Raw genomic sequence first — 55,539 nt, 5'->3', positions numbered from 1 at the left:
CCGGCCAGGAAGGCGCCGGTGTCGAGCTGCAACCCCTGGTCCGTACGCCAGTACAGATTCCGGTGCATGGCCACCAGCCTGGCCCCGCGCTGAAGATGCCCGAAGGCCCGGTTGAGCGCCTCGTATCCGAACTCGGGCCCGGCACCCCCGACGACCACGACGTCAGGCGCCGGGTCGTCCTCGCCGTCTTCGCGGTCGTCGACGAGGTCGACGCCTGCCAGGTCCTCCGCGATGTCACCGCTGTTCAGCAGGACACACCGGGCTCCCGGCCAGTGCTCGGCGAGATGGGCGGCGGTGACGGCGGGAGCGGTCAGGACGTCGTCGGCGGACACCGGGAACCCCGCGTCCGCCAGCGTGCGCGCGATCGACGCCCGCGTCCGCGAGGTCGTGTTCGTGACCAGCGCGACGCCGAGCCCGGCCTCGCGGATCTCCCGCAACGCCTCGACCGTGCCGGGCAGCGGCTGCCACGACACGGTGAGGACTCCGTCGATGTCGATGAGAACGGCCCGTACGGATCCCATGCCTGGACCATAGACGGGTCCGGGCAGCCGCGCTCAGGGAGCGATACCGACGCCGTCGATCCTGCTCCACACCCGTTCCTGACCGGCCGTCATCGCGGGCCAGCGCAGACCGCCCGGCCGCGGCTCGACGCGCGAGGCGTACGGACCCGGCCGGAAGCCCGGGTCGTAGAAGCAGCCCGTGCCGTACGTCTCGTCGAACCCGCCGCACGACGCCGCGACCGACGACGGCGTGGGCTTCCTCCCCTTGCGCACCCACGCGTCCAGGGCGGAGATCGACGCGGCGTACTCGGCGTCGCTCAGCTCACTGTGCTCGTGCTCCCGTGTGAACGTCTGCACCAGGCGCCCCTCCCGCCCGGCGCCCCGCAGCGTGGCCCGGTAGGCCGCCTCGTGCTCCACGAACGCCGTCGGGTCGTCGATGGCGTGCAGCGTCAGCACCGGTATGGAGACCTTGCCGGTGAGATCGCTGTCGTAGGACAGATCCCGTACCGCCGTGGGGTCCGGGGCGAACCGTTCGACACCGGCGTTCAGCGCCTCGTCGTCATGCGACCCGGAGTAGCGGACACCCTCGTTGCCGAAGGGATTCCGGCCCCCGAGCCGCTCGTGCACGATGTCCCGGAACGTGAAGGTCGCGAACCGCAGATGCGACTCCAGGGTGCGCTCCGGGATCCGGGTGACCGCCAGGATGTCGTCCAGGTTGCGCTGTTGCAGCGCGGTCCGCTGCTGCGGCTGCGAAGCGAATCCCGTGCACTCCTGAAGCCGGGCGCGCAGCCCGGCGGACGTCATGGTCGAGTCGGCGCGCAGGCCCTGCCACAGCGGGTACTGCGGCTCGGTCGGCCGGGGGTGGTTGCCGCAGTAGTACTGGTAGACGACGCGCAGATCGACGCGGTAGTCGTAGCCGCGCGAACCACCGCCCAGGACGCCATTGGTGAGCAGCGCCCCGTCGTACGCCCCCTTCCGCCCGCCGTACGTCTCGACCACCTTCGCGGCGACGTTCCCGCCCCACGACTGCCCGTGCGCATACGTCCGCCGCGGCTTGCCGAACTCCTCGACGAACAGCCGGCGCACGCTCTCCGTGTCGGCCGCCGCCATCCGCGTCCCGTAGCCGCCCCGGCGATAGGACGAACCCGCCCAGGCGTAGCCCTCCTTCACCATCACCGACCAGCGGCCCAGGTCGTCGAGGCTGCGGGCCGGGTCGGACTCCGCGCCGAGGTCGGGACCGCCGTGGGAGTGCACCACGAGCGAGCCGTTCCAGTCGGCCGGCACGGCCATCGCGTAGTAGGCGCCGGCCGCGTCACGTCCGGTGTAGCAGTCGGCCTTGCCGACCAGGTCGGCCGGGCACTCCGCGAGCGCCGGTTCCGCCGACTCGCCCCGGGCGTTGGAGGCGCCGACGAGGACCCCGACGGCGAGGGCGCCGGCCAGCAACGCGGCCAGTGTCGTACGACGCCGCTCGGGCGTGGGCACAGACCTGCGGATCACCGAGTTCGTTCTCGTCCAGTCCAAGACGCTGCTCCTCGTCCCTCGTCGGCGCGTCGTCGAGCCGTGCGCCGCGATGCTAGGGAGGGGACGGGGCGAGGTACCACGGTCTGACCGTTGTGTTCATAGTGTTCGCCGCGCCAGGCTCACGGCCGGCGCCGAGGCAGGTGAATCGGGCAGCGGCGAACGGGATTCGGGCACCATCGCGCGCCGATCGGGCATTGTTTCGCGGGGAGGCGGACGACCGTCGGCACACACACCCCACCCGGGGAACCCGGCGTTCCCGTCCCGGCCCCACAGCCCACACAGGAACTCGGCGTTGCCCGTCCCCACCCCACACCCCGTACGCTCGTTTCATGTGCCCGCGCCCCATGTGGTCCCGCCACATTCTGATCCTCGGCGGCACCACCGAGGCCCGCGGACTCGCCGCCGCCCTCACGGCACACCCGGACCTCCGGGTCACCACCTCGCTCGCGGGGCGTGTGTCACGGCCCGGCGCGGTCGAGGGGGACGTGCGCATCGGAGGGTTCGGCGGTGCGGACGGCCTGGCGGACTGGCTCTGTGCCGAGCAGGTCGACTTCCTAGTCGACGCCACGCACCCCTTCGCCGAGTCGATCACGGAGAACGCGGCCCGCGCCGGGCGGGCGACCGGCATACCGACGGTGGTCCTGCGCCGCCCCGGCTGGCGCCCCGGCCCCGGCGACCGCTGGTACGAGGTCGGCTCCCTCGACGAGGCCGCCGCCGCGCTGCCCGGCCTCGGGCACCGCGTGTTCCTCACCACCGGCCGGCTGGGCCTCGCCGCCTTCGCCCATCTGTCCGACCTGCGTTTCGTCGTACGGTCCGTCGACCCGCCCGAGCCACCGATGCCCGCGCACACCGATGTGCTGCTGGCCCGCGGCCCCTTCACGGTCGAGGGCGAGTCGTCCCTGCTGCGCGAACTCGACATCGACGTCCTGGTCACCAAGGACAGCGGCGCCGACGCGACCTCCGCCAAACTCACCGCCGCCCGCCGACTCGCCCTGCCCGTCGTGGTCGTGGGCAGACCACCGCTCCCGGAGGGCGTGGACGTGGTGCCGGACGTGGCGGGGGTGCTGGAGCGGCTCGGCCTCGCCCCCTGACGAGGCCGCCGACGGGGTCCGTGGCCTACTGTTCCTTCGGGTTCCGGCGCAGTAGATACGTGTCCATGATCCAGCCCTTGCGCTCACGCGCCTCGGCACGCAGCCGCTCGATGCGGGGTGCGGCCTCGGCGATCGAACCGGACACGAGGATCTCGTCCGGGGTGCCGATGTACGCGCCCCAGTAGATGTCGATGTCCTGGTCGGCGTACCGCTGGAAGGTCTGGTGGGCGTCGAGCATGACGACCACGTCGTCCACGTCCGCCGGGAAGCCCTCGGCCAGCCGCCGCCCCGTGGTGATCTGCACCGGCCGGGCGACGCGGTTGAGCCCCGTGCGGTGCCGGGCCACGAGCGCCGAGACGCTGCTGATGCCGGGCACGACGTCGTACTCGAAGTCCACCGTGCCCTTGTCCAGCACCTCCTCGAGGATCCCGAGCGTGCTGTCGTACAGCGCGGGATCACCCCACACCAGGAACGCGCCGGTCTCGTCCTCGCCCAGCTCCTCGACGATCAGCCGCTCGTAGATCCCGGCGCGGGCACTGCGCCAGTCCCCGACGGCGGGGGAGTAGGCGGCGCCCCCCGCCTTCCGGTCCCGATCCGGATCCCGGGCCTCCACGACCCGATAGGTGCCCTCGGGTATGTGGGCGTCCAACATGTCCCGGCGCAGAGCTGTGAGATCTGCCTTCGCCTCGCCCTTGTCGAGGATGAAGAACACATCCGTATCCCGCAGCGCCCTGACCGCCTGAAGCGTCAGCTGCTCGGGGTCGCCCGCCCCGATCCCGATGACATGAATCTTTCGCACGCCCCGAGTCTGCCGCACGCCCCCGGCGACGCGGGCACCGCGTCCACGCATGCCCGCCGCGACCTGTCCTACGCCCGCCTGCGGAACCCTGTCCTACTCCAGCCCGCGCAACCCTCTCCTACGCCCGCCCCCGCAACCTCGGTGCCCGCTCCCGTGCATCCACAGCCGCCCCGCCCCCGGCCTCCACCACGTCGGCCAGCTCCCGGGCCCACGCGACCAGCCCCATGAGATCCATCCCGTACGGCTGCCGGCCCCCACCACCGGCCGCCCACTCCTCGACCGCCCCGGCACCCCGCCGCAGCAACCTCGCCCCGCCCATCACATTGCCCCGGGCCGAGTGCGTGAGCCCCACCGCGAGCTGGGCAAGCCCGCGCCACAGCGCCCGCTCCTCCTCCGGCCCCGACTTCCACGCGTCCTCGAAGACCTCGTGCGCGTGGAAGGGCTTTCCCTCGTCCAGCAGTTCCTGCGCCTCGGCGACGGACTGCTCCGGTGTGCGTACGACGCCCTCGGGCTGCCGCTCCACCCCGTCCGCGCCGTAGGGCATGGGGCGTCCCAGACCGTCCCGGGGCCGCGCGTTGCGCGCCCGCCCCTCGTGGTCCCTGTCCCGTGCGGTCGCCGGCCGTCCTGAGGGTGTGCTCGCCATACCTCGATTGTCCATCGACGGACCTCCTGCCGGAGGCCCGCTTCGGTGTGGTCCTCGGCATGCGGTAAAGTGCTGTTCGCGCGATCACGCGGTTCTCCGCGCGATACGCACCGGGACGTGGCGCAGCTTGGTAGCGCACTTGACTGGGGGTCAAGGGGTCGCAGGTTCAAATCCTGTCGTCCCGACAGTTCGATGAGCTGTCAGTAACATCAGGGCCTCGATTCCACTTCTGTGGGGTCGAGGCCCTTGATCGTTTTCCGGGTTCTGTGCCGACCCGAGTGGCCGAAATGCACGGCTTCCTATTGGTCCCGGAATATCCGCTCTCCGTGGTCAGGGTATTACGAGGGCTGGAATTTTCTTGCGTGGAGCATTGACTTCATGGGTGTGGGATTCAAATGGTCGGTGATTCGTGGATCTGCCTTACGGGGGCCCATGATGTAGGGCTGCAATTCGTGAATAGCGACCGAGATGCAGGCCGGCTTTCTTGCGGGAGCGGAATTGATGGGAGCCGCGCAGGACGGGTCGAATGAAGGGGAACAGGGCGACATGGTAGAAGCTGTCCATGACCAACTCGATCTCGATCGTCCACCCGGCCGGCGCCCGATGACCGCCGGCATCGACACCCCGGACCGCCGCGGCCGCACCGGGCTCGACCAGACCGGCCGGGAGCTGACCGGCAACCCCCGCGTCAAGGTGCGGGACGTGCGGCTCCTGTCCAGTCACTGGTACGTCGAGCGCGCCACCACCTTCGAGTTCCAGCATGCCGACGGCACCTGGACCAGCCAGCAGCGCGAGACACACGACCGGGGCAACGGCGCGACCATGCTGCTGTACGACGCCGAGCGCGAAACCGTGCTGCTCACCCGCCAGTTCCGCTTCCCGGTCTACGTCAACGGCCACCCAGACGGCATGCTGATCGAGACACCGGGCGGGGTGCTCGACGACGATGACGAGCACCCGGAGATCGCGGTGCGGCGCGAGGTGGTGGAGGAGACCGGGCACACCATCGGCGACGTCCGGCACGTCTTCGACGTCTACATGAGCCCCGGCTCGGTCACGGAACGCGTCAGCTTCTACGCCGCGGCCTACGGCTCCGCGACCCGCACGCACGAGGGCGGTGGCCTGGAGGAGGAGGGCGAGGACATCGAGATCCTCGAACTGCCCTTCCGCCGGGCCCTGGAGATGATCCGCACCGGCGAGATCAACGACGCCAAGACCATCATGCTGCTCCAATGGGCCGCGCTGGAGGGCCCGTTCGCCAAGTGACGGCAAGGGGCCGATGGCCCCGCTTCGACGTCCCCGACGGGCTGTTCCCCGGCGGCAGCCTCGGCCACGCCGGCCGGCAGCGGGCCCGGCTCGACGCGGCCCCCTGACCGCACCCGGAGTACGCTCCGAAGAGGAGCCGAAGGAGAGTGCGCCATGCCTCTGTTCCCCAACGAGCGCAACGTCCGTACGACCCCCGAAGGCCTCCTCTGGGAGCCCAGCGAGCGATGGGTGCGCGGCACCAAGAGCGACGTCACCGTCGTCGACAGCCGGCACCCCCTCCTGGTCTGGGAACCCGACCTCCCCGTCCCGTGCTACGCGTTCCCGCGCGAGGAGGTCCGCACCGACCTCCTCCGCCCGGCCAAGAACCCGCAGACCGGCAAGCACACGGGGTCGCAGATCTTCTACGACCTCCAGGTCGACGGTGAGCTGGTGGAGAACGCGGCGTGGACCTTCCCCGCCGCCGACCTCGCCGGCCATATCGCCTTCGAGTGGTTCTGGCGCTGGGGGACCGGTCTCGACCACTGGTACGAGGAAGAGGAAGAGATCTTCATCCACCCGCGCGACCCGCACAAACGGGTGGACGCCATGCCCAGCAGCCGTCATGTCCGGGTCGAGATCGGCGGCACGGTCGTCGCGGACAGCCACCGGCCGGTGCTGCTGTTCGAGACCGGACTGCCGACCCGGTACTACCTGCCCCGCGAGGACGTCCGGCTCGACCTGTTCGAGCCGACCGACCACCACACCGGTTGCCCGTACAAGGGCAGGGCCGAGTACTGGACCTGGAGCGGCGAGGGCGCGATCCCGCGGAACATCCTGTGGAGCTACGCCGAGCCGCTGTCCGCGGTGAGCCCCATCAGGGGACTCCTGGCCTTCTACAACGAGGCGGTGGACATCGTCCTGGACGGTGACCGGCTCCAGCGGCCGGTCACGCCGTTCACCACCACCCTCAAGACCTGACCAGCAGCTGGAAGTCGAACGCGTACCGGGACGCCCGGTAGATGTGCGTCCCGTACTCGACCGGCCGGCCCGTGTCGTCGTACGCCGTGCGCCGCATGGTCAGCAGCGCGGCGCCCTCCTTCTCGTCCAGCCACGCGGCCTCCTCGGCGGTGGCGCTGCGGGCGCCCACGGTCTGGCGGGCGCTGTGCAGGGTGATGCCGACGGCCCGCATCATCCGGTACAGGCCGGTCGACTCCAGCCGGGCGGTGTCGAGGTCGAGCAGGCTCGCGGGCAGGTAGTTGCAGAGCACGGCCACGGGCTGGCCGTGCGTGCGGCGCAGCCGCTCCAGCACGATGACCTCGGCGCCCTCCGCGATGCCGAGCGCGGCGGCGACATCGGCTGCCGCCGGGACGCGTTCGTTGCGGACGACCTGCGTCGTCGGGCCCTGCCCCGCCGCCTCCAGGTCGTCGTAGAGGCTGCTGAGTTCCAGTGGGCGCTTGACCTGGCTGTGCACCACCTGGGTGCCCACCCCGCGCCGCCGCACCAACAGCCCCTTGTCGACCAGCGACTGGATCGCCTGCCGGACGGTGGGCCGGGACAGGCCCAGCCGCACCGACAGGTCGACCTCGTTGCCGAGGAGGTTGCCCGGGGCGAGGGCCCCGTGTTCGATCGCCGCCTCCAGCTGCTGGGCGAGCTGGTAGTACAGCGGCACGGGACTGCCCCGGTCCAGGGCGAAGTCCAGCGAGTCCAGCGCGGACGCGGACGTGGCACGTGCGGAACCGCGGGCCTTCGCCATCGGACGACCTCCCCTTCTTCTGAGGGTATGTCAGGAGTTGCTGGGGAAACCGAGGTTGATGCCACCGTCGGACGGGTCCGGCCAGCGGGTGGTGATCACCTTCCCCTGGGTGTAGAAGGCGATGCCGTCGTTGCCGTAGATGTGCAGATCGCCGAAGAGGGAGTCCTTCCAGCCGCCGAAGGAGTGGTAGCCGACCGGCACCGGGATCGGCACGTTCACACCGACCATGCCCGCCTTCACCTCCAGCTGGAAGCGGCGGGCGGCACCGCCGTCCCGGGTGAAGATCGCCGTTCCGTTGCCCCAACGGGAGTCGTTGATGAGCTTGATGGCCTCGTCGTACGTCTCCGCACGCACCACCGCCAGCACCGGGCCGAAGATCTCGTCCCGGTAGGCGTCCGCCGTCAGCGGCACCCGGTCCAGCAGGGAGACGCCGAGGAAGAAGCCGTCCTCGTGGCCCTCGACCGAGTAGCCGGTGCCGTCGACGACGACCTCCGCGCCCTGCTCGGCGGCCGACGCCACGTACGACGCCACCTTGTCGCGGTGCTCGCGCGTGATCAGCGGACCCATCTCGCTCGCCGGGTCGTTGCCGGGGCCGATGCGCAGGGCCTTCGCCCGCTCGGCGATCTTGCCGACCAGCTCGTCGCCGGTGTCACCGACGGCGACCACGACCGATACGGCCATGCACCGCTCGCCCGCCGAGCCGTACGCCGCGTTGATGGCCTGGTCGGCGGCGAAGTCCAGGTCGGCGTCGGGGAGCACGAGCATGTGGTTCTTGGCGCCGCCCAGGGCCTGTACGCGCTTGCCGTGCTCGACCGCCTTGAGCTGGATGTACTTCGCGATCGGCGTCGAGCCGACGAAGGACACCGCCTCGACGTCCGGGTGCTCCAGGAGCCGGTCCACGGCGACCTTGTCGCCCTGCACGACGTTCAGCACACCCTCCGGCAGCCCGGCTTCGGCGGCCAGCTCGGCGAGCCGGTAGGACGCCGACGGGTCCTTCTCGCTCGGCTTCAGCACGAAGGTGTTGCCGCACGCGATGGCCAGCGGGAACATCCACATCGGCACCATGGCCGGGAAGTTGAACGGCGTGATGCCGGCGACGACACCCAGCGGCTGGCGGATCGAGGCGACGTCCACCCGGTTCGACACCTGCGTGGACAGCTCGCCCTTCAGCTGCACGGAGATCCCGCAGGCCAGCTCCACGATCTCCAGACCGCGCGCGACCTCGCCGAGGGCGTCAGAGTGCACCTTGCCGTGCTCGGCGGTGATCAGCTCGGCGATCTCGTCGCGGTGGGCGTCCAGCAGCTCGCGGTACTTGAACAGGACCGCGGTGCGCTTGGCCAGCGAGGACTCGCCCCAACTCTCGAACGCCGCCTTGGCGGAAGCGACCGCGGTGTCCACCTCGTCCACGGTCGCGAAGGCGACCTGCTTCTCCTGGGCTCCGGTGGCCGGGTTGTAGACGGGTCCGAAGCGGCCGGAGGTGCCCTCGACCGGCTTGCCGTCGATCCAGTGGGTGATGGTCTTCATGGTGCGAAAGTGCCTTTCGTAAGGGGAAGTTCAGTAGTGACGGCGGCGTCCGGCGACGTGCTGGTCGTAGCGTTCGCGGGCCTCGACGGCGGACTCGCGGGAGGCGACCTCGGCGACCGGCACGTCCCACCAGGCCTCGGCGCCCGGCGAGGCCGGGTTCGTGACGTCGGTCTCGACGTACACACAGGTCGGCCGGTCGGAGGCACGGGCCGTGGCCAGCGCCTCGCGCAGCTCGCCCACCGTCTTGGCGCGCAGCACGTCCATGCCGAGGCTGGCGGCGTTGGCAGCGAGGTCGACCGGGAGCGGGGCGCCGCTGAAGGTGCCGTCGGCGGCCCGGTAGCGGTAGTCGGTGCCGAAGCGCTCGCCGCCGACCTCCTTCGACAGCCCGCCGATGGAGGCGTACCCGTGGTTCTGGATGAGGACGATGTTGACCGGCAGGCCCTCCTGGACCGCCGTCACGATCTCCGTGGGCATCATGAGGTAAGTGCCGTCGCCCACCAGCGACCACACGGCCACGTCCGGGGCGGCCTGCTGGATGCCGATCGCCGCCGGGATCTCGTAGCCCATGCAGGAGTAGCCGTACTCCAGGTGGTACTGGCGCGGTGAGCGCGACCGCCACAGCTTGTGCAGGTCGCCCGGGAGCGAACCGGCCGCGTTGATCACCACGTCGTCGTCGCCCACGACCGCGTCCAGCGCGCCCAGCACCTGCGTCTGCGTCGGTACGGCCGTCGCGTCGTCGGCGCGGTAGGCGGCCTCCACGACCGCGTCCCAACGCTCCTTGCCGGCGCGGTACTCGGCCTCGTACGCGGCGTCGACCCGATGGCCGGACAGCGCCTGCGCCAGCCCTTCGAGACCTGCCCTGGCATCGCAGACCAGCGTGCGCGCCGCCAGCTTGTGCGCGTCGAAGCCGGTGATGTTGACGTTCAGGAAGCGCACGTCCGGGTGCTGGAAGAGCGTGCCGGACGCCGTGGTGAAGTCGGTGTACCGCGTCCCCACACCGATCACCAGGTCCGCGGTCCGGGCGAGGTCGTCGCTGACCGCGGTGCCGGTGTGGCCGATCCCGCCGAGGTCGGCGGGGTGGTCGTGGCGGAGCGAGCCCTTGCCGGCCTGGGTGGAGGCGACCGGGATGCCGGTGGCCTCGACGAACGCCTTCAGCGCGGCCTCGGCCTCGCTGTGGTGGACGCCCCCGCCCGCGACGATCAGGGGGCGCTCGGCGGCCCGGATCGCCTCGACGGCCGCCGCCAGCTCGACCGGGTCGGGCGCGGGACGCCGTACGTACCAGACGCGGTCGGTGAAGAACTCCTGCGGCCAGTCGTACGCCTCGGCCTGCACGTCCTGCGGGAGGGCCAGCGTGACCGCGCCGGTCTCGGCCGGGTCGGCGAGGACGCGCATCGCGTTCAGCGCGGACGGGATCAGGGCCTCGGGGCGGGTGATCCGGTCGAAGTACCTCGACACGGGCCGCAGCGTGTCGTTGACCGACACGTCCGCCTCGGTCGGGTGCTCCAGCTGCTGGAGCAGCGGGTCGGGGGCGTGCGAGGCGAAGTAGTCGCCGGGCAGGAGGAGGACCGGCAGCCGGTTGATGGTGGCGAGCGCGGCGCCGGTGACGAGGTTCGTCGCGCCGGGGCCGATCGAGGTCGTCACCGCCTGCGCGGAGAGCCGGTTGAGCTGACGGGCGTGGCCGACGGCCGCGTGCACCATGGACTGCTCGTTGCGGCCCTGGTGGTAGGGCATCACGTCCTCGCCCGCCTGGAGCAGGGCCTGGCCGAGGCCGGCCACGTTGCCGTGGCCGAAGATGCCCCAGGTGCCGGCGACGAGCCGGTGGCGTACGCCGTCGCGCTCGGTGTACTGGGCGGACAGGAACCGCACCAGCGCCTGGGCGACGGTCAGGCGGACGCTCGTGGATTGGCTCATCGGGGGCCTCACTCGGACGGGGCGGTGTAGAGGGGCAGACGGGGGTCGACGGGCTGGTCCGGCCAGGTGCCGCGGATCCAGGCGTGGTCGGGGTGGTCGCAGATCAGCCAGGCGCGCTCGGCCTCGGGACCCGCCATCACGTTGAGGTAGTACATGTGGTGGCCGGGCACGGCCATGGACGGCCCGTGCCAGCCGTCGGGGATCAGTACGACGTCGCCGCCGCGCACCTCCGCCAGGACGTCGGTGTTCCGGCCGTGGCCGGACGGGGAGACGCGCTGGTAGCCGAGGCCGGGGGTGCCGTCGTGGTCGGCGAACTCGAAGTAGTAGATCTCCTCGAGGACCGACTCCTCGCCGGGGCGGTGCTCGTCGTGCTTGTGCGGCGGGAAGGACGACCAGTTGCCGCCGGGGGTGATGACCTCGACCGCGATGAGCTTGTCGCACTCGAAACCCTGTCCATCACCGCCTCCGGCGGGGGCGGCCGCGCCGAAGTTGTTCACCTGACGGCTGCTGTTGCCGGTGCCGCGCAGCTCCACCGGCACCGACGACGCCGGTCCGTACCGGGCGGGCAGCCGCCGCGCGCACCGCGCGCCGGTCAGCGCGAACCGTCCGCCGCCGGTGGACGAGACGGTCGTACGGGCATCGCGCGGCACGTAGGCGAAGTCGGTGACGGCGCTGAAAACGCTGTCACGGCCGGTGAGTTGAAAGAGGTCGTGGCCGAAATCGTCGTCGGACTCGACCGTGCAGCCGCCGTTCAGCGGGAGCACGATCCACTCGCTCTCGCCGGTTTCGAAGGTGTGCGAACCGCCCGGCGGCAGCTCCAGGACCTTCAGGCTGGAGTGACCCCAGCCGGCCTTCTCGGGCGTGACGTCCACGGCGTACGGGCCGCCGAGCGCCTTTCCCGCGGGAAGGTGATACGTCATTGTGTTCCTCCGCGTCACAGTGCGTGTCACAACAGGCCGACGGCCGTGTCCACCGCCGACTCCACGCTGCCCTCGGCCGGGTAGAGCAGCGAGCGGCCTACGACCATGCCCTGAACCGTGGGCAGTCCGAGCGCCTTGCGCCAGCGCTCGTACGCCCCTTCCTGGTCCTCGCCGACCTCGCCGCCCAGCAGGACCACGGGCAGCGTGGACGTCGCCAGGACCTCGGCCATGTCGTCGGGGTCGTCGGTGACGGGCAGTTTCAGCCAGGTGTAGGCCGAGGTGCCGCCGAGGCCGGAGGCGATCGCGATCGACCTGGTGACGGCTTCGGCGGACAGGTCGTTGCGTACCCTGCCGTCGATCCGCCGGGATATGAAGGGCTCGACGAACAGGGGGAGCCGCAGGGCGGCCATGGCGTCGATCGCCCGTGCCGTGGACTCCAGGGTGGTCAGGGAACCGGGGTCGTCGTAGTCGATGCGGACCAGCAGCTTGCCCGCGTCGAAGCGCAGCCGGGCGATGTCCTCGGCGCGGTGGCCGGTGAAACGGTCGTCCATCTCGAAGGCCGCGCCGGCCAGGCCCCCGCGGTTCATGGAGCCCATGACAACCTTGTCGTCCAGCACGCCGAGCAGCAGCAGGTCCTCCAGGATGTCGGCGGTGGCCAGCACCCCGTCGACGCCGGGCCGGGACAGCGCGATGCAGAGACGTTCCAGCAGATCGGCCCGGTCGGCCATGGCCAGGCGCCGGCCGCCCACGCCGAGCGCGCCGCGGGCCGGGTGGTCGGCGGCCACGACCATCAGCCGGCCGCTGTCGCCGATCAGCGGGCGGCGCACCCGGCGGGCGGCGGCCTCCGCGATCGCCTCGGGGTGCCGGGCTCTGATCGCGGTGAGGTCGGGAATGCTGATGCTCAAGAAAGGCTCCGTTCAGGGGTGGCGTGGCCGGCCGTCATGACGCCCGCGCGAGGAGGTCCTCGACCTCGGACCCGGTGGGCATCGCGGAGGAACAGGCGAGGCGGGAGGCGACGAGGGCGCCGGCCGCGTTGGCGTACCGCATGGTTTCGGCCAGATCCCAGCCGGACAGCAGCCCGTGGACCAGCGAGCCGCCGAAGGCGTCGCCCGCGCCGAGACCGTTGGCCACCTCGACCGGCACCGGCGGCACCTCGGCCTCGGTGCCGTCGCGGTGCACCGCGAGCACGCCCTTGGGGCCCTGCTTGACCACCGCCAGCTCCACACCGGCCGCCAGCAGCGCCTCGGCGCACGCCCGCGGTTCGCGGACGCCGGTGGCGACCTCGCACTCGTCGAGGTTGCCGACCGCGACCGTGGCGTGCCGCAGCGCCTCGGCGTAGTACGGGCGGGCCTGGTCCGGGTCGGCCCAGAACATCGGCCGCCAGTCCAGGTCGAAGACCGTGGTGCCGGCCTTGTCCCGCGCCTCCAGGGCGGTCAGCGTGGCGGAGCGGCTCGGTTCCTCGCACAGCCCGGTGCCGGTGATCCAGAAGACGCGGGCCGAGCGGATCGCGCCGTGATCCAGTTCATCGGAATGTATCTCCAGGTCAGGCGCCTTAGGCTGCCGGTAGAAATACAGCGGGAAGTCGTCCGGCGGGAAGATCTCGCAGAACGTCACCGGCGTCGGATACGCGGCGACGGGTGTCACCCAGCGGTCGTCGACACCGAAGTCCTTCAGGGCTTCGTGCAGGTAGGCGCCGAAGGGGTCGTCGCCGGTGCGTGTGATCACGGCGGTGGTGCGGCCGAGCCGGGCGGCGGCGACCGCGACGTTCGCGGCCGAGCCGCCGAGGAACTTGCCGAACGTCTCCACTTGCGCCAAGGGGAGGCCGGACTCCAGGGGATAGAGGTCGACTCCTATTCTTCCCATCGTGATCAAGTCGAAGGATTCGGCTGACTCGGCCATGCGCGACGCTCCTAGAGCTGTACAGGGGTTGCGGGTCCCAAGGGGCCTGCCGCCTCCCAGGTGTAGGACGTGGAGGCCGACGCTGTCAATAGTTTGTACTTACATTCGGACCTGAGTGTGAAATGATGTCTTAACAAAGTATTGACAGCGGGCGCATCTAGGGATTGGATCCCGTCCCAGCGAACACGCCGTGTTCCACGGCACACGACCCGGATCTCCACCGGTCCGGGCCATGGATCCCAGTCATCCCGACCCTTTCCCCCCGTCGCACACCCGTAGCACAGTGAGGTGCAGGAAAGATGGACCGCTCTTACTCCCGCTCCCGCAGGCTGACCTCCGTGGTCGCCGTCGCCGCAGCCGCCGCTCTGACCCTCGCGGGCTGCTCCAGCAGCTCCGGCGGCAAGGAGGCCGAGGAGAGCGCGGAGGGCGCCTCCGCGGGCAAGGCCAACACCCCCCGGATGACGGTCGCACTGGTGACGCACCAGTCGCCCGGTGACACCTTCTGGGACATCGTTCGCAAGGGCGCCGAGGCGGCCGCCGCGAAGGACAACATCAAGCTGATCTACTCCGCCGACCCGAACGCGGGCAACCAGGCCAACCTGGTGCAGAACGCGATCGACCAGAAGGTCGACGGCATCGCGATCACCCTCGCCAAGCCGGACGCCCTGAAGGACGTCGTCGGCAAGGCGAAGGCGAAGAACATTCCGGTCGTCGGTCTCAACTCCGGAGTCAGCGAATGGCAGAACCTCGGCCTGATGGAGTTCTTCGGCCAGGACGAGACGGTGGCCGGCGAGGCGCTCGGCAAGCGCCTGAACGAGGCCGGCGCCAAGAAGACCGTCTGTGTCATCCAGGAACAGGGGAACATCGGACTCACCCAGCGCTGTGACGGCGTGAAGAAGACGTTCGAGGGCACGACCGAGACCCTGAACGTCAACGGCACGGACATGCCGTCCGTGAAGTCCACGATCACCGCCAAGCTCAAGACGGACAAGGACATCGACTACGTCGTCGCCCTCGGCGCCCCGTTCGCGCTGACGGCCGCGCAGTCGGTGGACGAGGCCGGCAGCGAGGCGAAGGTCGCGACCTTCGACCTGAACAAGGAACTGACCGGAGCGATCAGCAAGGGCGACATCGAGTTCGCGGTCGACCAGCAGCCCTACCTCCAGGGCTACCTGGCGATCGACTCCCTGTGGCTCTACAAGAACAACGGCAACTACATGGGCGGTGGCGAGGCTCCGGTGCTGACCGGTCCGGCCTTCGTCGACAAGACGAACGTCGAGAAGATCGACGCGTTCGCCGCGAAGGGCACTCGGTGATGAGCATGACCCGACAGGCTGAGCCGGCGGTGACCACACCGCCGGCCTCCGGCCCCGGCAAGGAATCCGACGGGCGGACCCGGGAGCGGCCGCTGGCGCTGCGCCTGCTCGCCCGCCCCGAGGTCGGCGTCTTCCTCGGTGCCGTCGCGGTGCTGATCTTCTTCCTCATCACGGCACCCGCCGTGCGCGACGGCAGCTCGATGGCGAACATCCTGTACCAGTCCTCGACCATCGGGATCATGGCCCTCCCGGTCGCGCTGCTGATGATCGGCGGCGAGTTCGACCTGTCCGCCGGTGTCGCCGTGATCACCTCGGCCCTGACCGCGAGCATGGTCAGCTACCAGCTGACGATGAACGTCTGGGTCGGTGTGATCGTCGCCCTGATCGTGTCCCTCGCGGTCGGTCTGTTCAACGGCTGGCTGCTCGTCAAGACCGGGCTGCCGAGCTTCCTGGTCACCCTCGGCACGTTCCTGATCCTCCAGGGCGTGAACCTGGCGGTGACCAAGCTGATCACCGGCAACGTCGCCACCGACGACATCAGCGACATGGACGGTTTCGAGCAGGCCAAGGCGATCTTCGCCTCCTCCTTCGACGTCGGCGGCGTACAGGTCAAGATCACCGTGGTGTGGTGGCTGGTCTTCGCGGCGCTGGCCACGTGGGTGCTGTTGCGTACCAAGTACGGCAACTGGATCTTCGCGGTCGGCGGCAACCAGGGCAGCGCCCGCGCCGTCGGTGTGCCGGTGACCTTCACCAAGATCTCGCTGTTCATGCTGGTCGGCTTCGGCGCCTGGTTCGTGGGCATGCACCAGCTGTTCTCGTTCAACACCGTGCAGTCCGGCGAGGGCGTGGGCCAGGAGCTCATCTACATCGCGGCGGCGGTGATCGGTGGCTGTCTGCTGACCGGCGGCGCCGGCTCCGCGATCGGCCCGGTCTTCGGTGCCTTCATGTTCGGCATGGTCCAGCAGGGCATCGTCTACGCCGGCTGGAACCCGGACTGGTTCAAGGCCTTCCTCGGCGTGATGCTCCTCGGCGCCGTCCTCATCAATCTGTGGGTCCAGCGCACGGCGACCCGGAGGTGACCCGAATGACCAGCAAAGAAACCGGCACCCACGGCGCCGTCCTCCAGGACGAGGCGCCCGACCAGGACGCCCCGATCGTCGAACTGCGCGGCGCGGGCAAGTCCTACGGCAACATCCGCGCCCTGCACGGCGTCGACCTGAAGGTCTTCCCCAGCCAGGTCACCTGCGTCCTCGGCGACAACGGCGCCGGCAAGTCGACCCTCATCAAGATCATCTCGGGGCTGCACCAGCACACCGAGGGCGAGTTCCTCGTGGACAACGCACCGGTGCGCTTCACCACCCCGCGCGAGGCGCTGGACAGGGGCATCGCCACGGTCTACCAGGACCTCGCGGTCGTCCCGCTGATGCCCGTGTGGCGGAACTTCTTCCTCGGCTCGGAGATGACGAAGGGCCCCTGGCCCGTCCGCCGTCTCGACATCGAGAGGATGAAGAAGACCGCCGACGAAGAGCTGCGCAACATGGGTATCGTCCTGGACGACCTGGAGCAGCCCATCGGCACCCTGTCCGGTGGTCAGCGCCAGTGTGTGGCGATCGCCCGCGCCGTGTACTTCGGCGCCCGCGTCCTCATCCTGGACGAACCCACCGCCGCCCTCGGCGTCAAGCAGTCCGGCGTGGTCCTGAAGTACATCGCCGCCGCCCGCGACCGCGGCCTCGGCGTCATCTTCATCACCCACAACCCCCACCACGCCTACATGGTCGGCGACCACTTCAGCGTCCTGCGCCTCGGCACCATGGAACTGAACGCCTCCCGTGACGACGTGAGCCTCGAAGAACTCACCAACCACATGGCCGGCGGCACCGAACTGGCCGCACTCAAGCACGAGTTGTCCCAGGTACGCGGCGTCGACGTCGAGGAACTCCCCGAAGAGGCGGACCTCACCGCACCCGTGGCCTCCTCCGAAGGGAAGTCCTGACATGACCCCTGCGCTGGACCGCATCCGGGTCGGCTCGGCCCCCGACTCCTGGGGCGTGTGGTTCCCCGACGACCCCGTCCAGGTGCCCTGGGAACGCTTCCTCGACGAGGTCGCCGAGGCCGGCTACGACTGGATCGAACTGGGCCCGTACGGCTATCTGCCGACCGACCCGGCCCGGCTGACCGACGAGATCACCAGGCGGAACCTCAAGGTGTCCGCGGGCACGATCTTCACCGGCCTGCACCGCGGCCCGTCCGTCTGGGAGTCCACCTGGCAGCACGTCAGCGAGGTCGCTTCGCTCACCCAGGCCATGGGCGCCGAGCACCTCGTCGTCATCCCGTCCTTCTGGCGGGACGACAAGACCGCCGAGATCCTGGAGCCGCCGGAGCTCACCGCCGAGCAGTGGGCCCACCTCACCAAGGGCATGGAGCGGCTCGGCCACGAGGTGAAGGAGCAGTTCGGCCTCGACATCGTGGTGCACCCGCACGCCGACACCCACATCGACACCGAGGACCACGTCGAGCGCTTCCTCGACTCGACCGACGCCGACCTGGTCAACCTCTGCCTGGACACCGGTCACTACGCCTACTGCGGCGGCGACAGCGTCAAGCTGATCGAGACCTACGGCGAGCGCATCGGCTATCTGCACCTCAAGCAGGTCGACCCGGAGATCCTCGCGGACGTGGTGAAGAACGAGATCCCGTTCGGCCCCGCCGTCCAGCGCGGTGTGATGTGCGAACCCCCGGCGGGCGTACCGGAGTTGGGTCCGGTCCTGACGGCCGCGCAGAAGCTGAACGTGGACCTGTTCGCGATCGTCGAGCAGGACATGTACCCCTGCGAGCCGGACAAGCCGCTGCCCATCGCGGTCCGTACCCGCAAGTTCCTGAGGTCCTGCGGCGCCTGAGGACCGCCTGACGACCCGAAAGGACGGCCGATCACCATGACCCAGCGTCCGCACACGCTCGGAGTCGCCGTCATCGGCACCGGAAAGATGGGTGCGGACCATGTGCGCCGCATCCAGGAGGTCACCAGCGGGGCACGGGTGACCGCCGTCGTGGACGTCGACGCGGAGCGCGCCAAATCGGTCGCCGCCCGTGTCGACGGCTGCACCGCCCACACCGACCCGGCCGCCGCGATGGCGTCGGCCGACGTCGACGCGGTGATCGTCGCCTCGCCGGGCCCCGCCCACGAGGCGGCGCTCCTCGCGGCCTTCGAGCACGATCTGCCGGTGCTGTGCGAGAAACCCCTCACCCCCGACGCCGCGTCCGCGCTGCGTGTGCTGCGGGCCGAGCACAAGCTCGGCCGACGCCGGGTCCAGGTGGGCTTCATGCGGCGCTACGACGCCGAGTACATGAAGCTCAAGTCCCTTCTGGGGACGGGGCAGTTGGGCCGCCCGCTGATGCTCCACAACCGGCATCGCAACGTCGCCAGCCCGCCCGGCTGGACGTCCGAGATGCTCATCAACGACTCGGTGACGCACGAGATGGACGTGACCCGCTGGCTGCTCGGCCACGAGATCACGGCCGTCACCGTGCTGGCCCCGACGCCGTCCGGGAACGCGCCGGACGGCATCCGGGACCCGCAGTTCGTCGTCTTCGAGACCGACGGCGGCGCGATCGTCGACGTCGAGATCTTCGTCAACTGCGGCTTCGGCTACCAGGTCCAGGCCGAGGTGGTCTGCGAACGCGGCACCGCCCGCGTCGGCGACGGTCACGCCATGGTCACCAACGCGGCCGGACGCTGGGGCGGCATCATCGCCCAGGACTACATCGAGCGGTTCGCCGACGCCTACGACCGTGAGGTCCAGGCCTGGGTGGACGCGACCCGGCGCGGCGAGGTCACCGGCCCGAGCGTCTGGGACGGCTACGCCGTGGCCGCGGTGTGCGAGGCGGCCGTACGGGCGCTGGAGGACGGCGGCCGGGTACCGGTGGAGCTGGTGGACCGGCCCGCGCTGTACGTCTGAACCACGAGCGGAGGGCCGGGGAACCCCCCGGCCCTCGGTTCGGGTCGCCGCTCTCAGCCGGCGAGCGCCGTACGCGGCCGCGGCTCGAAGCCCGCCGCCCGGTAGGACGCGTCGATCAGCGACATCGTCGCCAGCGCGTCCTGAGCGTCCAGCGGGAGCGGACCGTCCCGGCGTATGTGCGCGGCGAGCGCCTCCAGTTGGTACGTGTACGACGAGCGCGTGCCCAGCCGCTCCGTCCGCTCCCCGTCCGCCGTGCGCACCACCACCCGGTCGTCCAGGTGCGGCAGCACGAAGTTCGGCGCCAGTGCCTCGCCCCGGGAGCCGACGATCCGGCAGCTCATCTCCATCTCGCCGTACGCCATGTGGCAGCGCGCCGACGCGGTCGCCCCGCCCGGGAACGCCAGCTCGGCGTCCAGCCACTCGTCGACGCCCGGCGCGCCCGGGCGCTCTGAGCCACGCGCCGAGACCAGCCGTGGCGCACCGCCCGCCCAGGGCGCGAGCATCCGCACCGCGTGCAGGCCGTAGCAGCCGAGGTCCATCACGGCGCCGCCCGCCAGAGGGAGCGACCAGCGCGGATCGAGGTCGCCGGGCGCGGGGATCGCGACCAGCGTCTCCACGCGCTGGAGTTCGCCCAGTTCACCGCTTTCGAGGAGCTCGTGCAGGCGCCTGGTGACCGGGTGGAAGAGGTAGTGGAAGGCCTCCATGAAGACGGTTCCGGCCTTGCCCGTGGCGTGCAGCACCTCGGCCGCCTCGTCGGCGTTGCTCGCCGACGGCTTCTCCGTCAGGACGTGCTTGCCGGCCGCCAGCGCGGCGAGGTTCCACGGACCGTGCAGACCGTTGGCGAGCGGGTTGTAGACGACCTCGACCTCCGGGTCGGCGAGCAGGTCGGCGTAGGAGTCCACCACCCGCTCCACATCGTGCTCGTCGGCGAACGCCGCCGCACGGGACCGGTCGCGCGCGGCCACCGCCACGAGGCGGTGGCCGGTCGTGCGGGCCGGGCCGACGAGGGAGAGCTCGGTGATGCGTGCCGCGCCCAGCACGCCGATGCGCAGCGGTTCCCGGCCCGAGTCGTTCATCCCTGCCGAACCTCCTCGATCGTCACCGGACGGTGCTCGTGCAGCGACAGGGTGCACGCGTCGGCGATCCAGCCCGCCTCCAGGGCGTCCTCGATCGTGCACGGCGAGGGCCGGCTGCCGGCCACGACCTCGGTGAACGCGGTGAGTTCGGCACGATAGGCCTCGGTGAAGCGGTCCATGAAGAAGTCGTGCGGGGTGCCCGCCGGGAACGTCACGCCGGGCTCGACGGAGCGCAGCGGCAGCTTGTCCTCCAGACCTACGGCGATGGAGTCGTCGAATCCGTGGATCTCCATGCGGACGTCGTAACCCCGGGCGTTGTGGCGGGAGTTGGAGACCACCGCGATCGTGCCGTCGTCCAGGGTGAGGATCGCGCCGGTGGTGTCGGCGTCGCCCGCCTCCTTGATGAAGTCGGCACCCCGGTTGCCGCCGACGGCGTACACCTCGGTCACCTCGCGGCCGGTCACCCAGCGGATGATGTCGAAGTCGTGCACCGAGCAGTCCCGGAAGATGCCACCGGAGGCGGCGATGTACGCGGCGGGCGGCGGCGCCGGGTCCAGCGTGGTCGAGCGCACGGTGTGCAGCTTGCCCAGCTCGCCGCCGCGCACGGCGGCGCGGGCGTTGACGAACCCGGTGTCGAAGCGCCGGTTGTAGCCGATCTGGATGGGCACGTCGCTGTCCCGGACGGCCTTGAGCACCTGGACGCCCTCGGCCATCGTCTTCGCGACGGGCTTCTCGCAGAACACGGGGACACCGGCCTCGACACCGGCCAGGATCAGCGCCGGGTGGGCGTCCGTCGCGGCGGCGACGACGATGCCGTCCACGCCGGCGGACAGCAGGGCCTCCGGCGAGTCCACGACCTCGGCGCCGAACCGCTCGGCGGCGGCCTTGGCGGCGTCCGCGAACGGGTCGGTGACGACGAGGGAGTCGACCGCGTCGAGTCCCGAGAGGGTCTCGGCGTGGAAGGCGCCGATACGGCCGAGGCCGAGGATTCCGATGCGCATGGGGATGGGGCTCCTTGAAAGCGGTGGTACGGGGAGAGGGGGAGAGTCAGTCGAGTCCGCCGAGTACGTTCTGGTCCCAGTCGATCACCGACCCGGTGACCACTCCGGACCGCTCCGACAACAGGAACACCACGAAGTCGGCGATCTCGTCGGGCTGGCCCAGCTTGCCCATCGGGAGCCCGGCGGCAGCCGACTCCCGCCAGTCGTCCGCGGCGCCGTGGAAGGCCTTCTGCGTGGCGTCCTCGCCCTCCGTCGCCGTCCAGCCGATGTTCAGGCCGTTGATCCGGACCCGGTCCCACCGGTGGGCGTGCGCGGCGTTGCGGGTCAGCCCGATCAGACCGGCCTTGGCGGAGACGTACGGGGCGAGGAACGGCTGCCCGCCGTGCGCCGAGGACGTGATGATGTTGACGATCGTGCCGGGCGCCTTGCGCGCGACCATGTCCGAGACGGCGGCCTGCATGGCGAAGAACGGCGCCTTGAGGTTGATGGCGATGTGCTGGTCGAACAGCTCGGGCGTGGTGTCCAGCAGCGTTCCTCGGGAAGTCAGCCCCGCCGAGTTGACCAGGCAGTCGATACGGCCGTACGCGTCGACGACCTCGGCGACGGACGCCTTCGCCCGCTCGGCGTCCGCCAGGTCGGCCTGCACGAACATGGCCTTGCCCCCGTCGGCGGCCAGCTCGGTCACCAGGGCCTCACCCGGTTCCGGGCGGCGCCCGGTGACGGCCACGACCGCCCCCTCGCGCACGGCCGCGCGCGCGACGGCCGCGCCGACGCCCTGGCTGCCGCCGTTGACGAGGACGACCTTGTCGTCGAGAAGTCCCATGTCTCTCCGGGTCCTTTCAGATCAGCTCGGCTCGGGTCAGCTCTGACGCCGCTCGGCGCCCGCCCGCAGTTCGTCCCGCAGCGCCTCGGGGGTCCACCCCTCGCCCAGCGCACGCCGGACGACGTCCGCCTGGGCCGGCGGGGCCAGACCGTCGACCGGGGGGTCGCTGTCGAGGTTGGTCGGGAAGGGGTAGCCCTCCGCGCTCGCGGCGATCACATTGGCCGCCCACGCCTCGTCCACGCCCGCGCCGAGGCGCTTGAGCAGCACCGGGTAGACCGCGTTCGCGACCGCCTCCCGGTCCACCGTCTCCATCGCCCGCCCGAACGCGGAGGACACCTGGAGCAGGTTCGCCATCCGCCGGATGTCCGCCGACCGGTTGGTGCCGGCCGCGTGGAACAACGCCGGGTTGAAGAAGCACGCGTCGCCCTTGGCGAGCGGGAGCTGGACGTGGTGCGCCTCGAAGTACGCCTGGAACTGAGGCAGTCGCCACGCGAGGTAGCCGGGCTCGTACGTCTGCGAGTACGGCAGATACATGGTCGGCCCGGACTCCACCGGCATGTCGCAGTGCGCGACGGCACCCTGGAGGGTGAGCACGGGGGAGAGGACGTGGACATGGGCCGGGTAGCCGGCCGCGACCTCGTTGGAGAGGAACCCCAGGTGGTAGTCGCGGTGCACCGTCTGTGCCGCACCGCCCGGGTTGACCACGTTGACCTGCGAGGTCACCTGGTAGCCGGGACCGAGCCAGGCGGCCGAGACCAGGGCCAGGATGTCGTTGGCGTAGTAGTCGGCGAACGCCTCGGGGTCGTGGAGCGCCGCCTTCTCCAGCGCGTTCCACACCCGGTCGTTGGCGCCCGGCTTGGCGAAGTGGTCACCGGCGGTGGCGCCCGCGGCACGCTGCTCGGCGATCAGCGCGTCGAACACACCGCTCAGCCGGTCGACGACGTCCAGGTCGGCGAAGGCGCCCTGGAGGACCACGATGCCCGGCCCGTCGGCGAGGGCCCGGACCAGTTCGGCCCGCACCGCACGGGGGTCGTCGGCCTTGCGCAGCCGGTAGCTGTCGTAGACCAGGACATCGCGCTCCACGACGGAGGCGTACGGGTAGTCCGCGAGGGCCGTGGTCCGCTCGACCAGTCGGCGGAACTCCGCGAGGTCGCAGTCGCGCTCGGACAGCCAGGCCCGGCGGTGTACGGAGGTGAAGGACATCGGTGTCCTCTCGGTGACAGGGGCGACTCAGCGGTGCCATTCTTGTCATGACAATCCCGTCGAACAACCAGCAGGCATCCATCAAAAACCCCTCAGGAGCCGACGCATGGGTCACCCCTTCCCGATCCGGGAGATCGCACGTCAGGCGGGCCTGAGCGAGGCGACGGTCGACCGGGTGCTGAACGGCCGGGGCGGCGTGCGGGAGAGCACCGCGCGGGAGGTCCAGCAGGCGATAGCCGACCTGGACCGACAGCGCACCCAGGTCCGGCTGGTGGGCCGTACCTTCATGATCGACATGGTGGTGCAGGCGCCCGAACGGTTCACCACGGCCGTGCGCGCCGCCCTGGAGGCCGAACTGCCGTCCCTGCACCCGGCCGTCGTGCGCTCGCGCTTCCACTTCCGCGAGACCGGGCCGGTGGCGGAGCTGACCCGGACGCTGGACCGCATCGCCCGGCGCGGCTCGCAGGGCGTGATCCTGAAGGCCCCCGACGTGCCCGAGGTCACCGCCGCGGTCGCCCGGCTCGCGGAGGCCGGCATCCCGGTGGTGACGCTGGTGACGGACCTGCCCGCCACCCCCCGCCTCGGCTACGTCGGCATCGACAACCGGGCGGCGGGCGCCACCGCCGCCTACCTCATGGGCCAGTGGCTCGGCGACCGCCCCGGCAATGCGCTCACCAGCCTCAGCAGCGGCTTCTTCCGCAACGAGGAGGAGCGCGAGATGGGCTTCCGCAGCGCCATGCGGGCCCTGCATCCCGACCGCACCCTGGTCGAGATCGCGGAGGGGCAGGGGCTGGACGCCACGCAGTACGACCTGGTGCGGGCCGCGCTGGCACGCGATGCGGACATCCGCGCCGTCTACTCGATCGGCGGCGGCAACATCGCCACGCTGCGGGCCTTCGAGGACGCGGGCCGTGTGTGCGCCGTGTTCATCGCCCACGACCTCGACCACGACAACACCCGCCTGCTGCGCGAACACCGCCTCTCCGCCGTCCTCCACCACGACCTGCGCCAGGACCTGCGCGAGGCCTGCCACCTCGTGATGCGGGCCCACGGCGCGCTGCCGCCCGCGGGGCCCACGACGCCGTCGGCGATCCAGGTGGTGACGCCCTACAACATGCCCACACCCATCGGGTGACGATCGAGGGCGCGCGTCTGGCGTGTACGCCCGCTCGCCGGGGCCCGGCTCCCTACGGTCGTGAGCATGTGGAAATCGATCCCGGACGGTGGGCCCGAGCGGCTGGTGGCGCTCGCCGACGGCGTGTTCGCCATCGCCATGACGCTGCTGGTCCTGGACTTCTCCGTGCCGCGGGAACTGGGCTCGGACCAGTACGACGACGCCCTGCGCGAACTGATCCCGAACCTCGCCGCCTATGCTCTCAGCGTGCTGGTGCTCGGCGCCTTCTGGCGTGAACACCGCCGGATCTTCGGCTACGTCCGGCAGATCGACGGACAGGTGATCACGCTGACCATCGTGGGCCTGAGCGTCGCGGCCCTGCTGCCCTTCCCCACGAAGCTCCTCTCCGAGTACGGCACGGAGCCCGAGTCGGTCGCCATCTACTCCGCGACGGTCGCCGCCCTCGGCGCCGCCGACCTCGCGGTCCTCCTGGTCCTGGTCCGCCGCCCCTGGCTCCGCGAGGCGGCCGAGCCGCCGGAGGGCTTCGGACTCTTCGTGCTCGACCTCGCGGTGACCGTCGTGGTGTTCCTCGCGGCCGTCCCGCTCGCCCTGGCCTACGGCCAGGCCGCCATATGGCTCTGGCTGGCCATGGCCCCGATCAAGGTGACCATCGGCCGCCGCGCCCAACGCGCAGGCTGACACCACCTGCTGTCACCCTCCGGCGGCGACGTCCACCTGGGCAATGGCAGTGCCCACCGACGCACGCTGCCCCCGCCCGTCACCCTCCGGCGGTCACGTCCCACCCAGGCAATGGCAGTGCCCACCGACGCCTGCTGACCCGGCCCGTCACCCTCCGGCGGCCACGTCCACCCATGTGCCGCTCTCCGCCGACCACGCCATCGCGTCGAGTACGGCGGCACTGTGCACGGCATCGTCGAGGGTCGCCCCGTACGACGTGTCGTCGGTGATCGAGCGCAGGAAGCGGTAGGCCTCGATCACCTTGAGGTCGTCGTAGCCCATGGCGTTCGCCGCGCCCGGCTGGAAGGCGCCGAACTCGCCGTCGTGCGGGCCGACGTACACCGTGCCGACCGGCTGGTCCTGGTAGGTGGTGCCCTGGCTGACGCCGAGTTCGCCCATGCGGCGGAAGTCCCAGAAGAGCGCGCCCTTGGCGCCGTGCACCTCGAAGCCGTAGTTGTTCTGCTCGCCGACCGAGACCCGGCAGGCCTCCAGCACCCCGCGGGCACCGGAGGCGAAGCGCAGCAGGCAGTTGACGTAGTCCTCGTTCTCGACCGGGCCGAGCTCGCCGGTGGCGAGGGTGTGCCCGGCGGTGGCGCCGGTGGGGCGGGCCCGCTCGGGCACGAAGATCGCGGTGTCGGCGGTCAGCCGCTCGATGTCGCCGAGCAGGAAGCGGGCCAGGTCGGCGCCGTGCGAGGCCAGGTCGCCGAGGACTCCGCTGCCGCCGCGCTCACGCTCGTAGCGCCAGGTCAGGGCACCCTGCGGATGGGCCGCGTAATCGCTGAAGAGGCGGATGCGGACGTGTGTGACGGTCCCGATCTCGCCCGAGGCGATGAGCTCGCGCGCGGCCTCGACGGCGGGCGCGTTGCGGTAGTTGAAGCCCACCGCGCTGCGTACGCCCGCCTTGCCCGCCGCGTCGGCGACCGCGCGGGCGTCCTCGGCGGTCAGGCCCACCGGCTTCTCGATCCAGATGTGCTTGCCGGCCTCGGCCATCGCGACGCCGATCTCCCGGTGCAGGAAGTTCGGAGCGGTGATGCTGACGGCCTGGACGCGCGGGTCCGCGGCCACCTCGCGCCAGTCCCGGGTCGTCGAGGCGAACCCGAACCGCGCGGCGGCCTCCTCGGCCCGGCCCGGCACCTCCTCGGCGACGGTCACCAGGTGCGGGCGCAGGGGCAGTTGCGGGTAGTGGTGCGGGAGACGGGCGTACGCCTGGGTGTGCACCCGCCCCATCCAGCCGAATCCGACGACGGCGACGCCGAGCGTGTCCACCATTGCAGCCCCTCGTCCTGAATCTGAGGTGTCCTTGGACCGTCCTTGGACCGGTCCATTTCCTGTCCAGGCCACCATGGGCGGGGCCCACTACCGCTGTCAACCCTCACCCCGACGCTTTGACAAGGTGAGGTGCCTGTGGAACGGTCCATATCCATGAGACCGCCGACGATCCGTGACGTTGCCGAACGGGCCGGCGTCTCCAAGTCGCTGGTCTCGCTCGTGCTGCGCGGCTCCGAGCAGGTGCGCCCCGAGAAGCGGGAAGCCGTCCTGCGGGCCGTACGTGAACTCGGCTACCGCCCGAACGCCGCCGCGCGCAGCCTCAGCGAGCAGCGCACTCGCACGGTCGGCGTCCTCCTGAACGACCTGCGCAACCCCTGGTACGTCGACATGCTGGAGGGCCTGAACTCCCTCCTGCACGACAACGGCCTGCACATGCTCCTGGCCGACGCCCGCCTCAACCGCCGTACCGGCCAGGACCCCGCCGGCCCCTTCCTGGACCTCAGGGTCGACGGCCTGGTCGTGGTCGGCACGCTGCCCGACCCGGCCGCCCTCGGGCCGGTGGCCGAACGGCTCCCGGTCGTGGTCGCCGGCGCACGCGAGCCGAGCCTGCCCGGCGTGCAGGTCGTCGCCAACGACGACGAGCGGGGCGCCCGCCTGGTCACCGAGCACCTCATCGGCCTCGGCCACCGGCGCATCGCGCACATCGCCGGGTACGGCGCGGTGGGCGAGCTGCGGCGGCGCGGCTTCGAGGCGACGATGCGGGCGCACGGCCTCGCGGAGGGGGCGGTGGTCGAGCCCAGCGACATGACCGAGGAGGGCGGTTACCGCACCACGGTCCGGCTGCTGAGCCGCGCGGACCGGCCGACGGCGGTCTTCGCCGTGAACGACATCGCCGCGATCGGCGCGCTGTCGGCGGCCGAGGAGTCGGGACTACGGGTGCCGCGTGACGTCTCCGTCGTCGGCTACGACAACACGAGCATCGCCCGGCTGCGCCACGTCTGGCTCACCACCGTCGACAACGCCAGCCACGAGGTCGGCCGGCGCGCGGCCCGCTGCCTGCTCGACCGGTTCGAAGGCGGCGGGGGAGCCGGCGAGGTCCAACTCGCCCCGCCGACGCTGGAGATCCGGGGCTCGACGGCGGCCCCGCCCGCCGGTGGACCGCGCAGAGGCTGACCGCGCGGAGGCTGATCGCTCAGAGGTTGATCGCGTACGCCTTGCGCAGCGTCTCGTGCACCGTCCAGGTCGTACGGTCGCCCTCGCGCAGTACGGCCATGTCGCCGGGCCCCACCCGCAGCGTCGGCCCGCCCGCGAACTCGATGGTGGCCGACCCGCTGATCACGACGAACAGCTCGTCGGCCTCCGTGTCGGTGACCACGCCGGGCGTGATCTGCCAGATGCCCCGCACCTGACGCCCGTCCGCGGACTCCCACACCACCTTCCCGGTCACCTCCGGTGTCCCGGAGACGATCTGCTCGGGGTCGAGGGGCTCGGGTTCGAGCTCGGCGTCGGGAATGTGGAGTACGAAGCTGTGCGTCATGCGGCGACCCTAGCGGCGGCGCGCCGGGGAGGGCGGTGGACAGACTGTGGGGTTTCGGCAGGTGCGGGCGGACACTCCGTCCGGCACGCAATACGGCGGACAAAATTGTTGACAATTCTGTTTGGCTAGATTTACGTTCGACAGGCACTCACTCAGGGAGGGCACATGCCGAAAGAAGCTGGTCCGAGCACTGGAGAGCAGGCCAAACAGCATGCGCTCGCGCAGCTGCGGCAGGCGATCCTGCACGGCGAGATGGCACCGGCCCAGCGGCTGGTGGAGAACGAACTCGCCGAGCAGTTCGGTGTGACACGGGCCAGCATCCGCGCGGCACTCATCGATCTGGAGGCCCAGGGACTGGTCGAGCGGATCCGCAACCGTGGCTCACGGGTGCGGGTGGTGACCGTGGAGGAAGCGGTCGCCATCACCGAGTGCCGCATGGTCCTGGAAGGACTCTGCGCGGCCAAGGCAGCCGTCGCCGCCAGCGACGCGCAGCTCACCCACCTCGCCGACCTCGGCGAGGCGATGACCAAGGCCGTGGCCGACGGCGAACCGATGACGTACTCCGAGCTGAACCAGGAACTGCACGCCAGAATCCGGGAGTTCTCCGGCCAGCAGACGGCCGTGGAGCTGCTGGAGCGGCTCAACGCACAACTGGTGCGCCATCGCTTCCAGTTGGCGCTCAGGCCCGGTCGTCCCCAGCACTCCCTGAACGAGCACCTGGCCATGATCGAGGCGATCCGGGCCAGGGACCCGCAGGCGGCCGAGGCGGCCGTCCGCGCCCACCTCACCAGCGTGATCGAGGCACTGCGCGACTGATCGCGACGCGCGGGGCGGGCGCCCACCTGTCACCAAGGAGATCAGAGAATGACTCAGGCCAACGCGCCCGCCGGCCCACGTTCCACACTCGTCATCACCGCGCACGCCGGGGACTTCGTGTGGCGTGCGGGCGGTGCCATAGCCCTGGCCGCCGCGCGCGGCGAGAAGGTCACCATCGCCTGTCTGACCTTCGGCGAGCGCGGCGAGTCCGCCAAGGCGTGGCGCGAGGGGCGGAACCTGGACGAGATCAAGGCGATCCGGCGCGACGAGGCCGAGCGCGCCGCCGCGACCCTCGGCGCCGAGGTCCGCTTCTTCGACGCGGGCGACTACCCGTTGCTCGCCACGCCGGAGCTGACGGACCGACTGGTCGACGTCTACCGGGAGACCCAGCCCGACGTCGTGCTCACTCATCCCACCGAGGATCCCTACAACGGCGACCACCCGGCCGCCAACCGGATGGCCGTCGAGGCCCGCATCCTCGCGCAGGCAATCGGCTACCCCGGTGACGGCGACATCATCGGCGCCCCGCCGGTCTTCTACTTCGAGCCGCACCAGCCCGAGATGAGCGGCTTCCGGCCCGAGGTCCTCCTCGACATCACCGAGGTCTGGGACACCAAGCGCAAAGCCATGGAGTGCCTCGGCGCCCAGCAGCACCTGTGGGACTACTACACCGACCTCGCCGTCCGCCGCGGTGTCCAGCTCAAGCGCAACGCCGGACCCAACCTGGGCCTCGCCCACAAGACCATGGCCGAGGCGTACATGCGCCCCTACCCGCAGATCGCGAAGGAGCTGGCATGAGCGGCGTGATCGTCACCGACCCGCCCAAGGCGGAGCTGAAGGACGTCGACGCGCTGGCCGGCTTCGGCGTGGCGACGGTGAGCGAGGCGATGGGCCGAACCGGCCTGCTGGGCCCGGGAATCCGTCCCGTCCAGCAGGGCGTACGGGTGGCCGGCACGGCGGTCACCGTACTGAGCTGGCCCGGCGACAACCTCATGATCCACGCGGCCGTCGAGCAGTGCGGCGAGGGGGACCTGCTGGTCGTCACCACCACCTCGCCCTGCACGGACGGCCTGTTCGGAGAGCTGTTCGCGACCGCCCTCCAGCAGCGCGGCGTACGCGGTGTCGTGATCAACACGGGCATCCGCGACACCCAGGAGCTGCGGGACATGGGCTTCGCCGCCTGGTCCCGGGCGGTGTCCTCGCAGGGCACGGTCAAGGCCACCGGCGGTTCGGTCAATGTGCCGATCGCCATCGACGGCCAGGTGATCCGCCCCGGCGACGTGATCCTGGCCGACGACGACGGAGTCGTGGTCGTCCCTCGTGAGCGCGCCCGCGAGACGGTCGAGCGCTCCGAGGCCCGCGAGGCCAAGGAGGCCGCCACCCGCGCCGCGTTCCTCGACGGCCAACTCGGCCTGGACCGCTACGGGTTGCGGGAGAAGCTGAGGGATCTCGGCGTGGTGTACCGCACGTACGAGGAGCACGAAGGAGTACGGCCGTGAGCGAGGAGGTGCCCTGCCTGCTGATGCGCGGCGGCACCTCCAAGGGTGCCTACTTCCTGGCCAGGGACCTCCCCGACGACCCCACGGCCCGCGATGATCTGCTGCTGCGCGTCATGGGCAGTCCGGACGAGCGCCAGATCGACGGCCTGGGCGGCGGGCACCCCCTCACCAGCAAGGTGGCCGTGGTGTCCCCGTCGGCCGATCCACGGGCGGACGTCGACTACCTCTTCCTCCAAGTCGCCGTCGACCGAGCGGAAGTGAGCAGCCGTCAGAACTGCGGCAACATCCTCGCCGGGATCGGCCCGTTCGCCGTGGAGCGCGGGCTGGTGCCGGCGGGGGAGGCGGAGACCTCCGTACGGATCCGGATGGTCAACTCCGGCGACCTCGCCACCGCGACCTTCCCCACCCCGGCCGGCCGGGTGGCGTACACGGGGGACGCCGAGATCTCCGGTGTGCCGGGCACGGCTGCCCCCGTGGTGATCGAGTTCCCGCCGGGCGCCGGGAAGTTGCTGCCCACCGGCAACGTCGTCGACACGATCGACGGCATCCCCGTGACCTGCGTGGACAACGGCATGCCGACCGTGCTCGTGCGGGCCACCGAGCTCAAGGTCACCGGCTACGAGTCACCCGAGGACCTGGAGGAGGACCCCGGGCTGGCCGAACGGCTCCGGCAACTCCGACTGGCGGCAGGCGAGTTGATGGGCCTCGGCGATGTGTCGGACACGACCGTCCCCAAGGTCAGCCTCCTCGCCCCGCCTCGCCAGGGTGGCGCGATCACCACCCGCACCTTCATCCCGGTCCGCTGCCACACCTCGATCGGCGTGCTCGGCGCCGCGAGCGTCGCCGCCGGCCTCAGGACCGAGGGCAGCGTCGGGGCGGACATCGTACGGCTCCCGGCAGCGGGCGACCGTATCCGCATCGAGCACCCCACGGGCTTCCTGGACATCGAGAGCAGCCTCGGCACCGACAGCGCCGGCCTGCCCACCGCACGCCGAACGGCCGTCGTCCGCACCGCCCGCAAGATCTTCGACGGCACCGTCTTCCCCAGGTCCGCCGAGACGGCCCCACCGACCGCACCCACCCCCGGAGGTCCCCGATGACCCCGCCGCTCGGCGACATCGCCCACATCGGCCACGCCCAGCTGTTCACCCCGGACCTGGACGCCAGCGTCGCGTTCTTCACCGACTATCTGGGACTCACCGTCAACGGGACGCAGGGCGACACCGTCTATCTGCGGACCTTCGACGACTACGAGCACCACAGCCTGGTCCTCACCGCGCGGGACCGCCCCGGCCTCGGCCGCCTCGCCCTGCGCACCTCCAGCGAGGAGGCCCTGCACCGCCGTATCGAGGCCATCGAGGCGGCCGGCGGCACCGGCACCTGGGTCGAGGACGAACCCGGCATCGGTCGGCTGTACGTCACCACCGACCCGGACGGGCACGAACACGCCCTGTACTGGGAGAGCGAGCACTACCGGGCCCCCGACGCGCTGCGGCCGGCACTGAAGAACCAGCCACAGGCCAAGCCCAACCGCGGGGTCGGCGTACGGCGACTGGACCACGTCAACTTCCTCGCCGCCGACGTGCTCGCCAACGCCGAGTTCCAGGAACAGCTGCTCGGCGCCCGGGCCACCGAGCAGATCCAGCTCGACTCCGGGAAGATCGGGGCGCGTTGGCTGACCTTCACGAACAAGTCGTACGACGTCGTCTACACCTCGGACTGGACCGGATCCACCGGCCGGCTGCACCACATCGCCTTCGCGGCCGACACCCGTGAGGACATCCTGCGCGCCGCCGATCTCGCCATCGACACCGGCGTGTTCATCGAGACGGGCCCGCACAAGCACGCCATCCAGCAGACGTTCTTCCTGTACGTCTACGAGCCCGGCGGCAACCGCATCGAGCTGTGCAACCCGCTCACGCGACTGGTACTGGCTCCCGACTGGCCGCTGATCACCTGGACCGAGGCCGAGCGGGCCAAGGGCCAGGCCTGGGGCCTGAAGACGATCGAGTCCTTCCACACCCACGGGACCCCGCCGATCGACTGAGACGGCCTGCGCACCAGGAGCTTCTGTCCGCACCTTGGATTGTCGCTGAGATTGTTGACAAAAGTGTTGACTCTCCAGGGTCCGCTCCTTAGCGTCTGGCGCACAAACGCACGAGAGGAAAACAAGGATGTCCTCCTCCCCCTCCCCGACCGCTCGCGTCGGCAGACTGGCCGTGACAGCCGTCGCCCTGTGCTGGCTGGCCGTGCTCTTCGACGGCCTGGACATGTTCATCTACGGCTCGGTGCTGCCCCACATGCTCGCCGAGAAGGCCCTCGGCCTCACCCCCGACCAGGCGGGTGACCTGGGCAGTTACGCCACCTTCGGCATGCTGGTGGGCGCGCTGACGGCCGGCACGGTCGCCGACCGGATCGGCCGCAGGAAGCTGATGGTGGCCTGCGTCGCGCTGTTCTCGCTGGCCTCCGGGCTGTGCGCGATGGCGGGCAGCGTCGAGGTGTTCGGGCTCGGCCGGACCCTCGCCGGGATCGGCCTCGGCGGTCTGCTGCCGACCGCGATCAGCATGGTCTCCGACTACGCCCCGCGCGGCCGCGCCGCCCTCACCATCGGCATGCTGATGACGGCCCACCATGCGGGCGGCATCCTCTCCGCGTACGTCGCCCTGTGGGTGGTCGAGCCGCTCGGCTGGCGGGCCGCCTTCTGGTTCTGTGTGCTGCCGCTGCTCTTCGTGCCGGTGCTGGCCCGCTTCCTGCCCGAGTCGCTGAGCTTCCTCGTCGCCAAGGGTCGCGCCGAGGAGGCGCGCGAACTGGCCGGCCGCTACGAGGTCGAGCTGCCCGCCGCCCCGGCCGGCCGACAGGCCGCCACCGACCGCTGGAACGCCCTGGTCAACCTGTTCCGGGGCGGCGAATGGGTCCAGACGCTGCTGTACTGGCTGGCCTCTTTCGGCGGTCTGCTCCTCGTCTACGGCGTCGCGACCTGGCTGCCCACCCTGATGCGCAGCGAGGGCTACAACCTCGGCTCGGCGCTGACCTTCGTGGTCCTGTTCAACCTCGGCGGCATCGTCGGCATGCTGGTCGCCGGACGCGCCTCCGACCGGTTCGGCGCCCCCAGGATCTCGGCGATCTGGTTCGCGCTGACCGCCGCCGGAGTGTTCCTGCTCAGCGTCCACATGCCGCTCGCGCTCACCTTCACGGTGGTCTTCCTGACCGGTGTGTTCCTCAACAGCGCGCAGACCATGATCTACGCGACCGTCTCGATCCGCTCGCGCCCCGAGAACCGCGCCACCGCCGTCGGCTGGACCTCAGGGATGGGGCGCTTCGGGGCCGTGTTCGGACCGTGGCTCGGCGGCCAGTTGCTGGCCGCGAACAAGGGCGACTGGGGCTTCACCGCCTTCGCGCTCGCGGGCCTGTCCTCCATGGTCTTCATCGGCATCGCCGCGCTGCGCGGCTCGACCGGGACGGCTCGGACCGGCGGGGAGAAGGAGCTGATCGGCGCGCACTGATAGGCGGGCGTCGAACGAGGGGGCGAGGACATGTGCCGTCCGTCGCAGCTCACTGCGGCGGGCGGCGCCATTCATATCTAATGGCCCGTCATATGTACTGATCGTCCGAACTGGGATATTCGACGCTCTCGCGTATTGTTGCGTCATATGCCCGCTGTGACGCGTGGCGGCTTTCGGTGCGCCGGGGGCAAGTGAGTTGACTGGTGAAGGGGGACGGGGGACGTGGTGGCTCTTCTCGCGGTGGTGGCCGTAGTGGGGTACATGGCCAAGGCAGGCCTGCCGTGGTGGGTGGTCGCGGCCGTGGCGCTTCTGACGGCGGGATTCGCCGCGGGGGTGTCCGGGGGTCCGGCCCGCGGTGCCCGCGGCACCCCGGCTCCCGCCCCGGCGGACCGGCCCACGCCGCCCCGCTTCGACGACAGCTCGACGGCCTCGCCGGTCCCGGTGAACGCGGCGGCCGCCGCTTCGGACGGCTGGGGTGCGGAGACGTCGACCGACGAGGCTAAGGCGCGCGCCCTCAGGTGAGGCGCCGCCCCGGCTCGCGCGCAGGTGCCCTGCCCTCCATGGGCCAGGCCATCATGGAGGGCGGCAATGATGGGTCAGGGTTTCGGACCGGTCTGCGTGAGACGCGCATGAGGTAGGGTTGACCCGCATGATCACGCGCTCCGCCGCGTGGGACGCACCGGGACGTGGCGCAGCTTGGTAGCGCACTTGACTGGGGGTCAAGGGGTCGCAGGTTCAAATCCTGTCGTCCCGACCAGCTCTTTTGCAGGTCGGAGGCCGTTCTCTCGAACACGGGAGGGCGGCCTTCCGTGTTTCCGGCCGCCCGCGTGATCACCCGACGGCGTCGGTCCGCGCGCAGTCCTGCGTGACCCGCAGCTCCGCCCACCGGCTCGTCCCGCCGGCGCCCACCCGCACCCCGCACCGGGTCGCGAGCGCCGTCACGATGTCGAGGCCGCGGCCGTGCTCGTCGGGGTCGACGGCACAGGGTGACGGCTGTGCCGGGATCGCGGGGCCCATGTCGTTCACGTCGACGCGTACGGCTTCGTACCCGCCCTCCCGGCAGCGTGACAGGCGCAGCGTCGCAGGGGGCAGCGCGTGGACGATCGCGTTGGTGAGCAGCTCCGAGACGACCAGCATCACGTCGTCCCGTACCTCGTCGGCCAGGTTCCAGCCGGCGAGCACCGGGCGTATGCGTCGACGTATGCTCGACACGGCGTCGGGGGAGTGCGGCAGCGAAAAGACGTGTTCCACTTCCCCGCGCGGCGCGGCGTGGAGCTGCGCTGTGGTCATGTGTCCTCCTTCTCGGGGAAGCCCTGCCGGCTGCCGACCGGACTTGAGAACGCTAAAGGCCGACATCTGAGCAGTCAACGAACATCGGTCGGCATTACCGAACGAGAGCCCCGAATCGGAAAAAGCGGGACTACCATCGCTTCATGGCCGGCCCAGTCCAGTCGATAGAGCGGGCGGCGGCGATCCTGCGCCTGCTCGCCAGTGGCTCACGTCGGCTGGGGCTCGGTGAGGTGGCGTCCTCGCTGGGACTCGCCAAGGGCACCGCCCACGGACTCCTGCGCACCCTGCAACACGTCGACTTCGTGGAGCAGGACCCGGCGACGGGGAAATACCAGCTCGGGGCGGCCCTGCTGCACCTCGGCACCAGCTACCTCGATGTCAACGAACTGCGCTCGCGCTCCATCAACTGGGCCGACGCCCTGGCCGCCCGCAGCGGCGAGGCCGTGCGCCTGGGGACGCCCCTGGAGGGCCAGGTGCTCGTCATCCACCATGTCTTCCGGCCCGACGACACCCTCCAGACCCTGGACGTCGGCGCGCTGCTCCCGCTGCACGCCTCCTCCCTCGGCAAAGTGCTGCTGGCCTACGGGGCCACACCCGCCGACCCCGTGCTGGAGGGCGAACCGGAGGCGTACACCCGGCACACCCTGGTCCACCCGGAGGAGCTCAACCGCGCCTTCGCCGAGATACGGGAGCTGGGCTGGGGCGCCGAAGTGCAGGAGATGAGCATGGGCGCGGCCGGGATCGCCGCCCCGATCCGAGGACAGGGCGGACTCGTGGTGGGCGCGGTCGGAGTGTCCGGCGCCGTCGAACGGATCTGCGACACCAGAGGCCGGCCGCTGCCGGCGCTGATCACCGTGCTACGGGAGGCGGCACGCGCGATCTCCAGAGACCTGGGCGCGGCCCGCTGGTAGGTCACCGGCACCTCCGCGACTCATCGGGAAGGCGAGGCCGATCATGGTTGACCGGTATGTGATGTCCATCGACCAGGGCACCACGTCCACCCGCTGCATCCTGTTCGACCACGGCGGGCGGCTGGCCGCTGTCGCCCAGCGCGAGCACCAGCAGTTCTTCCCCCGCCCCGGCTGGGTCGAGCACGACGCCACGGAGATCTGGCGCAACCTTCAGCGCGTGGTCCCCGAGGCGCTCTCCAACGCCGGTATCGAAGCCGCACAGATCTCCGCCATCGGGATCGCCAACCAGCGCGAGACCGCCGTGCTCTGGGACCCCCGCACCGGCGAACCCATCGGCCACGCGATCGTCTGGCAGGACACCCGCACCGCGCCCCTCATCGACGAACTGCGGGAGGACCCGGGGGAGGAGTTCTTCCTCGAACACTGCGGGCTCCCGCCCTCGACGTACTTCTCCGCGCCCCGCATCCGCTGGCTGTTCGACAACGTCGAAGGGCTGGAGCAGCGCGCCCGCGACGGAGAGGTGCTGTTCGGCACCATCGAGAGCTGGCTCATCTGGAACCTCACCGGCGGCCCCGACGGCGGTCTGCACATCACCGACGCCACCAACGCCAGCCGCACCATGCTCATGGACATCCGCACGCTGACCTGGGACGAAGCGCTCATGGACTTCTTCGGGGTGCCCCGTGCGATGCTGCCGGAGATCCGTCCCTCCGCCGAGCGCTACGGCGAGGCCCGCGCCCTGCTCCCCGGCGTGCCCATCACGGCCGCCCTCGGCGACCAGCAGGCGGCGCTGTTCGGCCAGACCTGCTTCTCGCCGGGCGAGGCGAAGTGCACCTACGGCACCGGCAGCTTCCTGGTGATGAACACCGGCACGGACCTCGTACGATCCCAGCACGGCCTGCTCACCACGGTCGCGTACAAGATCGCGGACCAGCCCACGGTCTACGCCCTGGAAGGCCCCATCGCCGTCACCGGCTCGCTCGTGCAGTGGTTCCGGGACCGGCTGGGACTGATCCACAGCGCCCCCGAGATCGAGACACTGGCACGCACCGTCGAGGACAACGGCGGCTGCTACATCGTCCCCGCCTTCTCCGGCCTGTTCGCACCGCACTGGCGCAGCGACGCGCGCGGCGTCATCGTCGGCCTCACGTCGTACATCACCAAGGGCCATCTGGCCCGCGCCGTCCTGGAGGCCACCGGCTGGCAGACCCGCGAGGTCGTCGACGCCATGAACGCCGACTCCGCGCTCGCCATGAAGCAGCTCAAGGTGGACGGGGGCATGACGTCCGACCATCTGCTCATGCAGATCCTGGCCGACGTGCTCGACGTCCCCGTCGTGCGCCCGCTCGTCCACGAGACGGTGTCGCTGGGCGCGGCCTACGCGGCCGGGCTCGCGGCCGGCTACTGGCCCGACCTCCAGGTCCTGCGCCGCAACTGGCACATGGCCGCCCAGTGGCTGCCGGACATGGATCCCGAACGGCGGGAGTGGGAGTACGACTCCTGGAAGCGAGCCGTCGAACGGTCCCTGGGCTGGATCCGGCCGCCGAGCCGCCCCTGACCGCCTCCCGGCCCCCACCGGTCGTTCAGCGGCCGGCCAGCAGCCCGCGCCCGCGCAGCACCCGCCGCTCCAGCGGGCTGAAGATCAGCAGGTCGATGGCGATGCCGACGAGCAGGATCAGGAAGATCGCCAGGAACACCTGGGACATGCTGCTGTTGTTGCGCCCGTTCTCCAGCAGCTGGCCCAGGCCGACCCCGAGATCGGGCGAGGAGGCGATGATCTCGGCGGCCATCAGCGACCGCCAGGAGAACGCCCAGCCCTGCTTCAACCCCGCCAGGTAGCCCGGCAGCGCCGCCGGCATCACCACATGCCGCGCCTCGCGCAGTCCGGTCGCGCCCAGGGTGCGCCCGGCGCGCAGGAACAGCGGCGGGATCTGGTCGATACCGGCCACGAGACCGTTGGCGATGGAGGGGACCGCGCCGAGCAGGATCACGGCGTACATCATCGAGTTGTTCAGACCCAGCCAGAGCACGGCGGGCGGCACCCAGGCGACCGACGGCAGCGACTGGAGACCGGACAGGATCGGCCCGATCGCCGCGCGCACGAACCTCACCCGCGCCACCAGCAGACCCAGCGGCGTGCCGATCACCAACGCCAGCAGGAAGCCGAGCAGGCCGCGCGAGACGGACGTCCAGATGTAGTCGAGCAGCGTGCCCTGGAGCCACGCCTCGCGGACCTCGCCCCACACGTCGGCGGGCGAGGGCAGCTTGTACACGGGGACGACCTCGGCCCACACGAGCAGCTGCCAGACCACCAGCACCAGCGCGACGGCCGTGACGGGTGGCAGCACCTTGCGGACGAGGGTCTCGCGCAACGACGTACGGCCGACCTGTACGGAGTCCAGCGCGTCGAGCCCGGCCTCCAGTCCGGCGAGGTCGTTGCGGTCGTTGGCGGTCGTGTCAGTGCCGGCCATGGCGGCGGATCTCCCCACGCAGTTCTTCGGTGATCTCAGCGGACAGTTCGGCGACCGCGGCGTCCTCGATACGGCGCGGCTGCGGAATGCCCACTTCCCATTCCCGGGCGATACGCCCCGGTCGCGAGGACAGCAGGACGACGCGCTCGGCCAGCCGTACCGCCTCGCGGACGTTGTGCGTCACGAACAGGACCGACACACCCGTCTCCCGCCAGATGCGGGTCAGTTCGTCGTGCAGGACGTCCCGGGTGATCGCGTCCAGCGCGGCGAACGGCTCGTCCATCAGCAGCAGCCGGCTGTCCTGGGCGAGCGCGCGGGCCAGGGCGACGCGCTGGCGCATGCCGCCGGAGAGTTCGTGGACGCGCTTGCCGTACGCGCCCTTCAGACGGACCAGTTCGAGCAGTTCCTCGGCGCGCTCGCGCCGCTCGGCCTTCGCGATCCCGCGCAGCTTCAGGGCGAGTTCGATGTTCTTGCCGGCCGTCAGCCACGGGAACAGCGCGTGCTCCTGGAACATCAGGGCGGGTCGGCCGTCCGTGCCGATCGAGCCGGCGGACGGCAGGTCCAGCCCCGCGACCAGGTTGAGCAGGGTGGACTTGCCGCATCCGGACGCTCCGAGGAGGGTGACGAACTCACCGGGTGCGACATCGAGCGTGATGTCGTCGAGGACGAGTTGCTGACCGGCGGGGCCGGCGAAGGACTTCGAGACATGCTCGATGCGGGCTGCGTACGGCGCCGTCGTGGTGTCCTGGGCGGCCTTGGCGGACTTGGCGAGGGCTGTCGCCATGGTCGTCACCTCCTGGATCTCGTCGAAGGGTGCTTGGTGGGCGGTGGGGCCTACTTGACGCCGAGTCCGGCGTCGTCGACCTCGGGTTCGCCCTCGGCCTTCAGGACCTTGTTGAGCGGCGCGAGGTCGTAGATGCCCTTCAGGTCGGGCTGCTCCAGCAGGCCGGCCTTGACCGCGTGCTCCGCCTCGGTGTCGAGGGTGGCGGCCAGCGGGTCGTCCAGGAATGTGATCGACTTCCAGGCGGGGTCGATGACATCGGCGGGCAGGGCCTTGCCGGAGAGCTCCTCCAGGGCCTTGTTCGCGGAGGCCTTGGCCTTGTCCGGGTCGGCGTTGATCCACTCGTTCGTCTTCACCGAACCGCGCAGCACGGCCTCGACGACGTCCGGGTGCTCCTTCAGGAAGCTCTGCGACACGATGATGTTCGTGATCACGAACTTCTTGTCCGGCCACAGGTCGGCCTCGTCGAGTAGCACCTCGGCGCCCTCGGCGACCAGCTTGGAGGCTGTCGGCTCCGGCACCCACGCGCCGTCGATCGAACCGGACTTGTAGGCGTCCGGGGTGACCTTGTTGTCGGTGCGGACGACCGACACATCGCCCTTGCCGCTCTCCGCGTCGACCTTCCAGCCCTGCTCGGAGATCCAGTTGAGCAGCGCCACGTCCTGGGTGTTGCCGAGCTGGGGGGTGGCGATCTTCTTGCCCTTGACGTCCTTGACGGACTTGATCTTCTTGGGGTCGACCACGAGCTTCACGCCACCGGACGCCGAACCGCTGATGATGCGCAGGTTCTTGCCGGCCGCCTTGGTGTAGCCGTTGATCGAGGGGGAGGGGCCGATCCAGCCGATGTCGATGGAGCCCGAGTTGAGCGCCTCGATCTCCGAAGGACCGGCGTTGAAGGTCGACGCCTTGATCCTGGTGCCGCCGAGCTCCTTCTGGAACAGGCCCTCCTGAACGCCCACCAGCGCGGTGGCATGCGTGAGGTTGGGGAAGTAACCGATCTTCACCTCGTCTACGGAGAGCTTCTTCGCGTCCGCCGCGACCTGGGTCTGCTTGTCGTCGTCGGTGGACTGGGCGCCGTAGCCGCAGGCGGTCAGCAGCAGCGGGAGCGCCGCGGTGGCGGCGAGGATGCGCAGGGCGGAGAGCGGTCTTGCGGCAGACACGGAGGTGTCCCTTCAGGGGTGGGTGATCAGGGAGGGAGGGGGAGAGGCAGAGAGGTGCGGCGGGGGAGGTACGGCGAGGGAGACGGGCAGCCCGTTCGGCGCGCACCGGCGCGCGGGAGGTCTCAGCCGAATCGACAGATGGCGCTGGACGTGCGGCCGAGGTCGATGTGGTGGCGCCGGGTCAGGAGGGGCAGCGTCAGGCTTGAGCCGTTCATCGCTCGCATGGCCCACCCCCCGGTTTCGCGGATCCCTAGTTTTCCTACCTGGTTGATGGGGATCGTGACAGAAGGTGGCGCTCACCCCAAGAGGCTGTTCACATGCTGGACTCGGCGATCTCGATTGCTGGTACGAGGGGGAGGTTCGCGGGTGGGGGTCCAGGCGGGTTCCCGCTTGTTCCCTAGAAATCCGATCGAATTACTAGGGAACTGTTGACCCTCGTCCGAGGAGCGGGTCAGGATGACGCCATGACGATCGCCCCACCGGCTCCGACCTCCCTGTTCGGCGACCCCGGGCGGGGCGACGACGCGCCGTCGGCGGACGGACCGGTCGACTGGCCGCACATCGCGGCCGAGTTGGCGGACGACCTCGCCACGGACGCCGTCGAGCGCGAGCAGGCCGGCCAAACCCCGTACGACGAGGTCACGCGACTGCGGGAGTCGGGTCTGCTGACGCTGCTGGTCCCGGCTCGACGCGGCGGCGGGGGTGCCGGCTGGCGGACGGCCTACACGGTCGTACGGACCGTCGCCGCCGCGGACGGCTCCGTCGGCCAACTCCTCGGCAGCCACTACTTCCTGTCCTACTGCGCCCGGTTCTTCGGCGGGCCCGACCGTGCCGCGCGCATCGAGCGGGCGTCCGCGGCGGGGGAGTGGTGCTGGGGCGGCGGTATCGCCTCCCACGAACCGCCGCTCATGCTCACACCGACGGCGAACGGCTATCTGCTGGACGGCCATCAGCGCTGTGGTTCCGGAGTGGGGGTCGCCGACCGGTTGCTGGTCCGTGCCGCCGTGCCCGGTGCCGGGGAGCCGCTCGCCGTACTCGTCGACCCCGCCCATCCGGGGCTGGTCAGCAGCCCCGGCGGGGACACCTTCGGCCGACGGTTGACCGGCGCGGGGAGTGTGGCCTGCGACTCCGTGCCCGTGGGGCATGACGACGTGCTCGGCTCCCTCTCCTCCGACGTGGGGGCCCTGACGCCCCTCGCCGGCCTCGCCGTGCCGACCGCACGGCTGGTGTCCGCCCAGTTCTGTCTCGGCATCGCGGAGGGGCTGCTCGGTGAAGTCCGTGAGCAGGGCCGGGCGGTGCCTGATGGGTGGGACGTCTATGCGCGTGACCAGTACGCCCAGGACACGTACGCCCAGGACGACACGTACACGCAGGACTCATATGCGCAGGACCCATATGCGCGCGACCCACATGTGCGGGACCCCTACGTGCGAGACCCCTACGTGCGAGACCCCTATGTGCGGGACGCCTATGTGCGGGACTCATATGCGCGTGATCCATATGTGCTCACCGCCTATGGCGAACTCACCGTCGCCGCACGCGCCGCGTCCGCTCTCGCCGACCAGGCGGTGGATGCCCTGACCGGCGGCCTCGCGCGGGGCGAGGACCTCGACGACGAGGAATGCGCGGAGATCACCGTGCTCGCGAGCGCCGCCGAGGCCGCCGCCGCGCGGGCCGCCCAGGAGATCACGACCCGGGCGCTGGATGCCGTCGGCGCGTCCGCCGCGCACACCCGGCACGGCCTGGACCGCTTCTGGCGTGACACCCGCGCGCACACCCTGCGCGAACCTGTCGCCCATCGGCTGCGCGAGGTCGGGGACTACTTCCTCAACGGCGCTCATCCTCCGTTCAGCCTTCCCGCCTGATCCGGGGTCGGCCGGTGAGGACCGGTACGGCCGTGAGGGATAATCTCGGCATGCGGATCTCGGCCAGAGCGGACTATGCGGTGCGGGCGGCGTTGGAGCTGGCCGCGGCGGGGGACGACACCTCGCTCAAGGCCGAGGCCATCGCCGAGGCTCAGGGCATCCCGCACAAGTTCCTGGAGGGCATCCTCGGCGACCTGCGCCGGGGTGGCCTCGTGACCAGCCAGCGGGGCGGCAAGGGCGGCTACCGGCTCGCCCGTCCGGCGGACTCGATCGCCATCGCCGAGGTCATCCGGCTGGCGGACGGCCCGCTCGTCTCGGTGCGTGGCGTACGGCCGCCCGACCTGTCCTACATCGGCCCCGCGGAATCCCTGCTGCCGCTGTGGATCGCCGTGCGGGCCAACGTCCGCAAGATCCTCGGCGAGGTCACGCTGGCCGACGTGGCGGCGGCGAAGCTGCCCGACGACGTGCTGAGTCTCGCGGACGACCCCGAGGCCTGGACGAATCCCTGACGGACGGGCTGCCCGGGTCTCAAGGGTTCAGTCGGCCGGCTTCTCCCACACCGACACATGCTTGCCGCTCTCGCCGGTGAACGGTTCGCGTGTCCAGCTCTCCCACCGGTCGCGCAGCCGCAGACCGGCGAGCCGGGCCATCAGATCCAGTTCGGCCGGCCAGACGTACCGGAACGGGATCGACCAGTGCTCGGCGCGGCCGTCGACGATGGTGACGTAGTTCGAGCTCATCGCCTGGGTGGCGACGTCGTAGGTGTCGAACGCCCACTGGGTGTCGCTGATGCGGAACGGTACGGCCGTCTGCCCGGGAGGCAGCCGGCGCAGCTCGGGCACGCCCACCTCGACGACGAAGCAGCCGCCGGGCCTCAGATGGGCGGCGGCGTTGGCGAAGCAGTCGACCTGGGCGTCCTGGGTGGTGAGATTGCCGATGGTGTTGAAGACGAGGTAGGCGAGCGCGAACTCGCCGGCCACCCGCGTGGTCGCGAAGTCCCCGATCGTCACGTCCACGGCGTCACCGCCGGGCTTGGCGCGCAGCCGGTCCACCATGGCGCGGGACATGTCGATGCCGTGCACCGGAACGCCCCGGTCGGCCAGCGGCAGCGCGATACGGCCGGTGCCGACGCCGAGTTCGAGTGCCGGACCGTCGCCGGCCAGGTCGGCCAGCAGGTCCACCGCCGGTTCCACCACATCAGGGCGGAACATGTCGGCGGCCGACGCGTCGTAGTCGGCCGCGATGTTCTCTCCGAAGTAGCCGTCCTCATCGATCACACCGCGACCGTAGCGCCGGGCGCGGCGTCGGAGCACGCGCTTTTCCCAGTGCCGGGTGTCGACACAGGCGTGGCCGGAGACGTCGCCCTCCCCCGAAGGCGGCGTCCCCGGCCACTTCCCCCGGCGCCGGACCATGGACCGCGTTGTCCGTGCGCTTCAGCGGGTGTGCCGTCACCAGCACATGACCGCTGTGTCCCCCGATCCCCAGTTGGCATAGAGGCGCACTCGTACGAAGTAGCGGCGGCCCTTCACCAGGCGGGCCTTGATCGTGGCGTTGTGCGCGGTGCCGCCGTCGTCCTGGGCGGTGAGGTAGCGGGGTTCGCCGTCGCGTTCCTCGAAGATCACCACCAGGGTGTCGCTGTCGCCGAACGTGCCCACCGTGTACTCGCGAGTCTCCGGCGGCTCGATGACGAAGTCGGCCTGCTCGGCCGGTCCGAGGCGCAGCGGTGCGGAGCGGAACGGCACCAGTTCGCGCGGCCCCGAAGGCTCGGTCGGCGGGTACCAGCGGCGGACGAACTTGCGGTCGGCCTCGGACAGTACGCCCGGCGGGTTCAGGCCCGCGCGGAACTGCTCCGGCTCCAGGATCAGCCCGGCCGAGAAGGGATACTCCATGATCGAGTGCGGGTCCCAGGCGGAACCGTTGACTTCGTTCGGGTCGAGCTTGCGCAGGATGTTGAAGAACGTCCGGTCCCGGCTCCAGAAGTTGGGCGGACCCGCCAGATCGGCGTACACGGCTTCGTCGTCCCAGTGGATCCCCGCGAACGGGCTCTGGTGCTCGTGCAGCATGCCGAGCGCGTGCCCGATCTCGTGCAGTGCCGTGCCGCGTTCCCCCGGCACGGTCAGGTCCCAGCCGAAGTTCATGGTGCGCTCGTTGAGGCCGACCCGCAGCGCGTCCTTGCCGACGGTCGACCAGGAGCCGTCGCCGAGCTGGAACCCGATGCGCAGCTCGGCCTCCGACCGGTCACGCACCTCCTTGAACGACAGCCCGATGCCGAGGTCCTGCCACTCCTGGAAGCACTCGCGCACCACGTCCTGCTGTTCCTTGCCGCCGACCCAGGAGACGCGTCGGGTCTCGCCGGTCTCCGGGTCGTGGACCGAGGATTTGTCCGTGTCCCGGTCGAAGAAGCAGTAGTGCAGCACGGTGCCGCTGACCCACATGCGGTGCCCGCTCACGAGCGCGTCGAGCCGCTCGGCGGCCAGCCCCGGTGTGAAGGCGGGTGCCGACTGCTGCGCGAGGGAGCAGTAGCGAGCGGTCATGCGAACAGACTGCCGTCGGGCCGCCCCGGGCGCCTGAGTCGAGGGCTACTCAAGTACCCGTGTATCAGACGTGAGTCACCGCGCTCTCCATGACGTGACGACACTCGAACGCGAAGCGAAGACCCTGGAGCTGCCCTGGCCGTTCACCGGCCGGGAGGACGAACTGGAGCTAATCCGCGGCGCCCTGACCGCGACCCGGCACGGCATCGTGGTCACCGGCCCGGCCGGCTGCGGCAAGACCCGGCTCGTCACCGAGGCCGTCCGCGGTACCGACTGTGCCCGCGTGGCCGGTACTCCCGAGACCCGCCGTATCCGCTTCGCCGCGTTCGCGCACCTCGTCCCCGAGACGGCCTCCCTGCACGGCGCCTTCCAGCACCTGTCCGGGGTACGGCTGCTCCTGGTCGACGACGCCCATCTGCTCGACGACGCCTCGGCCGCCCTCGTCCACCAGTTGGCCGTGCACGGCCGCACCCGTCTCCTGGTCGTCACCACCGACGGAGCCCCGGCCACCGGCGCGATCTCCCGACTGTGGACCGGTGAACTCCTGCCCCGGCTCAGCCTGCGACCGCTGCCCCAGGAGGAGACCGCCCGACTGCTGACGGGCGAAGCCGCCGGTGTCGGTCTCGAACCGCTCACCGTCAACCGGCTGCACCGCCTGTGCCAGGGCGACTTGCGGCTGCTGCGCGATGTGGTGGACGCGGTGCGCGAACGAGGGCTGCTCAGCCGCTTCCCGGACACGGACGACTGGGCGTGGCGCGGCCCGCTGCCGGTCACCGCGACCGTGCGCGAGCGCACCGCCCACGTCCTGGACCACGGCCGCCCCGAGGAGCGCGACATCCTCGAACGCCTCGCTTTCGCCGAACCGTTGCCCCTGCACCTGGAGCGGGACCGACTCGACCTGCTCACTCTGGAGCGGCTGGAGGCCGACGCCCTCGTCCACGTCGACGACCAGGGCTCCGTCCGACTCGCCCACCCCCTGCACGGCCCGGTGCTACGGGCCGCGGCGGGCCGGCTGCGGGCGCGGCGGCTCTCCCGCACGCCCGAGCAGTACCGTCCCGCCCTGGACGCCGAACAGGCCGCGCTGAGCCGCCGTATCGAGCACGCGGACGTGCGGGCGATGCCGGCGCCGGTGGGGGAGTGGCTGGTGGCCGAGGGCGCGCCGCTGCCGGCCGGATACGCGGCCGTACGCGCCCGGTACACACGGCTGCGCGGCGAGCTGCGAGAGGCGGCGGCATGGGCGCGCGAGGGGCTGCGGGACGGTGGTGACGATCCGTCCTGCCGAGTCGAACTCGCCCTCGCGGCGGCGCAGTCGGGCGATCCGACCGCCGCGCACGAGATCTCGGGTGGCCGCTCCCACGGGGGTGGGGCGGTCACCCGGCCGGCAGCGGCCCGCGGCGACGCCGGCGGGGCGGTCGAGGCGATCGGCGGCGACGCGTACGACGCCGTCCGCGTCGGCGCCCCCGAGCGTGCCGCGGGCCGCCTCACCGGTGTGTTCGCCGAGCACGCCGACGCCCTCGCCCGCGCGGACGGCCCCGCGCTCGACCAGGTGGCCGAACAGCTCAAGGAACGCGGCTTCCTCCTCTTCGCGGCCGAGGCGCACGCCCAGGCCGTGCGCGCCCACCGCGACCCGCGCGCCGCCCGCACCTCACGCACGCGTGCCGTCGCCCTGGCCCGCCGCTGCCAGGGCGCCCGCACCCCGGCCCTGTCCGGTCTCGTCCTGGGCGAACTGACCACCCGGCAGCGGCAGATCGTCACCCTCGCGGCCACGGGGCTGAGCAACCGCCAGATCGCCGAGAAGCTCACCCTGTCCGTCCGCACGGTCGGCAACCACCTCTACAGCGCCTACGCCCGCCTCGGCGCGAGCGACCGGGGCTCGCTGCCCTGGCTGGCGGAACTGCCGGACGCGCGGTCGGCGTGAGGGAGTCGACAGCCCTCACGCGCGCGTCACGCGGCTCCGAACGCCGAGAACGCCCACCCCGTGGCCCGGTGCAGCGCGTCCCCCGGCAGTGCCGCGCGCGCGTCGCGCAGGGCTTCCGCCAGGGACAGACCCTCACCGAGGCCCTTGTGCAGGGCGAGCATCAGCGGCACCACGGCGGCGTCGTTGACGGGGGCCGTGCAGGCCACCACACCCGCCGTGCCCAGCGGCAGCAACGCGGTGACCAGGCCGAGCAGTTCGTCGGCGCCGACGGAGGCGAAGCGGGCCGTGTCGCAGCAGGAGAGGATGATCCGGTACGGGCTGCGGTCCAGGCGCTCGAAGTCGTGCACGATCAGCGGCCCGTCGGCCATCCGCAGCGACGAGAAGAGCGGACTGTCCGCGCGGAACGTGCCATGGGCGGCGATATGCGCCAGCGCGGCCCCGTCGAGCTCCTCCAGCACACGCGGCACGCGCGCGTCGGTGTGCTCCAGGACGACGGCACCGCCGTACCGGCCGGCCAGGTGGGGCACCTCCGCGCCGCCGGTGGCGAGCCCGGGCCCGCGCACCAGCACCGGGCGGCCGCCCGGTGGCGGCTCGGTCTCCCGTGCGCGCAGCCATCCGCTCGCCGACGGCGACACGCTGAGCACCCGCTCCCGCAGCGACGGCAGCAGCGCCCACGGCACCCGGTGCAGCCGCGCGGGCGGCACGACGACGACGGGGCCGTCGCCGAGATGCGCCGCCGCCGGACCCAGCAACAGCTCCTCCAGCCGCCGCCCGGCGGCCTCCACCACCGGCAGCCGCCCCTCGGCGCCCGGATGCGCCAGCCGCCGCAGCCCGGCCTGCACATGCTCCGCCTCGGTCTCCGCCTCGGCCAGCAGCCCGGCCTCGTACCGGCGCACCCGCCCCTGCCCGCACAGCAGCACCTGCACCCGCCCGTCCAGCACGGCGAGTTCGACCAGCCGTACCTCGTCGCCCAGCCGTTCCAGCAGCCGTCCGGGGTCGAAGCGGTCGCCGTCGCCGGGTGTGTCGCCGCGCAGGTGCAGCGTGCGGGACCGGATCTCCCGCTCCAGGCGCCGCTGTTCACGCTCCAGCGCCGGAACCGGCCGGGCCTCCATGCGGGCGGCCTCCGCGCGCGCCGCGATCTCCCGGAACGCCGTCAGGTCGCTCAGCAGCTCCGGATCGGCCGGCGGCCGGGTCGGCGGCGTCGACAGCGCGGTGGCCCGCCAGCGCTCGCTCCACACCAGCAGCCGGCGCGGACTTCCGGAGTCCAGGCTGGCCTGCTGGGCCAGCGCGGCGAGTTCGGCGCCCTGCGCGGTGGCGCGCGCCCTGAGCTCGGAGGCGCCCAGCGTCATCCGGTGCGCGTCGAGCACGTCCAGGCCCCGCCGGCAGGCCTCCAGCACACCCCGCCCCGACCCGGCCGCGCGCGCCCGCAGCGCCTGCGCCGCCCAGCCCGTCATCCGGGCCAGCGGCGGCCCGCTGTGCCGGCCGCGGGCGGCGAGCGCCAGATGCCGTTCGGCGTCCGCCCGCCAGCCCAGACCGAGCGCGATACGGCCCGCGAGCAGCGAGGCCTCCGGCGCGGCCGGCGCGCCGAAGGAGGCCAGCCGCTCGGCGACCGCCGCCGTGTCGGCCACCAGCCGCCCCGAACTGCGTCCGGCGGCCACCCGAGCCTCGATCAGCACCAGCCGCGCGTGGGTCTCCCACCAGGTGCGGCGCTGCCCCGCGAACAGCCTTACGGCCATGTCGGCGCGGGCGATCGCGGTGTGCGCGTCACCCGCCAGCCGGGCGGCACGCGCGGCGGCCAGCAGCAGCTCGGCCTTACGGGTGGACTGTCCGCCGATGCCGTCCAGCACGGCGATCGCCGCGTCCGCCTCCGCCAGCGCTTCCGGGGCGAGCCCGGCCGCCATCAACACCTCGCAGCGGCGGATGTTGAGCATGAAGGTGGGCGTGCCCAGCTTGGCGTACCGTTCCTCGGCCGCGTCGAGCAGCCGAAGCGCCGCCGGGATGTCGCCCGACCGGAACGCCGCGAGCCCCCGGCTCTCCACCGCGTCGGCCTTGTCGTGCTCCTGGCCCGTGGTGTCCCACAACGCCTCCGCCGCCGTGAAGTCGGCGTCCGCCCGGTCCACCGCGCCGAGCGCCAGATGCACGGTCGCGCGCAGCGTCAGCGCCCTCGCCGTCCAGATGACGTCCTCGACCTGCCGCAGCACCGGGATCGCCCGCCGTACGTCCTCCAGCGCCTCCCGGTGGTGCCCCAGGACCCAGCGGGCGTAGGCCCGGCGGAACAGCACGCGCGCGCGGGTGTGTCCGCTGCCCCGCTCGACCCCGCGCTCCAGCGCGGCCATCCCCTGCTGAGTGCGCCCCGCGTGCACCAGTGCGACCCCGAGCGCGGCCAGCGCATCCGCCTCCCGGTCCGCCGACTCCGCGCGCGCCGCGAGATCCCGGGCACGCCGCAGGTGATGGAGGGCGATGCGTATGTCGCCCCAGTCCCGCTGCCAGATGCCGATCACCTGGTGGGCGACGGAGGCGTGCAACGGCGACGGGTCGGCGCCGAGCACCCCCTCCGCCCTCGCCAGTGCGTCGTTCGGGGCGGCGAACACCATCGGCAGCAGTTCGAGAACCGATTCGCTTCCCGCTGTCACTCCACGGATGGTAGTTGCCGCGGAACTGTGCCACACCGGTTTGGCGCTGTATCAATCAGCCACGGCACGGCTCTGACTGATGAACGCCGCCTCAGGGGGAGGACCCGCCATGGCACCACAGCGATTCCACGAGCAGTTCGAGCAGATCCAACGCTCCATGCCCGACGTCCCCCTCGCGATGGGACCCGACGACTCCGCCGAGTTCATCTACGAGAAGGGCTACGTCCTCGTCCGTGACGGCGAGGACGCCCGGCTCGTCGAGGACACCGTGCGCGCGCACTTCACCGCCGAGCCCGAGCTGGTGCAGGACCACGTGCGCCGCGCGAGCCCGGGGACCAACCGCTCCGGCATCACCCGGATCCAGGTCGGTGACCCCGGCGAGGGCGACCGCAGCGCCGACCGCCCCGTCGCGCACGCCCTGCGCGCCCTGCGGGAGACCGAGGGCCGGGCCGGGCGCCGGCTGGTCAGCCGCAACCACCTGGTGTCGATCGCGGTGAACTCCTGCCCCGGCGACGAGCCCGCGCCCGTCGCCCAGGCGGACGGACTCAACCCCGCCGTCGTCGAAGGCGGTTACGACGCGGCGAGCGCCGTCGGCGTCCTGGTCGTCGACACCGGCCTCATGCGCGACTACCGGTCCTCCGCACTGCTGGCCCACACCGACGGCGACGCGCAGCTCAAGGAGTGCGACGACGACGGAGTCCTCCAGCAGTACGTGGGCCACGGCACGTTCATCGCCGGGCTCGTCGCCGCCGTGGCGCCCAACACGAGCATCACCGTGCGCAACTCCCTCAACGACGCGGGCGCCATCCTGGAGTCCGAGTTCGGCGAGAAGCTCTTCGAGGCGGTCGACGCGGACGGCTGGCCGGATGTCCTCAGCCTCTCCGCCGGCACCTCCAACGGCCGCACCGACGGCCTGCTGGGCGTACAGGCCTTCATGCAGGAGCTGCGCGAACAGCGCACCCTGCTCGTCGCGGCGGCCGGCAACAACGGCAGCGCCACGCCCTTCTGGCCCGCCGCCTACGCCGATCTGCCCGAGTACCAGGACGTCGTGCTGTCGGTCGGCGCACTGCGCGGCGACGGCGAGTACGGCGCCTGCTTCAGCAATCACGGCCCCTGGGTGAAGGTGTACGCCCCCGGCGAGCGCCTCACCGGCGTCCTCACCGGCTTCGAGGCGCCGATGCCGTACGTCTACCAGCACTCCACGTACGACGCCTGCCGGTACGGCTTCGGCTACTCCTGCACCTGTGTGTCGCCGCGCCACACCGGCGTGTTGAGCGAGCAGGGCGGCACCGCCAAGCCCGACCAGGTCATGTTCGAGGGGCACGCGAACTGGAGCGGCACCTCGTTCGCCACCCCCCTCGTCGCCGGCATGATCGCCGCCCACATGACCGCACAGCAGGAGAGCGACCCGCGCGTCGCCCGGTACAAGATGCTCGCGGCGAACTCCGGTTACGCGGAGGTTCGGGGGGCGCACGTGGCCGCGCTTCGCCCCGCCACCTGGCGTCCTGTCCCGGTCACGGCGTCGGCTCCTCGGTCATGAGGGTCGGAACCATCCCCTCCGCGGCGTACGATGACTTGCCGTACACGAGGGGTGGGGCTGTGGACCGAGCAGATGTCGGTGCGCTGGTCCAGTCCGCCGTCGACGGCGACGCGGCGGCCTGGAAAGCGCTCGTGGAAGGGCTGAGCCCGCTGGTGTGGTCCGTCGTGCGTGCCCACCGGCTGGGGGACGCCGACGCCCACGAGGTGTATCAGACCGTGTGGTTCCGCTTCGCCCAGAACCTCGGGCGTATCCGGGAACCCGAGAAGGCCGGGTCGTGGCTCGCGAGCACCGCACGCCACGAGTGCCTGAAGGTGCTCAAGAGCCTGCGGCGACTGACCGTGACGAGCGATCCACAACTGCTCGACCGGGTCAGCGAGGACCGTACGCCCGAGCAGTCGGTCCTCGACTCGGAGGAGGCCGCGGCGGAGTCGGAGCGCATCCGCTGGATGTGGCAGGAGTTCGAGGAACTCGGCGAGCGCTGCCGCCAGTTGCTGCGCGTGCTGATGGCGTCGCCGCCGCCCAGCTACCAGGAGGTGTCCGCCGCACTGGGCATCGCCGTGGGCAGCATCGGACCGCTGCGCCAGCGCTGTCTGCGCCGGCTCCGTGCCCGACTCGACGCGCGGGGGGCGCAGTGAACGACGACATGTACGACGACACGACGGACGAAGAGCCCCCGGGCGACGACGGGTTCGACATCGGTCTGCTGGAGGAGGAACTCCGTCAGGCCGCCGCCATCCTGGACCCCGTGCCGGCCGAACTGCGCCGGCTCGCCGTCGAGGCGTTCGCGCTGCACGACCTCGACGCCCGGATCGCCGAGCTGACCTTCGACTCGGTCGAGGACGCCATTGCGGTCAGGGGAGCGGTGGACGTCCCCCGGATGCTCACGTTCCGCGCGGGCGAGGTGACCGTCGACGTGGAGCTGACGGCACAGGGCCTGATGGGGCAGGTGCTGCCGCCGCAGCAGGCGCGGATCGAGGTGCTCGGCGGCCCCCAGACGGCCATGCCGGTGGTCGCCGACGACATGGGCCGCTTCACCAGCGAAGCCCCGCCCTCCGGCCCGTTCGCCCTGCGGCTGCGGACCGGCGGGGAGGTCGTCGTCACGGAGTGGCTGCGGGCCTGATCCGCGGGGTCAGTGTGCGGCGGCCACCAGCGCCGCCAGCGCCTTCGCGAGCCGGGTGAGTCCGGGACCGGCCGGACCGCCCGGCTCCGCCATGTACATGTCCCGGCGGATCTCGATCATCAGGGCGCTGACGCGAGGCTCCTTGCCGTAGAACTCCAGCGGGACGTACGTGCCGCCGAACGGACTGTCCAGTCCCGTCTCCCCGCAGGCGGCGAACGCCTCCCGCGCCGCGGCGAGCAGCCGGGGCGGTGTGTGGAAGGGGTCCGTGCCCAGGCACACCGGCGGACGCGGGCCCTCGCCGTGGAGCTCGTAAGGGAGCGGCTCGGTGGGATAGGAGTGCACGTCGATGATCACCGCCCGTCCGGTGGCGGCGAGCCGCCCCGCGACGGCGTCGGCCATGGACCGTGCGTACGGCTCGAAGTAGCGCTGGACCAACGGCCCGGGGTCGAAGTCGTCGGGCCGCAGGGCCTCCCGGTGCGTGGTGCGCGTGTACACGGCGCCCATCCCGACGGCGAGCATCTCCTCCCGCTCGTCCGGAAAGCGTTCCGGGTCGACCACCAGCCGGGACAGCCGGTTCACGAACCGCCACGGGGTGACCTCCGCCGCCCCCGCCGCCTCCTGCGCGAGCCGCGCGGTGTGCGCGTCGACGATGTGGTCCAGCTCCCGCTCCAGCGCGCGGTCGTCCAGCAGGATCCCGGCGCGCACCTCGGGCGGAATCCGTCGGGCCGAGTGCGGAACATGCAGGATCACCGGCGATTCCTCGGCCCCGGGGAGCAGATCGAACGACGGCTCTGCGGAGGTCATGTGGCCGCTCCCGGGGCGTTGTCAGTGGCGTGGTGCACCATCACAGCATGAGCATCGGAAACCAGCAGGTGACCGCGCACTCCTTCCTGCGCATGCTGTACAAGGACGACTACTACCCCGACCACGTGGTGGACCGGGGCAAGGAGATCCTGCTGCGGTTGTGTGCGCGCATCGAGGCCGAGCAGCCCGCCGACCTGGCCGCGCTGTACACCCTCACGCAGGCGGCCACCGACGAGTTCAACGCCCTCCAGGAGGAGTTCTGGGCCGCCGGCAGCGAGCTGGAGACCGTCGCCCGCGAGGAGATAGGCGAGGAGTTCTGGTTCGTCGCCCAGGCCTACGGCTTCGAGGACGCGGACGTGGAGGAACTGATCGCCACCCGGGACTGGTGACGCCATGACCGTCCACGAGCTCTCGCGGACCGAGGCCCGCCGGATCGCCGTGCGCGCCCAACTGCTGGACGCCACCCGGCCGGACGGGCTGCCGGACCTCGTACGACGGCTGACCCTGCTCCAGGCCAAGCGACGAGGAGTTCGGCGACGGCGTGCCCGAGGAGGTCGGCCGCGAGATCGAGGACCTGGCCCGCATGCCGGAGGTGGAGCTCGTACCGCCGAAGCAGCCGCGGACAAGGCTCCGCCCCGGCCGGGCGGTGCTCGGCCGGGGCGGTTCGCTCAGCAGGCCCAGTCGGGCCCCTTGCGCCCTGTCAGGGGCGCCCGCGTCAGCTCAGGGACGCGAGAGCCTCGTTCCAGGTGGCCGACGGACGCATGACCGCGGCGGCCTTGGCCGGGTCGGGCTGGTAGTAGCCGCCGATCTCGGCCGGCTTGCCCTGGACGGCGTTCAGCTCGTCGACGATCTTCTGCTCGTTCGCCGTGAGCGTCTCGGCCAGCGGGGCGAAGGCCTTGGCCAGCTCGGCGTCGTCGGTCTGGCGGGCCAGCTCCTGCGCCCAGTACAGGGACAGGAAGAAGTGGCTGCCGCGGTTGTCGATGCCGCCGACGCGACGGGTCGGGGACTTGTCCTCGTTGAGGAAGGTCGCCGTGGCGCGGTCGAGGGTGTCCGCGAGGACCTTCGCGCGGGTGTTGCCGGTGGCGGTCGCGTACTGCTCCAGGGACGGCACCAGCGCGAAGAACTCACCGAGGGAGTCCCAGCGCAGGTAGTCCTCCTTGACCAGCTGCTGGACGTGCTTCGGCGCGGAGCCGCCGGCGCCCGTCTCGAACAGGCCGCCGCCCGCCATCAGCGGGACGACCGACAGCATCTTGGCGCTGGTGCCCAGCTCCAGGATCGGGAAGAGGTCGGTCAGGTAGTCGCGCAGCACGTTGCCGGTCACCGAGATGGTGTTCTCGCCGCGGCGGATGCGCTCCACCGACAGCTTGGTGGCGTCGACCGGGGCGAGGATGCGGATGTCCAGGCCCTCGGTGTCGTACTCCGGCAGGTAGGCGTTGACCTTGGCGATCAGGTTGGCGTCGTGCGCGCGGGTCTCGTCCAGCCAGAACACGGCCGGGTCACCGGTGGCGCGGGCGCGGGTGACGGCCAGCTTCACCCAGTCCCGGATCGGCGCGTCCTTGGTCTGGCAGGCGCGGAAGATGTCGCCCTCGGCGACCGGCTGCTCGATGACGACGTTCCCGGCCTGGTCCACCAGGCGGACCGTACCGGCGGCCTTGATCTCGAAGGTCTTGTCGTGGGAGCCGTACTCCTCGGCCTTCTGCGCCATGAGGCCGACGTTCGGGACGGAGCCCATGGTCGACGGGTCGTAGGCGCCGTTGGCGCGGCAGTCGTCGATCACGGCCTGGTAGACACCGGCGTACGAGGAGTCCGGCAGCACGGCCAGGGTGTCGGCCTCCTGCCCGTCCGGGCCCCACATGTGGCCGGAGGTGCGGATCATGGCCGGCATCGAGGCGTCCACGATCACGTCGGACGGCACGTGCAGGTTGGTGATGCCCTTGTCGGAGTCGACCATGGCCAGCTCCGGGCCCTCGGCCAGCTCGGCGTCGAAGGACGCCTTGATCTCGGCGCCGTTCGGCAGCGCGTCCAGGCCCTTGTAGATGCCGCCCAGACCGTCGTTCGGGGACAGGCCGGCGCCGGCCAGGACCTCGCCGTACTTCGCGAAGGTCCCCGGGAAGAAGGCGCGCACGACGTGGCCGAAGACGATGGGGTCGGAGACCTTCATCATCGTGGCCTTCAGGTGCACCGAGAACAGCACACCCTCCGCCTTGGCCTGGGCGATCTGCGCGGTGAGGAACTCGCGCAGCGGGGCCACGTGCATCACGGAGGCGTCGACGACCTCACCGGCGAGAACCGGTACGGACTCGCGCAGCACAGTGGTGGAGCCGTCCTCGGCGACGTGCTCGATCTTCAGCGAGCCCGCCTCGGAGATCACGACGGATTTCTCGGTGGAGCGGAAGTCGTTCTGCCCCATGGTCGCCACGTTCGTCTTGGACTCGGCGGACCAGGCGCCCATGCGGTGAGGGTGGCTCTTGGCGTAGTTCTTGACGGAGGCGGGGGCGCGCCGGTCGGAGTTGCCCTCACGCAGCACCGGGTTCACGGCGGAACCCTTGACCTTGTCGTAGCGGGCCTGGATCTCCCGCTCCTCGTCGGTCTTCGGGGCGTCCGGGTAGTTCGGCAGCGCGTAGCCCTGGCCCTGGAGCTCGGCGATCGCGGCCTTGAGCTGCGGGATCGACGCCGAGATGTTCGGCAGCTTGATGATGTTGGCCGCGGGCGTCTTGGCGAGCTCACCGAGCTCGGCGAGGGCGTCCGGGATGCGCTGGTCCTCGGTCAGGTACTCCGGGAACACCGCGATGATGCGGCCGGCCAGCGAGATGTCACGCGTCTCCACGGTGACACCCGCCTGCGAGGCGTACGCC

At 71.2% G+C, this 55,539-nt stretch carries 53 protein-coding genes and 2 tRNA genes (2 of these 55 cut by a window edge); 29 read left to right on the top strand and 26 right to left on the bottom strand.

The window, feature by feature from the left end; all coding sequences use genetic code 11:
- Positions 1-521 carry the 5' portion of an HAD-IIA family hydrolase gene (locus ACIQWG_RS16330; RefSeq protein WP_404095566.1) on the bottom strand. Its footprint begins 298 nt before the window's first position, so only the first 521 of its 819 coding nucleotides appear in the window; its start codon is at positions 519-521; its stop codon lies off the left edge, out of view.
- A 33-nt stretch (positions 522-554) separates the two neighbouring features.
- Complete coding sequence (locus tag ACIQWG_RS16325; RefSeq protein ID WP_404095889.1) at positions 555-1,997, bottom strand: hypothetical protein; 1,443 nt, start codon at positions 1,995-1,997, stop codon at positions 555-557.
- Positions 1,998-2,350: 353 nt separating this feature from the next.
- Between ACIQWG_RS16325 and ACIQWG_RS16320 the strand changes: the two genes are divergently transcribed.
- Positions 2,351-3,112, top strand: coding sequence for a cobalt-precorrin-6A reductase (locus ACIQWG_RS16320; RefSeq protein WP_404095563.1), 762 nt, complete (start codon positions 2,351-2,353; stop codon positions 3,110-3,112).
- Positions 3,113-3,137: 25 nt separating this feature from the next.
- Here the strand turns inward: ACIQWG_RS16320 and cobF are convergent, their stop codons facing one another.
- Together cobF and ACIQWG_RS16310 are read right to left on the bottom strand one after the other, a co-directional pair.
- A complete protein-coding gene (cobF, locus tag ACIQWG_RS16315) occupies positions 3,138-3,911 on the bottom strand; it encodes a precorrin-6A synthase (deacetylating) (RefSeq protein WP_404095560.1) in 774 nt (257 codons plus the stop codon).
- 118 nt (positions 3,912-4,029) lie between these two features.
- Positions 4,030-4,554, bottom strand: coding sequence for a DUF309 domain-containing protein (locus tag ACIQWG_RS16310; RefSeq protein WP_404095558.1), 525 nt, complete (start codon positions 4,552-4,554; stop codon positions 4,030-4,032).
- Between the two features lie 111 nt (positions 4,555-4,665).
- Between ACIQWG_RS16310 and ACIQWG_RS16305 the strand changes: the two genes are divergently transcribed.
- From ACIQWG_RS16305 to ACIQWG_RS16295, 3 genes are all read left to right on the top strand, one after another.
- Positions 4,666-4,739: transfer RNA gene (locus ACIQWG_RS16305), tRNA-Pro, on the top strand.
- A 418-nt stretch (positions 4,740-5,157) separates the two neighbouring features.
- Positions 5,158-5,820 (top strand): NUDIX domain-containing protein, encoded by a 663-nt coding sequence (locus ACIQWG_RS16300; protein ID WP_404095556.1) that lies wholly within the window; start codon positions 5,158-5,160, stop codon positions 5,818-5,820.
- A gap of 153 nt (positions 5,821-5,973) precedes the next feature.
- Entirely contained in the window at positions 5,974-6,777 is an 804-nt protein-coding gene (locus tag ACIQWG_RS16295) for a DUF427 domain-containing protein (protein ID WP_404095555.1), read from the top strand.
- Here ACIQWG_RS16295 and ACIQWG_RS16290 read toward each other — a convergent pair.
- The 6 genes from ACIQWG_RS16290 to iolC are packed head-to-tail and all read right to left on the bottom strand — an operon-like array spanning position 6,767 to position 13,806.
- Positions 6,767-7,552 carry a GntR family transcriptional regulator gene (locus ACIQWG_RS16290; protein ID WP_404095552.1) on the bottom strand — a complete coding sequence of 262 codons (786 nt, stop codon included), beginning with the start codon at positions 7,550-7,552 and terminating at the stop codon, positions 6,767-6,769. The two genes, ACIQWG_RS16295 and ACIQWG_RS16290, sit on opposite strands and share 11 nt — an antisense overlap.
- 30 nt (positions 7,553-7,582) lie before the next feature.
- On the bottom strand, positions 7,583-9,076 hold the full coding sequence (locus ACIQWG_RS16285; protein ID WP_404095550.1) for a CoA-acylating methylmalonate-semialdehyde dehydrogenase: 1,494 nt from the start codon (positions 9,074-9,076) through the stop codon (positions 7,583-7,585).
- Between the two features lie 30 nt (positions 9,077-9,106).
- Positions 9,107-10,987: a 3D-(3,5/4)-trihydroxycyclohexane-1,2-dione acylhydrolase (decyclizing) gene (iolD, locus tag ACIQWG_RS16280; protein ID WP_404095549.1), complete on the bottom strand. Its 1,881-nt coding sequence runs from the start codon at positions 10,985-10,987 to the stop codon at positions 9,107-9,109.
- A gap of 8 nt (positions 10,988-10,995) precedes the next feature.
- Positions 10,996-11,907, bottom strand: coding sequence for a 5-deoxy-glucuronate isomerase (iolB, locus tag ACIQWG_RS16275; protein ID WP_404095546.1), 912 nt, complete (start codon positions 11,905-11,907; stop codon positions 10,996-10,998).
- A 26-nt stretch (positions 11,908-11,933) separates the two neighbouring features.
- A complete protein-coding gene (locus ACIQWG_RS16270) occupies positions 11,934-12,812 on the bottom strand; it encodes a deoxyribose-phosphate aldolase (protein ID WP_404095544.1) in 879 nt (292 codons plus the stop codon).
- Positions 12,813-12,846: 34 nt separating this feature from the next.
- Entirely contained in the window at positions 12,847-13,806 is a 960-nt protein-coding gene (iolC, locus tag ACIQWG_RS16265; protein WP_404095542.1) for a 5-dehydro-2-deoxygluconokinase, read from the bottom strand.
- Between the two features lie 299 nt (positions 13,807-14,105).
- Here iolC and ACIQWG_RS16260 point away from each other — a divergent pair, with 299 nt between their 5' ends.
- Genes ACIQWG_RS16260 through ACIQWG_RS16240 form a run of 5 tightly spaced genes read left to right on the top strand, consistent with a single transcriptional unit; the run spans position 14,106 to position 19,078 of the window.
- Positions 14,106-15,122, top strand: coding sequence for a sugar ABC transporter substrate-binding protein (locus ACIQWG_RS16260; protein ID WP_404095539.1), 1,017 nt, complete (start codon positions 14,106-14,108; stop codon positions 15,120-15,122).
- Positions 15,122-16,201 carry an ABC transporter permease gene (locus ACIQWG_RS16255; protein ID WP_404095536.1) on the top strand — a complete coding sequence of 360 codons (1,080 nt, stop codon included), beginning with the start codon at positions 15,122-15,124 and terminating at the stop codon, positions 16,199-16,201. Before ACIQWG_RS16260 ends, ACIQWG_RS16255 begins: the two co-directional genes overlap by 1 nt.
- Before the next feature lie 5 nt (positions 16,202-16,206).
- A complete protein-coding gene (locus ACIQWG_RS16250) occupies positions 16,207-17,115 on the top strand; it encodes an ATP-binding cassette domain-containing protein (RefSeq protein WP_404095533.1) in 909 nt (302 codons plus the stop codon).
- A 1-nt stretch (position 17,116) separates the two neighbouring features.
- Positions 17,117-18,019 carry a sugar phosphate isomerase/epimerase family protein gene (locus tag ACIQWG_RS16245; RefSeq protein ID WP_404095530.1) on the top strand — a complete coding sequence of 301 codons (903 nt, stop codon included), beginning with the start codon at positions 17,117-17,119 and terminating at the stop codon, positions 18,017-18,019.
- 36 nt (positions 18,020-18,055) lie between these two features.
- A complete protein-coding gene (locus ACIQWG_RS16240; protein WP_404095528.1) occupies positions 18,056-19,078 on the top strand; it encodes a Gfo/Idh/MocA family protein in 1,023 nt (340 codons plus the stop codon).
- 53 nt (positions 19,079-19,131) lie between these two features.
- On the opposite strand, the gene ACIQWG_RS16235 is transcribed toward ACIQWG_RS16240, so the two are convergent.
- Genes ACIQWG_RS16235 through ACIQWG_RS16220 form a run of 4 tightly spaced genes read right to left on the bottom strand, consistent with a single transcriptional unit; the run spans position 19,132 to position 23,181 of the window.
- Positions 19,132-20,154 (bottom strand): Gfo/Idh/MocA family protein, encoded by a 1,023-nt coding sequence (locus ACIQWG_RS16235; protein WP_404095526.1) that lies wholly within the window; start codon positions 20,152-20,154, stop codon positions 19,132-19,134.
- Positions 20,151-21,155, bottom strand: a complete 1,005-nt coding sequence (locus ACIQWG_RS16230; RefSeq protein ID WP_404095523.1) for a Gfo/Idh/MocA family oxidoreductase — start codon at positions 21,153-21,155, stop codon at positions 20,151-20,153. The genes ACIQWG_RS16235 and ACIQWG_RS16230 overlap by 4 nt, the downstream gene beginning before the upstream one ends.
- 46 nt (positions 21,156-21,201) lie before the next feature.
- The gene (locus ACIQWG_RS16225) at positions 21,202-21,978 is read right to left on the bottom strand and encodes an SDR family oxidoreductase (RefSeq protein WP_404095520.1); all 777 of its coding nucleotides are present in this window, start codon (positions 21,976-21,978) and stop codon (positions 21,202-21,204) included.
- A 36-nt stretch (positions 21,979-22,014) separates the two neighbouring features.
- On the bottom strand, positions 22,015-23,181 hold the full coding sequence (locus tag ACIQWG_RS16220) for a phytanoyl-CoA dioxygenase family protein (RefSeq protein WP_404095518.1): 1,167 nt from the start codon (positions 23,179-23,181) through the stop codon (positions 22,015-22,017).
- A 106-nt stretch (positions 23,182-23,287) separates the two neighbouring features.
- Here ACIQWG_RS16220 and ACIQWG_RS16215 point away from each other — a divergent pair, with 106 nt between their 5' ends.
- Together ACIQWG_RS16215 and ACIQWG_RS16210 are read left to right on the top strand one after the other, a co-directional pair.
- The gene (locus tag ACIQWG_RS16215; RefSeq protein ID WP_404095516.1) at positions 23,288-24,316 is read left to right on the top strand and encodes a LacI family DNA-binding transcriptional regulator; all 1,029 of its coding nucleotides are present in this window, start codon (positions 23,288-23,290) and stop codon (positions 24,314-24,316) included.
- Positions 24,317-24,382: 66 nt separating this feature from the next.
- The gene (locus tag ACIQWG_RS16210; RefSeq protein ID WP_404095515.1) at positions 24,383-24,994 is read left to right on the top strand and encodes a TMEM175 family protein; all 612 of its coding nucleotides are present in this window, start codon (positions 24,383-24,385) and stop codon (positions 24,992-24,994) included.
- Positions 24,995-25,141: 147 nt separating this feature from the next.
- On the opposite strand, the gene ACIQWG_RS16205 is transcribed toward ACIQWG_RS16210, so the two are convergent.
- Positions 25,142-26,302 (bottom strand): Gfo/Idh/MocA family protein, encoded by a 1,161-nt coding sequence (locus ACIQWG_RS16205; RefSeq protein ID WP_404095513.1) that lies wholly within the window; start codon positions 26,300-26,302, stop codon positions 25,142-25,144.
- A gap of 153 nt (positions 26,303-26,455) precedes the next feature.
- Here ACIQWG_RS16205 and ACIQWG_RS16200 point away from each other — a divergent pair, with 153 nt between their 5' ends.
- The gene (locus tag ACIQWG_RS16200; protein WP_404095512.1) at positions 26,456-27,475 is read left to right on the top strand and encodes a LacI family DNA-binding transcriptional regulator; all 1,020 of its coding nucleotides are present in this window, start codon (positions 26,456-26,458) and stop codon (positions 27,473-27,475) included.
- A gap of 19 nt (positions 27,476-27,494) precedes the next feature.
- On the opposite strand, the gene ACIQWG_RS16195 is transcribed toward ACIQWG_RS16200, so the two are convergent.
- Positions 27,495-27,839, bottom strand: coding sequence for a cupin domain-containing protein (locus tag ACIQWG_RS16195; RefSeq protein WP_404095510.1), 345 nt, complete (start codon positions 27,837-27,839; stop codon positions 27,495-27,497).
- Positions 27,840-28,004: 165 nt separating this feature from the next.
- On the opposite strand from ACIQWG_RS16195, the gene ACIQWG_RS16190 reads away from it, so the two are divergent.
- The 8 genes from ACIQWG_RS16190 to ACIQWG_RS16155 all read left to right on the top strand — a co-directional run bounded on the left by ACIQWG_RS16190 (position 28,005) and on the right by ACIQWG_RS16155 (position 34,414).
- Positions 28,005-28,655 carry a GntR family transcriptional regulator gene (locus tag ACIQWG_RS16190; protein ID WP_404095508.1) on the top strand — a complete coding sequence of 217 codons (651 nt, stop codon included), beginning with the start codon at positions 28,005-28,007 and terminating at the stop codon, positions 28,653-28,655.
- Positions 28,656-28,703: 48 nt separating this feature from the next.
- On the top strand, positions 28,704-29,453 hold the full coding sequence (locus ACIQWG_RS16185) for a PIG-L deacetylase family protein (protein ID WP_404095506.1): 750 nt from the start codon (positions 28,704-28,706) through the stop codon (positions 29,451-29,453).
- Positions 29,450-30,154 (top strand): 4-carboxy-4-hydroxy-2-oxoadipate aldolase/oxaloacetate decarboxylase, encoded by a 705-nt coding sequence (locus tag ACIQWG_RS16180; RefSeq protein WP_404095503.1) that lies wholly within the window; start codon positions 29,450-29,452, stop codon positions 30,152-30,154. The genes ACIQWG_RS16185 and ACIQWG_RS16180 overlap by 4 nt, the downstream gene beginning before the upstream one ends.
- Positions 30,151-31,254, top strand: a complete 1,104-nt coding sequence (locus ACIQWG_RS16175) for a 4-oxalomesaconate tautomerase (protein ID WP_404095501.1) — start codon at positions 30,151-30,153, stop codon at positions 31,252-31,254. The genes ACIQWG_RS16180 and ACIQWG_RS16175 overlap by 4 nt, the downstream gene beginning before the upstream one ends.
- Positions 31,251-32,201, top strand: a complete 951-nt coding sequence (locus ACIQWG_RS16170; protein WP_404095498.1) for a VOC family protein — start codon at positions 31,251-31,253, stop codon at positions 32,199-32,201. Before ACIQWG_RS16175 ends, ACIQWG_RS16170 begins: the two co-directional genes overlap by 4 nt.
- A 127-nt stretch (positions 32,202-32,328) precedes the next feature.
- Positions 32,329-33,657 (top strand): MFS transporter, encoded by a 1,329-nt coding sequence (locus ACIQWG_RS16165; RefSeq protein ID WP_404095495.1) that lies wholly within the window; start codon positions 32,329-32,331, stop codon positions 33,655-33,657.
- A 222-nt stretch (positions 33,658-33,879) separates the two neighbouring features.
- A complete protein-coding gene (locus tag ACIQWG_RS16160) occupies positions 33,880-34,179 on the top strand; it encodes a hypothetical protein (protein WP_404095493.1) in 300 nt (99 codons plus the stop codon).
- A 158-nt stretch (positions 34,180-34,337) separates the two neighbouring features.
- Positions 34,338-34,414: transfer RNA gene (locus ACIQWG_RS16155), tRNA-Pro, on the top strand.
- Between the two features lie 74 nt (positions 34,415-34,488).
- Here the strand turns inward: ACIQWG_RS16155 and ACIQWG_RS16150 are convergent.
- The gene (locus tag ACIQWG_RS16150; protein ID WP_404095490.1) at positions 34,489-34,947 is read right to left on the bottom strand and encodes an ATP-binding protein; all 459 of its coding nucleotides are present in this window, start codon (positions 34,945-34,947) and stop codon (positions 34,489-34,491) included.
- Positions 34,948-35,090: 143 nt separating this feature from the next.
- Between ACIQWG_RS16150 and ACIQWG_RS16145 the strand changes: the two genes are divergently transcribed.
- On the top strand, positions 35,091-35,858 hold the full coding sequence (locus ACIQWG_RS16145) for an IclR family transcriptional regulator (RefSeq protein WP_404095488.1): 768 nt from the start codon (positions 35,091-35,093) through the stop codon (positions 35,856-35,858).
- A 43-nt stretch (positions 35,859-35,901) separates the two neighbouring features.
- On the top strand, positions 35,902-37,416 hold the full coding sequence (glpK, locus tag ACIQWG_RS16140) for a glycerol kinase GlpK (protein WP_404095485.1): 1,515 nt from the start codon (positions 35,902-35,904) through the stop codon (positions 37,414-37,416).
- 25 nt (positions 37,417-37,441) lie between these two features.
- Here glpK and ACIQWG_RS16135 read toward each other — a convergent pair whose 3' ends face one another.
- From ACIQWG_RS16135 to ACIQWG_RS16120, 4 genes are all read right to left on the bottom strand, one after another.
- The gene (locus ACIQWG_RS16135; RefSeq protein WP_404095483.1) at positions 37,442-38,329 is read right to left on the bottom strand and encodes an ABC transporter permease; all 888 of its coding nucleotides are present in this window, start codon (positions 38,327-38,329) and stop codon (positions 37,442-37,444) included.
- Positions 38,316-39,113: an ABC transporter ATP-binding protein gene (locus ACIQWG_RS16130; protein WP_404095482.1), complete on the bottom strand. Its 798-nt coding sequence runs from the start codon at positions 39,111-39,113 to the stop codon at positions 38,316-38,318. Before ACIQWG_RS16130 ends, ACIQWG_RS16135 begins: the two co-directional genes overlap by 14 nt.
- Positions 39,114-39,163: 50 nt before the next feature.
- Complete coding sequence (locus ACIQWG_RS16125; RefSeq protein WP_404095479.1) at positions 39,164-40,270, bottom strand: aliphatic sulfonate ABC transporter substrate-binding protein; 1,107 nt, start codon at positions 40,268-40,270, stop codon at positions 39,164-39,166.
- A 122-nt stretch (positions 40,271-40,392) separates the two neighbouring features.
- Positions 40,393-40,485, bottom strand: a complete 93-nt coding sequence (locus ACIQWG_RS16120; protein ID WP_404095476.1) for a putative leader peptide — start codon at positions 40,483-40,485, stop codon at positions 40,393-40,395.
- A 249-nt stretch (positions 40,486-40,734) separates the two neighbouring features.
- Between ACIQWG_RS16120 and ACIQWG_RS16115 the strand changes: the two genes are divergently transcribed.
- The gene (locus ACIQWG_RS16115; protein ID WP_404095474.1) at positions 40,735-42,135 is read left to right on the top strand and encodes an acyl-CoA dehydrogenase family protein; all 1,401 of its coding nucleotides are present in this window, start codon (positions 40,735-40,737) and stop codon (positions 42,133-42,135) included.
- Between the two features lie 50 nt (positions 42,136-42,185).
- A complete protein-coding gene (locus ACIQWG_RS16110) occupies positions 42,186-42,644 on the top strand; it encodes an RrF2 family transcriptional regulator (protein WP_404095472.1) in 459 nt (152 codons plus the stop codon).
- A 27-nt stretch (positions 42,645-42,671) separates the two neighbouring features.
- Here ACIQWG_RS16110 and ACIQWG_RS16105 read toward each other — a convergent pair whose 3' ends face one another.
- Positions 42,672-43,412, bottom strand: a complete 741-nt coding sequence (locus tag ACIQWG_RS16105) for a class I SAM-dependent DNA methyltransferase (RefSeq protein ID WP_404095470.1) — start codon at positions 43,410-43,412, stop codon at positions 42,672-42,674.
- A 171-nt stretch (positions 43,413-43,583) separates the two neighbouring features.
- Complete coding sequence (locus ACIQWG_RS16100; RefSeq protein WP_404095468.1) at positions 43,584-44,669, bottom strand: M12 family metallopeptidase; 1,086 nt, start codon at positions 44,667-44,669, stop codon at positions 43,584-43,586.
- A gap of 94 nt (positions 44,670-44,763) precedes the next feature.
- Between ACIQWG_RS16100 and ACIQWG_RS16095 the strand changes: the two genes are divergently transcribed.
- Positions 44,764-46,587, top strand: a complete 1,824-nt coding sequence (locus ACIQWG_RS16095; protein WP_404095466.1) for a LuxR C-terminal-related transcriptional regulator — start codon at positions 44,764-44,766, stop codon at positions 46,585-46,587.
- 26 nt (positions 46,588-46,613) lie between these two features.
- Here the strand turns inward: ACIQWG_RS16095 and ACIQWG_RS16090 are convergent, their stop codons facing one another.
- A complete protein-coding gene (locus ACIQWG_RS16090) occupies positions 46,614-49,181 on the bottom strand; it encodes a CHAT domain-containing protein (protein ID WP_404095886.1) in 2,568 nt (855 codons plus the stop codon).
- A 148-nt stretch (positions 49,182-49,329) separates the two neighbouring features.
- On the opposite strand from ACIQWG_RS16090, the gene ACIQWG_RS16085 reads away from it, so the two are divergent.
- Genes ACIQWG_RS16085 through ACIQWG_RS16075 form a run of 3 tightly spaced genes read left to right on the top strand, consistent with a single transcriptional unit; the run spans position 49,330 to position 51,880 of the window.
- The gene (locus tag ACIQWG_RS16085; RefSeq protein WP_404095464.1) at positions 49,330-50,760 is read left to right on the top strand and encodes a S8/S53 family peptidase; all 1,431 of its coding nucleotides are present in this window, start codon (positions 49,330-49,332) and stop codon (positions 50,758-50,760) included.
- Positions 50,761-50,819: 59 nt separating this feature from the next.
- Positions 50,820-51,395, top strand: coding sequence for an RNA polymerase sigma factor (locus ACIQWG_RS16080; RefSeq protein ID WP_404095462.1), 576 nt, complete (start codon positions 50,820-50,822; stop codon positions 51,393-51,395).
- 8 nt (positions 51,396-51,403) lie between these two features.
- A complete protein-coding gene (locus ACIQWG_RS16075; protein WP_404095885.1) occupies positions 51,404-51,880 on the top strand; it encodes a hypothetical protein in 477 nt (158 codons plus the stop codon).
- 9 nt (positions 51,881-51,889) lie between these two features.
- Here the strand turns inward: ACIQWG_RS16075 and ACIQWG_RS16070 are convergent, their stop codons facing one another.
- The gene (locus tag ACIQWG_RS16070) at positions 51,890-52,684 is read right to left on the bottom strand and encodes an N-formylglutamate amidohydrolase (RefSeq protein WP_404095460.1); all 795 of its coding nucleotides are present in this window, start codon (positions 52,682-52,684) and stop codon (positions 51,890-51,892) included.
- A gap of 47 nt (positions 52,685-52,731) precedes the next feature.
- Between ACIQWG_RS16070 and ACIQWG_RS16065 the strand changes: the two genes are divergently transcribed.
- On the top strand, positions 52,732-53,073 hold the full coding sequence (locus ACIQWG_RS16065; protein ID WP_404095458.1) for a DUF5713 family protein: 342 nt from the start codon (positions 52,732-52,734) through the stop codon (positions 53,071-53,073).
- Between the two features lie 326 nt (positions 53,074-53,399).
- Here ACIQWG_RS16065 and ACIQWG_RS16060 read toward each other — a convergent pair whose 3' ends face one another.
- Positions 53,400-55,539 carry the 3' portion of an NADP-dependent isocitrate dehydrogenase gene (locus ACIQWG_RS16060; RefSeq protein ID WP_404095455.1) on the bottom strand. Its footprint extends 80 nt past the window's final position, so only the last 2,140 of its 2,220 coding nucleotides appear in the window; its start codon lies off the right edge, out of view; it ends in the stop codon at positions 53,400-53,402.

The organism is Streptomyces sp. NPDC098781, assembly GCF_044759995.1.
GTDB lineage: Bacteria > Actinomycetota > Actinomycetes > Streptomycetales > Streptomycetaceae > Streptomyces.
This window is presented reverse-complemented; position numbering and strand designations above follow the sequence as displayed.

Coding starts and splice junctions, on each gene's coding strand:
- ACIQWG_RS16320 (WP_404095563.1), top strand. CDS start 2,351: ATGTGCCCGCGCCCCATGTGGTCCCGCCACATTCTGATCCTCGGCGGC.
- ACIQWG_RS16310 (WP_404095558.1), bottom strand. CDS start 4,554: ATGGCGAGCACACCCTCAGGACGGCCGGCGACCGCACGGGACAGGGAC.
- ACIQWG_RS16300 (WP_404095556.1), top strand. CDS start 5,158: ATGACCGCCGGCATCGACACCCCGGACCGCCGCGGCCGCACCGGGCTC.
- ACIQWG_RS16295 (WP_404095555.1), top strand. CDS start 5,974: ATGCCTCTGTTCCCCAACGAGCGCAACGTCCGTACGACCCCCGAAGGC.
- ACIQWG_RS16290 (WP_404095552.1), bottom strand. CDS start 7,552: ATGGCGAAGGCCCGCGGTTCCGCACGTGCCACGTCCGCGTCCGCGCTG.
- ACIQWG_RS16285 (WP_404095550.1), bottom strand. CDS start 9,076: ATGAAGACCATCACCCACTGGATCGACGGCAAGCCGGTCGAGGGCACC.
- iolD (WP_404095549.1), bottom strand. CDS start 10,987: ATGAGCCAATCCACGAGCGTCCGCCTGACCGTCGCCCAGGCGCTGGTG.
- iolB (WP_404095546.1), bottom strand. CDS start 11,907: ATGACGTATCACCTTCCCGCGGGAAAGGCGCTCGGCGGCCCGTACGCC.
- iolC (WP_404095542.1), bottom strand. CDS start 13,806: ATGGCCGAGTCAGCCGAATCCTTCGACTTGATCACGATGGGAAGAATA.
- ACIQWG_RS16260 (WP_404095539.1), top strand. CDS start 14,106: ATGGACCGCTCTTACTCCCGCTCCCGCAGGCTGACCTCCGTGGTCGCC.
- ACIQWG_RS16255 (WP_404095536.1), top strand. CDS start 15,122: ATGAGCATGACCCGACAGGCTGAGCCGGCGGTGACCACACCGCCGGCC.
- ACIQWG_RS16250 (WP_404095533.1), top strand. CDS start 16,207: ATGACCAGCAAAGAAACCGGCACCCACGGCGCCGTCCTCCAGGACGAG.
- ACIQWG_RS16245 (WP_404095530.1), top strand. CDS start 17,117: ATGACCCCTGCGCTGGACCGCATCCGGGTCGGCTCGGCCCCCGACTCC.
- ACIQWG_RS16240 (WP_404095528.1), top strand. CDS start 18,056: ATGACCCAGCGTCCGCACACGCTCGGAGTCGCCGTCATCGGCACCGGA.
- ACIQWG_RS16235 (WP_404095526.1), bottom strand. CDS start 20,154: ATGAACGACTCGGGCCGGGAACCGCTGCGCATCGGCGTGCTGGGCGCG.
- ACIQWG_RS16230 (WP_404095523.1), bottom strand. CDS start 21,155: ATGCGCATCGGAATCCTCGGCCTCGGCCGTATCGGCGCCTTCCACGCC.
- ACIQWG_RS16225 (WP_404095520.1), bottom strand. CDS start 21,978: ATGGGACTTCTCGACGACAAGGTCGTCCTCGTCAACGGCGGCAGCCAG.
- ACIQWG_RS16220 (WP_404095518.1), bottom strand. CDS start 23,181: ATGTCCTTCACCTCCGTACACCGCCGGGCCTGGCTGTCCGAGCGCGAC.
- ACIQWG_RS16215 (WP_404095516.1), top strand. CDS start 23,288: ATGGGTCACCCCTTCCCGATCCGGGAGATCGCACGTCAGGCGGGCCTG.
- ACIQWG_RS16210 (WP_404095515.1), top strand. CDS start 24,383: ATGTGGAAATCGATCCCGGACGGTGGGCCCGAGCGGCTGGTGGCGCTC.
- ACIQWG_RS16205 (WP_404095513.1), bottom strand. CDS start 26,302: ATGGTGGACACGCTCGGCGTCGCCGTCGTCGGATTCGGCTGGATGGGG.
- ACIQWG_RS16200 (WP_404095512.1), top strand. CDS start 26,456: ATGAGACCGCCGACGATCCGTGACGTTGCCGAACGGGCCGGCGTCTCC.
- ACIQWG_RS16195 (WP_404095510.1), bottom strand. CDS start 27,839: ATGACGCACAGCTTCGTACTCCACATTCCCGACGCCGAGCTCGAACCC.
- ACIQWG_RS16190 (WP_404095508.1), top strand. CDS start 28,005: ATGCCGAAAGAAGCTGGTCCGAGCACTGGAGAGCAGGCCAAACAGCAT.
- ACIQWG_RS16185 (WP_404095506.1), top strand. CDS start 28,704: ATGACTCAGGCCAACGCGCCCGCCGGCCCACGTTCCACACTCGTCATC.
- ACIQWG_RS16180 (WP_404095503.1), top strand. CDS start 29,450: ATGAGCGGCGTGATCGTCACCGACCCGCCCAAGGCGGAGCTGAAGGAC.
- ACIQWG_RS16170 (WP_404095498.1), top strand. CDS start 31,251: ATGACCCCGCCGCTCGGCGACATCGCCCACATCGGCCACGCCCAGCTG.
- ACIQWG_RS16165 (WP_404095495.1), top strand. CDS start 32,329: ATGTCCTCCTCCCCCTCCCCGACCGCTCGCGTCGGCAGACTGGCCGTG.
- ACIQWG_RS16150 (WP_404095490.1), bottom strand. CDS start 34,947: ATGACCACAGCGCAGCTCCACGCCGCGCCGCGCGGGGAAGTGGAACAC.
- ACIQWG_RS16145 (WP_404095488.1), top strand. CDS start 35,091: ATGGCCGGCCCAGTCCAGTCGATAGAGCGGGCGGCGGCGATCCTGCGC.
- glpK (WP_404095485.1), top strand. CDS start 35,902: ATGGTTGACCGGTATGTGATGTCCATCGACCAGGGCACCACGTCCACC.
- ACIQWG_RS16135 (WP_404095483.1), bottom strand. CDS start 38,329: ATGGCCGGCACTGACACGACCGCCAACGACCGCAACGACCTCGCCGGA.
- ACIQWG_RS16130 (WP_404095482.1), bottom strand. CDS start 39,113: ATGGCGACAGCCCTCGCCAAGTCCGCCAAGGCCGCCCAGGACACCACG.
- ACIQWG_RS16120 (WP_404095476.1), bottom strand. CDS start 40,485: ATGAACGGCTCAAGCCTGACGCTGCCCCTCCTGACCCGGCGCCACCAC.
- ACIQWG_RS16115 (WP_404095474.1), top strand. CDS start 40,735: ATGACGATCGCCCCACCGGCTCCGACCTCCCTGTTCGGCGACCCCGGG.
- ACIQWG_RS16110 (WP_404095472.1), top strand. CDS start 42,186: ATGCGGATCTCGGCCAGAGCGGACTATGCGGTGCGGGCGGCGTTGGAG.
- ACIQWG_RS16100 (WP_404095468.1), bottom strand. CDS start 44,669: ATGACCGCTCGCTACTGCTCCCTCGCGCAGCAGTCGGCACCCGCCTTC.
- ACIQWG_RS16090 (WP_404095886.1), bottom strand. CDS start 49,181: ATGGTGTTCGCCGCCCCGAACGACGCACTGGCGAGGGCGGAGGGGGTG.
- ACIQWG_RS16085 (WP_404095464.1), top strand. CDS start 49,330: ATGGCACCACAGCGATTCCACGAGCAGTTCGAGCAGATCCAACGCTCC.
- ACIQWG_RS16075 (WP_404095885.1), top strand. CDS start 51,404: ATGTACGACGACACGACGGACGAAGAGCCCCCGGGCGACGACGGGTTC.
- ACIQWG_RS16070 (WP_404095460.1), bottom strand. CDS start 52,684: ATGACCTCCGCAGAGCCGTCGTTCGATCTGCTCCCCGGGGCCGAGGAA.
- ACIQWG_RS16065 (WP_404095458.1), top strand. CDS start 52,732: ATGAGCATCGGAAACCAGCAGGTGACCGCGCACTCCTTCCTGCGCATG.